Genomic DNA, 57,671 nt, shown 5'->3' on the forward strand with positions numbered 1-57,671 from the left:
ACACTTCAAGTCTTCCAATCCACATATTAGCGGTGAGGATCAGCTTGCCAAGGTCCGGGATGGAATCAAAGCTTGCCATCGGACCTACAAGGCCGAGACCGGGACCAACGTTGCCAAGGGTTGCAATGGAAGCACTCAGGGAAGTGACGAAATCCATTCCCATCAGTGAGAGCATAGTCGAGCTGACAACGAAGATCATGAAATATATTACCATAAAGGAAACGATGGAATGTATGACATCTTCAGGTACTGTTTTGCCGTTAAAGCGAACCGGTACGACAGCTTTTGGATGAAGTACTTTAAAAAGTACTTTCTGTGCGTATTTTAGTAGAAGAAGCAGACGTACTACTTTCACACCACCTGAAGTGGAACCTGCACATCCTCCTATGAACATCAGCAAGAAGAGGATGAACCTGGATGAGTCCGGCCAGAGATTGAAATCCGCTGTTGCATAACCGGTGGTCGTAAGAATGGAAATGACCTGGAAACTGCTGTACCTGAAAGCATCAGCAAGCGAATAAACCTCGGTCCTGAAGAGCATATATGCAAGAACAAGGGTCGCTATCGCAATTATCGAGAAATAGAACTTGAATTCCTGATCCTTTATCAGGCTCGTTCTATCAGAGAATATCGTTTTGTAATGAAGGGCAAAGTTTGCTCCTCCAAGGAACATGAAAACTATGAAAATACCTTCTACCAGAGGATCATTAAAGGCTGCTATGCTGTCTGAATAAGGGGAAAAACCGGAACATGAGATGGATGTGAATGTATGGGTGATGGAATCATAAAAGGATAATCCTGCAAGGTCCAAGACGATCACTTCTGCAACTGACAACGTGATGTAAACGAGCCACAAGATCTTGGCAGTCTCCCTGATCCTCGGTCGCAGTTGTTCTTCGTGAAGACCCGGAACCTCCGCACGGAACATCTGGCGGCCTGCAATGCCGAGTTTTGGCAGGATAGCAATGAACAACATGATAATTCCCATACCACCAAGCCACTGGGTCATACCTCTCCAGAAGAGCAGGCTTCTGCTATGACTCTCAATATCGCTAAGTGCTGTGGCCCCGGTAGCCGTTACCCCGGACATGGATTCAAATAAGGCATTTAGCGGAGGTACGCCTTCAAGCATATAGGGTAATGAATAGATAATTGCAGCAATAAGCCAGCCCGATGCCACAATAAAAAAACCTTCCTTCATATTCCATTCCTCTTCTACTTTTGTGAAGAACAATGAAAAAACGAAAGCAACAAGTACTGTGATGATCAGAGGGAAACCAAAAGTAAAAAGCGGTTCATCATAATAAAAAGCTACAAACAATGGAACAACCATAAATGCGGCAAGCAGCCAGAGGATAGAACCCAGTACGCCCAGAACTACATTATATCTCAAACCGATCACACCACATTATATTAGCATATTAACATCTTCGTTTTTGCCACATGAAGGGTATATGCATATTCAATCTCTTTACAAAAACCCGGGAAATTCAATCCCTATTTTGTAAAACATTCTTCATGTAGATATCCATCCAATTTATTTAGGTGTTCTGTGCAGGTTCTTTAGAGGAATAACATGTGACATTTTGAACTCAGTTGATCAGGGGGTGAAGGTGTATGGCTATAGCCCAATTATTATTGAATACATAATTGGACAAGGTACAAAAGTATCATTTATCCCCAACAATCTGGTGTTCAATATCTGAATAGATTTTGATAAATTCGGCCATTAGTGTTACGATAATAGAAGAATAATACAACCACAAAAAAATCGCAAGAAAAGCCCCAATTTGTGTATAGACCGTTGTTAAATTGCTATATGAAAGATATAAGCTAAAAAGATATTTGCCAATGGTAATGAAAAAAACAGTAAGAAATGAACCTATAGCAATATACTTAATGTCGATCTTCTTTTCAGGAAGCGTCTTGTAAAGATAGATAAAAAGGACTGTAAGTACGAAGACGTTTGCGATAGAAGAAGCATATTGGATAATATCCAGAGAAAATGGAATAATGGTCGTAAGTATTTTTGAGATTACTACTAAAAATATCTCGGCAAGAATGCTCATGATCAGTAACAAGCTAAATATAAAAACCGCAACAAATGAAGAAATACGTTTATTAAAAATTCTTCGAACAAATCCTTTTTTATACTCTAAAACTCCCCACATCTTATTGATCGTTTTCTGGAAATGCAAAAAGATGTTGCCGGCACTCCAAAGGAAAAGTAAGAAACTGATCATCAATCCAAAGGTAAGGGAACTTGTTTCAGGTAATTGCTGAAAAAGCAGGTTCAATGAGTTTATGATTTCTTTATCTGCAAAAGGTGAAATATACTCGATAATTGTTGCTTGAAGTCGTTCCACTTTCAGGAACATTCCACCAATGGATAATGAAAACAAAAGCAAGGAAGGAAGACTGAGTATTAAATAGAATGAGAGAGCTGCACTGAAAGATATTCCGTCGTCAGCGTTCCACTTTTTAATAGTTTGTACAACCACGCCCCTGAACTTTTCCATAAAAAGTAATTAACGTATAGCTACAATTAGTTTATGATACCAAAAATCCAGATACAGATGAATATAAAGGCCATGAAACTGACAAAAAGCAGTAGCACGTCCAAACACAATCAAAAGACCTATTCATGATTAAATTATAATTACTTCTAATGGACGAACGATCGGAATTCAAAATGCCTGAAAAATCCTATCCTGATCTTTCTGATTCGATTCCCGGCTGGGATGACATGCTTGAATATGCATTTTCTGCTTACAAAGGCCCGTACATAGCCGGAAGAGTTGCAGCTCAGCATAAGACTGTCTGCGATATTCTCATTTCAGGTGCTATGATCCAGGCAGCGATCTCAGGTGCTATGCGCCGGATCGGTAAACAGCCGGTTGTCGGGGATTTTGTTGTTCTGCTGGACCAGGCTGAACTGAACTCATATACGATCGTGGATATCCTTCCCCGAAAGACCTGTCTTGCAAGAGGTTCTCCGGGAGATAGCAGTGAAGAACAGGTTATCGCTGCAAATATTGATACTATTTTCATTGTTACAGCAGTCGGCAAGGATCTCAACCTGCGAAGACTTGAAAGGTATCTCACTATTGTTTATTCATCCGGCGCAAAGCCCGTTATTCTGGTAAATAAGATCGATCTTGTTGATGATCTGGCACAGCTGATAAAAGAAACACAGGACATTGCAGGCGATGTCCCTGTTATTGCTATCAGCGCCCTTTCAAAGAACGGACTGGATGCACTTCTTCCTTATATCAATCCTGATGAAACGGTAGCACTTATCGGTTCATCCGGAGTTGGTAAATCCACACTTATCAACGCTTTTTTTGGTGAAACTATCCAGAAGACCATGGGTGTCCGGGAAGATGATGATAAGGGGAGACACATAACCACAGTAAGGCAATTGTTCCTTCTTCCAAACGGCGGGATCTTCATTGACAATCCTGGAATCCGGGAGATCCAGCTTGGGGACAGTTCTGACGGAATTGAAAGAACATTTTCGGATATTACAGATCTGGCTCACAATTGCAGGTTCAAGGATTGCACACATCATGATGAACCTCATTGTGCTGTCCGGAATGCAGTATAGCAAGGACTCATCACACCGGAAAGGTTGGACAGTTATCACAAATTGACCGATGAACTTGCCTTCCAGTCCGAAAAAGCCGAGCTTGGCCTAAAAAGACTCGAGAAGAAAAAGTACAAAGGAATGACACAAAGTGCCAGAAAATACCGGGAATTTACCGGGAAATAAGAAGTTGATGATGAATTCATCAAATACCACAAATCCGGAAGACATCTCGCTGGAGCCGTGGGCAAATATCGGAATTGAGCAACCGGACTCAGAAATACTGGAAATCTACCGGCTGGAGTAGCACATCGGCACCCTTCCGCAGGTAGCAGAAGACATCCGCAACCTGATCACCCGACTGGAGATATGTCATTTCAAATTTGGGCGCCATATCCTGTGGATAATTGAATCCATTGGGAGGCTGAAAGTCAATCTTGATCCTGATTCAATCGGCAAGGCACATCCAAAATACGGAGAAAATGCCTGACAAGCTGACAAGACCGGCAGAAATCGGAAAGGGCAGGAGTATATCTGGGTACTGCAAACATGGTTTCGAGGAGAAGAGTCACAGGAGAAGGATCCGAGAGGCATTCCCGGAAAGTTGTTCGAGGAAGTGCACAACTCACTGGGTGAGGGAGACAAACACAAAGAGGCACTCGTTTCAGCACTTCTGGACAGACTCCTGTGGAATTTCGAAACTGAACGAAACACATTAGCCGAAGAGTTCGAAGATCTCATTTACCAGATAGATCGCACCGACATCTGCCATTATGCATTCCCTGAAAATATCAAAAAGACGATCGGAGCCATAGGAGAATTAAGCCCATCACCGGACTTCGAGGACTGTGATTCGTCTGATGAGGAACATCAAAAGATAGCCTTGCAGTATTTTACACATCTGACTGCGTGGCTACAGGGCGAGATTAACGAACCTGGAAGGACGCTGGGTAAAAAAACACTTCTGAAAAGATGGCTGGTCGCATGTCTGGCAAAGACGATAAAGGAACTTGCGGGGCTTGAGGAAAATATGTCAGAACTCAGTGGTTCCGGGGATCTTAGCAATTAAGCAGAATGCTAAATATTGGAACTTCAGACTTTCCTGCCAACACCAAGAACATAACCAACATACTTCGAAGTGGACCTATTCCTTATCAGGATCCTTTTACCCTTACTAAGCTGTCGAAACCTGCTCCTGATCTTCTTACTTGATAATGTATATCTGGTCATTCCTATCATCAAGCTCATGAACAGCCGGGCAAATTTTCCGAAACCGCCCATTGATCTGCTCATCAGTTTTAGATCCTTTTCACTCACAGAGACTTTATTTTTGTACACGTGAATATCGCTCAATCCCGCTTTTTGAAGCCACTGTTCCCAATTCTCAGGGGAAGGAAGTGAAAAAGGCAACTGCGTGATCTCACCAAAGATGCGTTCAGCCTCCATGATCTCTTCCTCTGCGGCTGGAGGGATATTCGCATCCCTGTACATCTCATTGATTCCCACCATGCCTCCGGGCTTCAACACGCGTACGAATTCCCTGAATGCCCTGTTCGTATCCAGGAACTGTGACACGAACTCAGTGATCACCACATCAAAAGTATCAGGCTCAAAGGGCAGATCGTAGGCATCACCTATGCGGAATTCCACTTTATCCATGAGGTCTGCCGCTTTTGCTCTCTCCTTTGCCTTCCTTATGGATACCTCTGCAATATCGACACCAACAACAGAACAACCAAAGCTTTGAGCCACAAAACACGCACTGAACCCTGTGCCACATCCGACCACTATTACCTTGCTGTCCTTGTTGACCTGGCACAGTTCAGCCAATCGTTTCGTTGATGTCAAGCCACCAACATGAAAATACGGCACCCCAAGTTGGCTCATGAAATCATAGTAACCCAGATCATCGATCTCTTTCATTGAAAGGTCGCTTTCTTGCATAATGAATCACTTGAACAGTCAAAATAAATATATGTGCTCCTTATGAATTCAATGGTCGATAAAGCCACATCATTGCTTTTGGATCATCTTATTGATTCAATCTAGCTGATACTCTTTTGCTTCTTTACCTAGGAAATATCCCAGAACAGTCCTGATACCTACAACTGCACCCAAAAGTATAAGTTCTTCAGTTGTGGGAGCTAGTACTGTCCCAAGAATATCGGCTGCTATGTAAAACTCGAGCCCGAATATTATTTTATCAGTTAGATCTCTTCGGATACCACTATATTCATAAGGTCTCTTAAAGATCTCAAGCATGAACACTTTATAGGTTGATCTCAAGCCACCATACGTTATTAAGATCGTTCCTACGATCGTGAAAAAGTTAGCAATTGTTCTTAAGATAACCTCTACGATTGTATATGTATCCACATAATCCCTCTAATTAGAATTACTTTGAAACTAAATAAAGAGTGGTACGTATCTCTTTAACGCAGTTATTAAAATTAAAAAAGAAAGGAAAAAAAGAGTAAGTCCCTGCAATCAGGAACTAACTTCAATTTGATACCTTTAACTTAATTCCGTCTTCGCAACAACAAACACGCTACTGCCATCATTCCTACAATGGAATAGATAATCTCGAATCCAGGTAATGCTTCTTCTGCAGCTTCAGAGTCTACTTCTTCAGTTGGAATTTCTGCTTCAACACATGCCTCATCAACCGGTTCCATTTCATCAGAAACCATTTTTTCCACTTCATCCGTGGTGGTTGCATCCGGGATCTCCACAAATAGCGAGGTGTAAGGTGTCACAAATCCGAATTCCAGCGATAGGTCGGTAACAGAGGAAACCAGTTCTTCGGTCTCACCTTCCACCTCGATTCTGTTCATCAGGTCATTGATGGTTGTGTATGCCCATAGCCTTGGAATGAAAGCATTTTCTTCTTTTGAGATTACTGTAACCTGACCGGTGAAGTCCTGTTTACCTGTACGAGTGGTTGCTTCGACCATTGAGGTTACTGTATGTGTTCCGGGTCTGTATTTGCCCAACACAATGGCATCCGATCCGGCAAAAAGATTATTCTTACCAGTATTCACGATCTCCGAGACCTGTCCATTATAGCTGGACTTCCCATTCTTCTCCAATACCTGTCCACTGTAGGTGAACTTCATATCCGTGATTAGCGGGGTGGAAATCGTTTGATAGAAATCACCGATACCTTCTTCTGAATCATCTGCAAGGTAGAAACGCTCTGCTTTTCCGTAATTCTCCAGACTCATTCCCTTAAGGAAATCATAGTAGCTTTCCTGATCAATACCGAAAGCGATAGTAAATATCGATACCTCTGCTGTGTTTGTCTCCTTGATATTTTCACGGATCATATAAGGCGAAGTAACACCTGCAGTAGGTTCCCCGTCGGTGAGGAACACAATGATAGGAACGTTTTCGCTTTCGTTTTCGAACATTCTAAGCGCAGTGACAAGGGCATCATTAATATTTGTGCTACCATCTGCATCTAATTCATTCACAAATTCGATGGATTTCTTTTTTGTTGATGAATTTACCTGCATGAGCTGATTTGAATATGTGTGCACATAACCATCAAAAAAGATCACATTGAAACGGTCGTTTGAAGGCAGTCCATATATGATATTTGTGAATACCCTCTTGACCTGATCTATTTTTACACCACGCATGGATCCGGACTTATCGATCACAAAAATGATGTCCTTACTCAGTGCCGTTGTACCAAGATCCTCTTCGGTAGGGGAGAATACATGCATCATGTAACCCTGGTCATCTATCTCGTAAAAGAGTATATCTCCAGTCAAAGGAGGATTATTGGTTGTAAAAACAACCGTGAGGTCTGAATCTGGAAGAGAATCTGCATTATATGTTACCTGTCCGTCAGTGATAGAGAGATATTCTACATTTGCTCCAGTAAACCCAGGTGTATCCAGACTGAGGATCTTGTTCACAGAACTGATGCTAATATTAACAGAAAGATTGTTTACATCATGATCACTACGCAGGAATTGCGTGTACTCATATTCCCCCAGAGCTTTTTTCAGGGCCTGTTCATAGGTCAACCTGACTACAATGCTCTGATGAGGTTCAAAGCTCAGTGCATAGGCGAAGCGGTTTCTGTCTTCGGTTTCAAGCAATCCTGCTGTCTTTCCTTCAGATGTGGCTTCCTCAAACTTCTCTGATGCTTCCTCTTTCGGAAGTACAGATGATTTATACTCCTCTCCATCGATAATAATCGAAAAACCAGATATGAATGCCTCTTCCGGCAAGAAGATACTGAAGTCATCAAATACAGCATCATCCATCTGGTTGGTTAGCTTCTCCTCCACGGTAGTGATGACATAGCCATTATTGATGTCCACATCAATATCCATATAATCCACAACAAGCGGTTGGGCCGATGTCGCAGGAGAGGCTGCTAAAAAGATCAGGAAAAGAATTATTATTGGAAGACAAATTTGTTTAATTGATCCTATTTTCAACTATATACCCCCTGATAACATTTTAAGCGATTATGCTTAAGAGTGCTATTTTTGAACTGCCATTTGGTACAATTTACCAAATTTAAACGGCGGCTGTGTAGTAAGGATGCATCGTAATACAATATATAATTTTTGAAGTTTGCATTTATTGAATTTCAAAAGTGATTCTGGTTAAAAAAATCGAAGAATTTGCAGAGCTGTTGGATACAGCACATTCGAGGTTATTGGACTAGGAAATATTCGAGAAATGTTATCTTCGATAAAGAATAAAATAAGTTGAAATTTAAAAAATTTAAAAATAAATTGATAAGTATGTAACATGGAAAATGCATACTTATCAAAAAAATTGAAGTGGGGGTGATCTCTAAGTTGATCAGAGAATTCCAAGCAACTTTGAGATCTTTAGAGCTAGGTCTGCCATGAAGAAGGTAATGTTATTAACAACCCCCACAGGCTCTATGACAATATCACCGGCATCATAGGCATCTAAGAATTTATCCGCAGGCTGTTGGGATTCCATTATGCTTCTGATGGTATCTTCATTTGATATTACCACGACTGTCGGATCCACTTCAGAGCTAAGGCCAACTACAGATTGTAATATAATCCTTGCATCCAGAGAAGTAACAGCTCCACTATTGTCAACATCGACATTTGCGTCTTCTGCCATCTTCCCGGTAGCCATATTCAGTGCACAAAGGGAATCAACAGCACTCAGGTAGCCATCCTGGTTACAGTCACCCTTTTCAGCTTCGATCTCGATTGCCAGTTTCTGGAATTCTACAACCGTAGCATCCTCTGTAACTACTTTTAGTTCCAGTGCACTCCCGTCATTTAGCTCTATGATACCATATATCTCTTCATTCCCAAGAAGACTGTTTACAAAACTCGGGACTTTATCTACATTCTGGTTGTAAGTCACGACCTTCTGGTTCATATCACTAAACAGGTCTGCAGAAACCGGATTCGCTAAAAAGATTAAAAGTAGAAATGAGATAATGATCATCTTCTTCATTTCTACTCCCCCTTACCGTCTTCTCTTGACAACGAACAGGGCCATGACGATTGCTGCCATTGTCATCACTACCATGCTTCCATAACCTGCACTTTCTGAGGCTTCCTCGGTAACACTGAGGGTTCCGTCAATGGTGGGAGATATGACTTCAACGAGATCGGTATTGTGTACTGATACGTCACTCAGGGTTAGGGAACTGGATGAGCCGACATCACCAAGCACTTTAAAGGACACAACTACAACTGCACCATCACCAGTTATCCCGGAAGAGTCTGCCAGTGCGATTATGACCTCTCCTTCATTAGCTGTATTGGATTCGAGATATGTATTTCCACCAAGTTCACCGGCTTCCACGCCCACAGCCTGCAGAACTGCCGGATCATATATCAGGGAAATGTCCATACTTCCCACATCTGTAGCTCCCTCAAGGTTGATAGGAACTTCCACTATACCCCCGGCTGCGCCTATTGTATCGCTCACACTTACGGTCACGTCCTGTGCCGATGCAAGAGATACAAGACACAACAGACTAACTAACAGCAATATCCTTTTCATGTTACCACTCCCATTTCACTCTAATTTAGCAGAATTTCTCAGTATCTGCCTTGCATCAATTGATGTTACACTTCCATCTCCATTCACATCCATAGCTAGATCTTCCGGTATCTTTCCCACAGCCATCTGGAGTGCATACAGTGCATCCAGAGCTGTAAGTTCACCGCCGTCACCAGCAGCATCCCCTTTGCTTTCCTCCAGACTGATCACCTTGAATACTCCGTCCTTAGTAGGAATATTAACGGGTGTCAGATCTGCCCTGTTTGCAGACAGGGATGCAATATCAAGAGCAGTGGATGAGCCTTCAGCTCCGACCACATTAAATCTTACGTGAGCAATAGAGCCATCACCGGAGAATCCGTCCTTATCAGCGAAACTTATCTTGATCGTGCCGTCGATGATATTGTAATCGAACAGTGAATCGCTTGTCAAACTACCTTTAACAACTTCAGTAGCTACAAGGACAGAGGAATCATATCTCAGGGTCATATCCATATTTCCGATATTATCCCGTACCCCATTCAATGTCAGAGGGATCTGTACAATGCTTCCGGTTGCCTTGCTACGGGATTCGAAGGTCAGGCCATTGAACCTATCAATTACAGGTTCCGGAGTGGGAGTAGGGATCGGTGTAGGGGCTGGAGCTGTTGCTCCCAGATAAATAGCGTTGATTTCGCTTTGTGAAAGAGCAACATTGTAGATCCTGAGGTCATCCATTGATCCTCTAAAGTATTCGGAGGTTCCTGGTGGATCAATACCTATGAGAAGGTTAGTATCTGATTCTGGAATGGAAACTGCTGATGTCTTAGTGTCCTTGAGTTCCCCATTAATATAGAACTTTAGCTCGCTTCCATCTTTTGTGACTGTAACGAAATACCACTCATTGAAATTCGTTTCCGCAGTTGATGTGATTGTCTGGCTAGCAACACGAACACTAGGGTATATTCCATTGGAATCATGATATAGTGCATATGGGCTATTTACAGCAAATAGAGAGGACGTATCACCTTTTGAGAATACAACAGCCCATCCTCCGACACCTGCATCTTTTTTGTTGAGCCATCCAGCGAACGTAAAATCCTCTGTGAGGTCAAGAGAATCACTATCTTTAACCTCTATATAGCTCTTCCCATCAAAAATAGCTGCAGCATTTCCTACTACACCAGCAGTAGTGAAAGCCATATTTCCTTTCGGAGTCCCATGATTGTTATTGCCGGAATAATCCCTTACATCGTTATCAAAAGGATAGTAGGCAACAAGCCCCCTCTCTGAAATGGGTGTTGGGCTTGGAGTAGGAGTAGGAGTAGGTGTCGGGCCTGGAAGTGTTGCTCCCTGACGCATGGAATTGATCTCACTTTGTGAAAGGGCGTAATTGTAGATCCTCACTTCATCGATATCACCAGGGAAATGCACACCATATCCCGGATTGGAACCAATATTGGTATAATCCTTGCCATCACCCAGTTTGCCTTTTTCCTGATACACCCTATCATTTACGTACAGTGTTACTGTTTCAGCATCCTGGTCATAAACTGCTGCCAGGAAAGTCCATTCATCGGTTGTGACAGGATGGAATCCCAAAACACGACCTGAACCACTAAAGGCTGACCAGCCATCTCCTCCACCACGATTGTCGATGTCTATCGTTCGGTCATAACTGCCATCATCCTGAGAGATGACCGTTCCCCTGATCTCATCGGCTTTAGCCCAAACAACCATGGTCATTTGTGGCATATTATCCTGATTGATGTTAACTGGTGAACGCACGTAATCGTCCTTACCGTCAAAGCTTAATGCCTGATTCCTTACTCCGGATACAAAGACGGCACCATTGTTGGTTCCATGGTTATTATTACCGGAATAATCCCTCACATCGCCATCAAAAGGATAGTAGGCAACAAGCCCTTTCTCAGAAATGGGTGTTGGGCTTGGAGTAGGTGTAGGTGTTGGACCTACTGCCAATGGCGCCATAAGACCAAAGAAATAGATAGTCACATGATTGCCACCACCAGGACCACTGATACCCATATTTTCCACCCTTATAGTGTGGGTACCTTTATCCAGACCGGATATCTCCAGGTACTTGACAAATGCGCCGCCTGGATAGGCGGGATCACTTCCATAGGTGTTTCCGGTCCATACCTCTGAACCATCAACAAGAACACGTGCCCAGCCATCGTTGGTGTCACCCCAGAACTGGACACTTACTGTGGTCGTTTCAACTGTTGTCTCTGCTTCGACCCAGTTACCCTGATTCATCAACGCGATCCACTGATGATATCGCCAGATCGAACCACTTGTTGCGATCTGGAACTCGGATGGAGGTGTAACATGCACAGTATTGGCATAGGCTACAACATCCGGTGGAGTTGCAAAATCAAGGGCATTTCCATCATACAATACAGTGCTCACTTCTGCAGAAGCAACTGTCACAGACAAAGACAAAGCTACTAAAGAAATGAAAAGAACATGCAGTAAGCTCTTCGATCTATTATTCATATATTGTCCCCCACGAACAGATTTTTTATTATAGGGATATCTGTATTTTCTCTTTCTTAAAAATAACCCCCCAACATCATAAGTAAAAAGATAGATGTCAAGACACTTGGTTGTGACACAAAGAAAAATAAAAAAGTAGTTGATAAGCCAGAAACCTTGATTCATTAAATTACTGAATGATCATTCCATGTGCTCTGCTGCGAATTTCATTAGGTCACTTGCTTCCATTACAGGGAAGTTTTCGTGCAAGCAGATATCCCTCCATGGTAGAATGGAAGCAGCAAAAGATTCAGTGTTCTCGGCATCATACACAACAAAATAGTGACACTACCATGGCCTTCAAGAAAGGAATTTGTCTGATCTGTAGTGGAAGAAGAATATCACGAAATTCCATATACTAAACGGGAGAAAATAAAGTTCTCGAAGGTACTTAGTTTTATATGAACCAGACCGCAGAACCAAACGAACGTTTTATATAAAATTCATTGCACTTAATCCATATAGCCCATAATTGGAACCATTTAAATGCATCATATCTTGAATAAAAATCGTATTGGGAACATGAATGACAGTCGATGAAAATGTAAAGATGATCCTTAAAGAACTTGGAAGGACAAAACTTGTCTCCGTCACCAAGACAATTGACCCTGAGAGGATCAACGAATCCATCAAAGCCGGAGCCACCATCATAGGGGAGAACAGAGTTCAGGAATTCGAGGATAAATGTGATGAGATCCTGCCCTGTGAAAGACACCTGATCGGGCATTTACAGACAAACAAGATTAAAAAAGCCGTTCAGCACTTTGATGTGATCCAGTCAGTTGACTCCTTGAAGTTAATACAGCATATTGATAAGAAAGCCGAAGCCATTGACAAGGTACAGAAGGTCTTCCTTCAGATCAACATTGGCAACGAACCACAGAAATTCGGTTTTGGATCAGATGAGATCGCTCAGGTGCTAACAGAGATCCATTCACTCAAAAATGTTCATGTGAAAGGGCTCATGTGTATACCTCCCTTTGTGTCCCCTGAGCAAACACGTTCATATTTCAAGAAAATGAAAGCGCTTTTTGATGAAATGAAGCAGGTAGATCAGGATAACATCGATATCCAGGAACTATCAATGGGAATGTCTAATGATTACAGGATCGCCATCGAGGAAGGGGCTACGATGGTGCGTGTTGGTTCTGCAATATTCGGGAACAGAACATACTAAAATTTGGCTTAGAACTACTGGAATAAGGAAGGTTACTGCTAAGTTTAATTCTGTGATGAATGGAGGAAAATGGGATTTTCTAAGGGCACTCTGCATTACATGAAGCAGGAATGTCAGAAATGATAAGCCGTTTATGCCCAATGGTAATCTGAAAGAAGCTAAAAAACTGGAATAATGAAGCTTTTAAATTAAAAAATGAGAAGGAAATTTTATCCCTTTCTAAAGAAAAATGCTATAGCTAAGATCGCTAGAATAGAACTTAATATTTCAAATCCCGGAATTGAAGGAAGCTCGCACCTGGCGTAGATATCTTCAGGCTGAGTGCTACCTACCATGTGCCATTCTGCCTTATTTCCATCAACTACGTTTGCATTAGATTCAACAATTTCACCTGGCATCTCCAAATAATAATGTACATCTATGGCGGCAGCCCCGTATTCTGAATAATCGGTCGTGAAGTTGTCGGTTATCGTGTGTCGGTATATAAGATGATCTCCATCTGTTTCTGTATAGATGTTTGGGGGAATAAGTCCACTAATGATCATCTGTACATTATCTCCATCCCAGACTTCACTATACTCTCCACCTTCAGAAACCACAATGTCTCTGATCTGTGTTTCCTCATTCATTAGTGCATATACATATGAGCTGGTTTCTATGACCATAGTATGCTCTACGATCCCTCCATTTCTATCAACTTTAGTATCATATGTAAGCGTCACACAACCGCTGATCAAAATACTAGAAATAAGTATCAAGCATGAAATATATTTATAATTCATAAATGGTCTCCTCTTTAAATATGTCAGGCATAACACAAGTAGTAGCACTGCCTGTAGTGCTTTACATTACATGAAGCAAAAATAAAGTCAAAGCTAATCGAAAATAAATAGTAAAAAAGTAATTTGATGACAGTGATCAGGGATCGATTTGTCGACTTTATTGGGCGACATCTCATTGGGCGACCCTTACCCCGATGTTCTCCCCCATCTCAGGTCGACCTAAAGGATTTACAAATGCCAATCAAACCTTGAAAGGTCATGGGTTTTTATGCCCAATGGCGTTCTACCTTCTGATTCACTGCCACACCGTACCATTTATGATACGGTAATAGAATATATGTTTTAAAACTACTAATTGATTTTGATATACAATCTGGTAACAAAAAAGAAATTGGAAGATCATAAAAGAAAAGTAAAAAGAACAAGATCGATGGTCTTAGTCTTTAAGAGCAGCAATAAGCAACTCATGGGCCTGACGTGCATCTGCACACCCTTTGTTTTCTTCATGACCTGACCCACAAGGGGCTTCTTATTATTAGATTATCAGATGGTTATTTACAGTTAAGCCATAGGATTTCTATAGAGCTATTTCAAAAGGCTGAAGATTAAATAATATGCACCACAAATACGATTATTGTGGGATTATCATGGGGACTCAGGAAACATCTGCACAATCGACACTCTCCTATAAATTGGCATTTATATCGATATTCATCGGACTCTTAGCATTGAATATCTGGATATTCTTTGTACATGGACAGGGAACATGGCAGATAAAGGCGGAACTGCTTTTAGAGTTTATAGCTTTTTACACATTTGTTTTCGGTTTCCTGACACAGACGGGAATTTTGAAGAATTCCAGGGATCTTGAGAATATTGTCCGGGATATGACCTCCCCGAATCTCTATGAATTCACCAGAGGGAACTTCGTATTCTTAGCGATCTTATTTTCGTCATTGGCTGAAATGCTAGAGCCACGAAAGACACAATTTAATCCATTCTATCTTCTGGAACTGCCATTACTCCTTGTTGTCGGATTGCTCATGTTCGTATATGCTGCTATTCATATCGTGGTCATCATTCCAATGCTGTATATCCCCTATGCAATAGTTTCCGTTCTCATCAGGAACATTCAAACTTCTGCTAACACTATCGGTATTTCATATGGCAATGAAATGATGGCTATCAAAAACATCGTCTCATCGAATGTGGTGTCAATAAGGAATCTGCTTATTGCCGTCCCGGCAGCAGTCTTCTCCCTGATGTCCGAAATTATTTTAACACTTGGATGGAACATTTAAAGAATTTGGTTATGCAATGAGTTGTAAACACCGTTGCCCAATTATGCAGTACAGGGAACATCCTAAGCATAAGTTTGGTGGAAAGGTTGGGATTCTTGAGAGAAAGCTTATAAACCTAACTCGTAAAATTAATTGCAATCACATCTCAAAACTTAAATTCTTACAGAATAAATCTTACTTCATTTCGTCAATCTATTATTGTTATTAGGAGCACTTATATTTATTTTGAGTAGCAAAAGTTAGGTTATAAATTACATTATAGCGTACTACAAAGTCCAAAAATGAAGGAGGGTATGGACGTATGCGGAAAAAGATATTGGTGTTGGTTGGGGTGTTTTTACTACTTGTAGCAACCTCTAATGTTAATGCTGAGATCATTCCTCCCAACATTGATGAACTCTTGGATGATTATTATGATGTTTCCGGGGAGCCACAGCTATTGGGTTATGTGATGGGAAATCTTGAATTTGAAAGTGGGGAGACATCCAGGATATTCGTCCGGTTGATAAATAACGGTCAGACAGGTACCTTTGAGACTGAAAATAAACCAGTAGGGCCAAATGAGTCTGTGGATGCCAGCACAGAACTGGATCTTGAATACGATATTACGACAGCAGTAAATATCCATGGTGCCCTCAAAAATGAAGATGAAGCACCGGTAAGAGTTTTCAGCGATCCTCAGCAGGTAGAATATCTTAGGAGCGGCGAGATAGCACAACCAATGGAATTCGACATCGAGATCTTCAAGAATGCCCCTTCTGGAACATATGAGCTCACATTAAATCTGACCTATCAATACCAGAGTGATGTTAAAGTTGATGGTTATCCAAACCAGAGAATCGATTATTGGTATGTCATGAAGAACCAGACACTACCTATCCATATTGAAGTGAAGCCCAAAGCTGATTTTATCGTTGAGAGTGTCAAATCCCAGCTGATACCAGATGAAGAATGCCTCTTTTACGTCACATACAGGAATGTGGGAGATGTGGTGGCTGAGGATGCCGTGGCCAGAATAATAGTGTCAGATCCATTCAGCACCACCGATGATCAGGCATTTCTGGGCACACTTGAACCCGGCGACTCGTATCAGGCGCAGTACAGTATAGAAGTGGACAGCGATGCACTGCCCAAAACTTATGGGATCGAGACTGAGGTAGAATACAAGGACAGACGCGGTGATACCCGGATATCTGATGTAATGAAAGTGTCGGCAACAGTGGAGGAAACGGATGAAAGTATGATATCAGTTGGATACCTGCTTGCTATAATAATAGCGGGTGTTGCTGGTGTTTATCTCCACGTTAAACGAGGTAAGGAAAGTAATAGTTGAAACTTTCGCTTAAGGTTATTTTATATATGACCAGATGAAAATTGTACATGGGGTACGGTTATGAAACGACTATTGGCACTTGTAATGCTTTTTTTGACGCTGTCTGCAGTTCAGGCATATGGCGAGTCTGTCCCTCCAAATATATGGACATTCAATGATGATTATTTTACCGTCCACGGCAGTCCTGAAATGGTGGTGAGCATCGCGGGCAGCCCTGAATACGATAGGGGTGAATCCTCCGCTGCACTCATACAGATCATGAACCAGGGCAAGATCCTTGGATTTGAATCTGAGAACGAGCCAGAAGATGCCAATGAGATCGCATTATCAGCGATAGAACAGGACATGGAATATGATGTCACTACGGCTGTTGGGGTGATGGCGTCCCTGTCGGCAAAGGATGCACCGCTGGATATAAAGACACCGCCACAGAGTGCAGGCACCCTGGTTTCGGGTCAGGTATCCCAGCCCATACAGTTCGAGATCAAAGTATGGGAGGGTGCGACCGCAGGCACGTATCCTCTGGAAGTAAACCTTACCTACCAGTTCCAGAAAGATGTACAGGTGGAGGGAGATGTGACCAGCAACCAGATAGACCGAAACATATTGTATCAGGAAGTGAATGAAAGCCATAATGTTTTCATTATCATCAGGGAACAGGCAGATTTTGAGGTCATTGAAGTGGACAGCGAACTGCTGCCTGGAAGTTCTGGCATCCTCAGCATGACATTCACGAATACAGGTGAGGAGACGGCTTCCAGGGCTACTGCCAGGTTGAGGCTCTCAGATCCCTTAAGCAGTACAGATTATACGGCTTTCCTGGGAGATATGGAACCCGGCGATGAGGTTCAGGCCATGTTCAATATCGACGTGGACCCGGATGCCACTGCCAAGACATATTCCATTAAAGCCGAGATCGAATATGAAGATCACGAGGGTAAAACAAAAGTCTCAGATACAATTTATGTGCCCGCACAGGTTGGGGAGTCTGAAGACAGGGGTGCAATATACCAGAACCCTTTCCTGCTGGCTGGAGGTTTGCTGATACTGGCAGCTTTGGCATATGGCTATATGAAACGGCGTGAAGGCGGGAGTAGCAATGACTGATGACGCCATCATCACCGTGGAAGATCTGAGCAAACAATATGATGGATTTACGGCTGTAGAAGGCGTTTCTTTTGATATCAAAAGAGGTGAGATCTTTGGGCTACTGGGTCCCAATGGTGCAGGAAAGTCCACCATCATATCTATCCTGTGCTGCCTGCTGGAGCCAACTGCAGGCAGGGTTACCATCGACGGGTTTGATGTGGAAAAAAATGCTACTGACATAAAAAAGATCATTGGTGTTGTGCCTCAGGAGATCAGCCTGTATTACACATTAACAGCTAGGGAAAACCTTGCATTCTATGCAAAAATATACGGCCTGTCCGGGAGGGCAATGAAAGACAGGATCGAAGAATTGCTGGATATGGTGGGCCTTACGGATAGGGCAGACGACAGGCTGGAAGGTTACTCGGGAGGTATGAAACGCAGGATAAACATTGCTGTTGCACTGCTGCACAACCCCAGAATACTGTTTCTGGATGAACCGTCTACCGGTGTTGATCCCCAGAGCCGTAAGCGGATCTATGATACTATCCGTGATCTTAACCGGCAGGGGACGACTGTACTGTTAACCACCCACCAGATGGAAGATGCGGAGAAACTGTGCCATCGTATTGCCATAGTTGACAAAGGAAAACTCATTGCTCTGGATACCCTGCAAGGTTTGCTGAAGCTGGTAGGTGAGAGCGATATCATTCAGGTGACGTCAAAAGAGCTTCCACCAGAAGCCGCGGATACCATACAGCAGATCGATAACGTTCAAAAGGTGGTTGTGGATGGCGGCAGCATTACCATTGGACTGGTCCAGGGCAGGGAATCACTGGCAGGCATAATCGATATACTGATAGCTTCAGGTACAAAGGTGGAGTCCATCCAGATAAAAGAGCCAGACCTTGAGACCCTGTTCCTCCACCTGACAGGTACCAGATTGAGGAGGTAAAGTCATGAAGTTCCATATCATTGCTGCCAAGGACCTGAAGATCCTTATGCGGGACCGCAATGCCCTTCTTCTGATGTTCATTATGCCCATATTCGTAATATCGGTGACAGGGCTGGCACTGAGTGGTTCGTTCAGTCAGGACATCGGGATTGATGTACTGGTGGTGGATCTGGACAATGGCGAGATCTCAAAAGGATTTGTGGAGTTTCTGGAAGAGATCGATATACTGGATGTGGATATGGAATCCAATGAGTTTGCAGCCAGGGAAAGGATCAGGGACCAGGAATACGGCAGATTGATTATCATTCCACAGGGGTTCACAGAGTCCGTGATGAGAGGGCAGAATAGCGAACTATTGATCATCACTGACCCTACCGAGAAGGATGCGAACACGGTTGTGGAGAAGATCGTGGAAGGTTATGCCAGCAGGTTGTCTACCAACGTGGTGGTGGTTAAGACGGTGGCTGCTTATGGAGTTCCGGTATATAATAAAGAGCAGATATACGAGGTCGTGGATGTGGCAGACCAGTTCACTCAACCTCCTCCTGTGCAGGTGGTCACAGAGAGCACCTCCACCCGTCTGGAGGATTTCTCACCATTTACACAGTATGTACCTGGATTTGCTATCATGTTCCTTCTGTTCACAACCATTGGAGTAGGGTCGGCCAGTCTGTTAAAGGAACGGGAATCCGGGACATTTCGACGACTGGTCACTGCTCCTATCAGCAAACCGGAGATCATCGGAGGCAAGATTGCCAGTACATTTTTCAGGGGATTCGTGCAGCTTACGGTCCTGCTGATCTTTGGACACGTGGTCTTTGACCTGAACCTGGGAAGCAGCGTGGTGGCTCTGATAGTACTGATCTCTGCTATCACGCTGACTAGCACAGGACTCGGTCTGCTGGTGGCAGTATTTGTGACAACCAAGGATCAGGCAGATTCGGTATCTACTATGATCGTGTTAATAATGTCTGCCATGGGCGGTTCCTGGTGGCCGCTGTTCATCATGCCCCAGTTCATGCAGGATCTGGCTCATCTTACCATCACTGCCTGGGCAATGGATGGTTTCTATGATCTGCTGTATTTTGACCTGGGACTTGCCGGGATATTGAAAGAAGTAGGGGTACTGCTTCTTATGACTATTCTTTTCTTTGGACTGGCTATTTCCAGGTTCAGGTTTGAATGAACCACTGGTTTAGCTTTGTATGCTTTTTCATCCCTGATCTCAAAAGTTACGACCAGTTTAGGACCCATGGGTTCATCCTTATATTAACGAAGATCGATACCAATTCAACTTAAATACCACTCGATCCATCTTTTCTATATGGGAGGGATTCCAGATGCTTCGAATAGCGGTGACAGGAAAGCCCGGCGTGGGGAAATCAACGGTAGTGACAAGGGTTGTGGAGAAACTTGATCTAAAAGCCTGTGGCATCCGGGCCGCAGAGATGCGTGTGGACGGCAAACGCCAGGGGTTTTCGATAGAGGATATAGATACAGGCAGGAAAGGTATCCTAAGCCATGTCAAATGCACCGGCCCGAAGCTGGGGAAATATCATGTGAACCTTGAAGACCTTGACGGCATAGGTGCAGAGGCGATCAGGCATGCCCTTGGTTGTGATCTTGTGGTTATAGATGAAGTCGGACCCATGGAACTCAAGTCGGAAAACTTCGTCCGGGCTGTGGAGGAGATTCTTGATTCGGACAGGCCGATACTTGCTGTACTTCATAGATCGAGCAAACATCTGCTGGCGCAGAGGATAAGGGAGGAGTTCGAGGTTCTGACAGTTGATGAGGTTAATCGGGACGATCTGCCTGATAGGATTGCCGCGAGATTCCGGCAAGGCAGAGAAGAAGAAAAGAAAGATGGGAATTCATACTTTGGATGAGCATACTCATCAAAAGGGGATAATTAAATGGGGAAGGAAAAGGCAGCATTCGACTATGAAGAGGAGAGAAGGAAGTTCAATTGGGATATTCCTGAAGATTACAATTTTGTTGATACCATTAAGAGATGGGCAAAGGATAGAACAAAGTTGCTGGCAATTACCGAGCATCCGGACGGGATGGTTGAGAAAGCAGCGTACTGGGAGGTATGGGACAATGTCATGAGGTTTGGAAATGTCCTTCAGGGTTCAGGCATCCATAAAGGTGATCGGGTTCTGGTAATACTTCCCAGGAGAACGGATGTTTATGCTGTAAGTATCGGTATCTGGGCAATAGGTGGCGTTGTCGTTCCCGGTACAATTATGCTCAGGGGTAAAGATATAGAATATAGGATACTGGATGCCGGAGTAAAGGCTTTGATAACAGATGATCCGGCAGTTGCTGATGAGGTAGATGCAATAAAAGACAAAATCCCGGTTATCAACCTTTTCTTTTCAGGTCAGAGGGAAGGATGGAGAGATTATCAACAGGAAATTTATTCTGCGTCGAGAGACCTGAGGATCGAACCACTTACCGCAAGTGACCCTTTAGCCATCAACTACACCTCCGGGACTACGGGCGTACCAAAGGGAGTATTGCATACCCATTCATTGATGTACTGCTTCGACAGGCTGAATAGATATTATTGGTGGAATACTCAATCAGACGAGCTATGCTGGGCTACAACAGAACCCGGATGGGCAAAATGGTATTGGGGACCATTCGGGGCTGTATTAAATGCAGGAGCCACCAACTTCCATTACTCGGGTAGATTTGAGCCTGAAAAATGGTTTGAGCTGCTTGATAGATGGAAGATAAACAGGGCATGTCTGACCCCAACGGAACTCAGGGCCATGGCAACGATCGAGGATGCGGACCTGAGATACGATCTGGAGGACTTGAAGGTTATTTTAACTGCCGGGGAGCCCTGCACACCTGGCATCGTTAAGTTCTTCGACGAAAAGTTCGGGGTATCTGTGCGAGAGGGATACGGACAAACGGAAACCTGTGTCATCGCCTGCAATTTGCCCGGGATGGAGATAAAACCCGGTTCCATGGGCAGGTTTACACCCGGGGTCGAGGGGGCGATCGTCGATCCTGAGACAGGTGAAAAGTTACGCTCAGGCGAAAAAGGAACAATTGCTGTCGCAAGGGATCATCCGATGCTTTTCAAAGGATATCACAACAAACCGGGAAAAACTGCTGAATGTTTCGTTGGAAACTGGTATTTGACCGGTGACCTTGCAATGATAGATGAAGCCGGATATATATGGTTTGAATCAAGGGCTGATGATATCTGTATAAGCTCGGGGTACAGGATCGGCCCATTTGAGGTTGAAAGTGCAGTCGATTCGCATGAGGCAGTTCTTGAATCTGCTATGATCCCGAGTCCGGACCCGATAAGAGGAGAGGTTGTTAAGGTTTTTGTAGTCCTGAGGAAGGGGTACGAGCCATCTGAAGAACTTATTAAGGGTATCCAGCAGCATGTCAAAGAGGTGACTGCACCATATAAGTATCCAAGGGAGGTCGAGTTTGTCAGGGAACTTCCAAAGACCATCAGTGGCAAGATCAAGCGCAGAGAACTCAGGACCACCGAGTTTGAGATAAAAAGGGATGTGATCGAAAAGCTAAAGGAAAAGGGACTGTGGGAGAGAGCGGATTAAAATAAAGATTGAAAAGGCGGTCGATTGACAAATATTATTATCCAGGAGAGAGAAAATACAGTATAATGTCCTGTAATCTTGTGGATCAGGAGATTTTAAAGGGAGGGGTTGATACGGAAGATATCTTTCGATTTGCGGATGAGCTTGGACCGAGCAAGATCATCCATATATACGAGCCGTCTGTTGGACTGAAGGCGGTGTTGGTGGTGGATAATGTGGCAGCCGGGCCTTCCATTGGAGGGGTACGCATGGCTCCAGATGTTAGCACAGAGGAGTGTTTTCGTCTTGCAAGGGCTATGACACTGAAGAATGCAGCCGCAGGTCTTCCCTATGGCGGGGGAAAGGCTGTTGTCTATGGTGACCCGAAGATGGCACCTGAAAAAAAGATCGAACTTATAAGAGCACTGGCTTCCTCACTGAGAGAAATTAAGGAGTACATCTTTGCCCCGGACATGGGTACGGATGAGGATTGCATGGCCTGTGTGAAGGATGAGATCGGCAGGGCGGCGGGGCTGCCCAGAGTGCTCGGTGGAATTCCCCTGGATGAGATAGGGGCTACCGGGTGGGGTCTCAGGCATGCCACGGAAGTTGCCCTGGAATTCTGTGACTTCAAACTGGAAGGGGCTCGAATTGTAGTTCAGGGATTTGGTGCAGTGGGTAAGAATGCAGCCCGCTTCCTTACGGAAAATGGGGCCGTACTGGTGGCAGTGGCGGATTCCCTGGGCACCATATACAACCCTGAAGGGCTTAATGTTGATGCATTGATCACTTTGAAGGAAGCCGGAGGAAGTGTGTTCGATCATCCTGAAGGGGAGAGGCTTGAGCGTGATGCGGTTATAGACATTGATTGTGACATCTGGATCCCGGCAGCCCGCCCTGATGTTCTGAATAAGGATAATGTTCATCGTCTGAGAACAAAGCTTGTGGTCGAAGGTGCCAACATACCCATCACCCCTGGAGCTGAGGAATACCTTCACGAAAAAGGGATCCTATGTGTTCCGGATTTCATTGCCAATGCAGGCGGGGTGATCTGCGCTGCCATGGAGTATGAGGGAGCCAGCGAATGTGCAACACTACAGGCCATAGAGGAGAAGCTGCGTACCAATACCAGATTGGTGTTGAAGGAATCGACAAGCAAAGGTATACTTCCCAGGGAAGCTGCTGTGGACCTTGCTCTGCAGAGAATCCGTAAAGCTATGGGTTATAGACGATGGTCCCTGTTCTCGTCAGCTCCGGGATTCGTATAATGACCAAATGGGATGACCTTTTCCTATCGTGGGAGAATGTCATGCCCAAACAATGGCTATGGATATGGGGTTAAGGAAGAAGCTTATATCGTCTCCAGTACCCATTCACCATCTCCTGCATACTTTTCAGGGTATCCTCCTGTCTTACCGGTTTGAAAAGATGGGCGAATTTTTCCTGCTCTTTCAGGTAATCTTCCACAGGCTTGAATTTCTTTGGGACAAATGTATGTTCCACCTTACCATGAACAGATTCTTTTAATGGCCAGAGCCCTGTCTCAACTGACAACTTTGCAAGTCTGACGGAGTTGGATGGATCAAATCCCCATCCAGGTGGGCAGGGGGTATGGGATATGAAAAGTTTTGGACCTTTAAATTGTTCGGCTTTTCTGAACTTGTTTATCAGGTCAACAGGATAAGCCGGTGAGATGGTTGCAAGGTAGGGCGGTCTGTGACTGTTCCAGATATCAAACAGGTTCTTCTTTTGGAGCTGTGAGCCAACTGGTCTCGTCCTTCCGGGCGGGGTAGTTCCCGTCCTTGACGCAAAGGGTGTCGCCCCTGAGTGCTGGAATCCGGTATTCCCATACGCCTCGTTATCATAACAAATATAATAGAAATCCAGGTTGCGATAAATGGCCCCGGATGTGGACGAGAGAGCCATATCGTATGCAGAACCGTCACCGGTCAGCACAACTACCTTCAGATCCTCTTCCGGTTCTATTTTTCCCTTTTTGATCAATATATCCAGAGCATCCCGAACCCCCTGGGCTCCGGCAGGTGCACAGGCCATTGCCGTATAAAGCCAGGAATTCTTGAATGGTGTGAAGGGATATATGGAAAGGAGGGTAAAACAGCCTGCAGCATTTACGATAACGATCTTTTCCCCCAGTGCCTTCAGGCAATGCCTCAGCGTGAGGAGACCACCACAACCTGCACATGCAGGAGTTCCTGGTAACATGTTCTCTTCGGGTGGTAGCTCCCTTATGGATCTGATGGTTGCTGTATCCATATCTTTATTCCTTCCCTGCGGTCTCTTTCAATTTTGTCATCTCTTTCCACTCATTTTCCGTATACAAGAGATAAGGAGGCTCTACAATTTCCGTATCCACTGCACTGATAATTTTGTCAAAGATAAACTCGAATTCTTCCTGACTGATGTTTTTCCCCCCAAGCCCTCCAATGAAAGAGAGCAAAAGGGGCCTGTTTTTCTCATTGAACAGGCAACCGCCTATCTCTGAATAGATGATCCCTCCCTTGCCTACGCTGATGTTCTGGTCTATGACAGCCACAGCCTTTTTCCCTTTCAATGCATTCTTTATATCAGGGTCCGGAAATGGTCTCAGGACCCTCAGCCTCAATAATCCGGCCTTGATCCCTTTCTCTCGTGCTCTTTTCACGGCAGCTTTCCCAAGGGTGGAAAAAGAGTTTGTCATGACAAGGACATATTCGGCATCTTCCAGCATATATTCTTCAATAGTGCCGTATTTCCTGTCAAATTTCTTTTCGAATTCACTGCACACTTCCTTGTAGACATCCAGTGCATTCTGACTTGCAAGATGCATTTGGTATTTGAAATAGGAATAGAACTCTCCGCCAAGGACCGCCACTCCCTGGGCCATGGGCTGACCTGCCTTGAAAAAGGCATGTTCCGGCTGGTATTCCGACAGGAAACTTCTGACCGTCCCTACATCCGGGATCTCCACGTTTTCTCTGGTAAATGAGAGGTAAAAACCGTCCATGTTCACCATGACCGGCAAGAGCACCCGTTCATCTTCTGCCAGTTTGTATGCCATCAGGATCGAATCAAGTACCTCCTGGCAGGTCTCGCAATGTATCTGCAAGAATCCCGAATCCCGGACTGCCAGAATATCGTTATGGTCCGGCCCAAGGGTGATCGGTGAGGATAAACCCCTCGATACGTTTACCATCACCAGAGGGACCCGCCATCCTGCCACTGTATAGAGCATCTCAAAACCATACAAAAGCCCCTGGCTGGATGTGGTTGTGAAGGCCCTGACCCCTGTGGCTGAAGCAGCACCGGCTGCCGTGACCATGGAATGTTCCGAGTCCATGGTAACAAAACTCGCACCCATAGACCCGTCGGATATCCACTTTGCAATTGTCTCGATGATCTCTGTCTGGGGAGTTATAGGATAGGCCGGAATATAATCCACTTCTGCCAGCCGAACTCCCCAGGCAGCGGCACCGTTACCGGTAAGCATTTCTTTTCCCATTATCGATCCCCCTCTCCGGAGCGGGAATGCATCTCCCGCACTTTATTGATGGCCTTTGCCGGGCATTCCTCTACGCATATCAGACATCCCTTACAATTGTCGTAATCTGCGTATGGATATCCGTCTTCATTTACATGGATACAACCATCAGGACACCTGGCAACACAGGTCATGCACCTGGTGCAGACTTCATAATCCCAGACAGGTCTGAATACCCGCCAGTTTCCCGTTCTTCGCAGAGGGGTATTGCCGGTAGCATTTATGGCAGGACTGGATACAAGAGCAGTTTCGAAAGGTATGGTGATAACATTCTCCCCTTCCCGGATGCTCTCAGCAGCTTTTATCTGGACCGGCATGATGGCATTGTAACAATAAAGGGCAGCCTCTGTATTTTTTACTAAAAGTTCCCTGTCCGATATGATCCCGGATAGCTCCTTTTCCACGGCACCCCTAAAAGCATCCTCTCCAATACCGACGATCCTGGAGGCAACAGCAGCTGCAAGGCCGCTGAGGACGGGGTTTCCGATCATATCAAGGCTGATCTTTGTTATATCCAGTGTTATCACATGATCTGCAATATTGTACCTTTCCTTGGTTTCCAGAGGACTATTGGGAGTGTTGACAAAAATGATTCCACCCATTTTAAGTCCTGATAACGGCATAGCCTGGAGATCTGACAGAAGGGTTTCGTCCATAACTATTACAATATCCGGCTCTGATATTACGCCCCGCTCCATGATGTTCTCTCTGGATATGCGGGTGAAGGCGGTAATCGGTGCCCCCCTTTTTTCAGCCCCATACAATGGGAAATCCTGAGCATTGTATCCGTCCAGAAATGCGGCTGTCCCGAGCACTCTGCTGGCAACCTTTGCTCCCTGGCCACCCCTGCCGTGGAATCTCAATCTAAGCATTTAAACCCCCAATATCTTTAGGATTTTCTGTCTATAAATATCCTCTCATCCTTTGTCTGAGTTATATGGGTCAATGTTATCAGGGTATTTTGTGAGGAATGAGAGCTTTTCCTTGATGTTAAGATCAACAGAAGCAAGGGAAGTTACTGCTGAGTTCAATGCTATGATGAACAGCAAGGTTGAGTATAGAGGGAAGAACACTTCCTAGGGTTCTGTTCTATTGATGAAGACAAGGGAGTTAAGCCATCATCTTGTTGGGAAAAGGAAAGTTGTTGAGTTCATGAAACTTGTTTATGTGGGTGAAAGGGATGATTTCGATCTGTTGAGGAAGAAGATCCTTGACATATCTTATACTAAATGGAAGAAGATGGGATTCTCTAAGGGCACTTTGAATTACATGAAGCAGAATGCTAAAAGTTATGAATCGTTTACCTTAACAATCATGTCCGGGAGCGGTTAGAGAAATTGGGAGAGTGTTGTTAAGACCAAGTATCATATTTTTCTACAGTCGAATTGATATAGACTGCTGTACTCTGATTAAATGGGTACTTAACTAATGGAGTAGGGGTAAAACATGGATATGGAAGAACTGGAAGGTATGGTCTTTTGCCAGAGTTGTGGAATGCCTTTGGAGAAATACGAAGATTTTGGAACCAATGCCGATGGCTCAACGAGTGAAGAATATTGCAATTATTGCTACCAGAATGGCAAGTTCACACAACCTGACATTACTTTGGAAGAAATGATCGACCTGTGTTCCAAAGCAATGGATGAATATGGAATTATGCCTCTGGAAGAGGCAAAAAAGCTTAGCCAACGGAATATTCCAAAATTAAAGAGATGGAAGTAATTTTTAATTTTGCTCTCAACACTCATGTAAAGGAGAGGTCGAAGAATTGGGATGATAGCTCTCGCTATGCCCGACACCCCTATCAGATAACCTTTAGTGGCACAGTATAATTAGAAACATTAACAGATGATCTATTTCAGCTTGTTAGAATTACTTATTAAGATGAAAATTGGAACGACTATCAGTCTAAGATCAAGGAGAAACGTTTATGAGTGGATTCTTCCCCCTGAAATATATTGAAAACAAAAGCAGAATACTTGTCAATACTCCATTGTACTTTTTCCTGTTCATGCTTTGTACAATACTTGGTATTCTTGTATATTATATTCAGACAAAGGATGAATTTGCTCCTGCAGTTATACTCTCTGTATTATGGATCGTTTTTTGGAAGAACAGCAAAATTGAAGGAAAAACGTTGCTTTTGATAGCATCCATTTTTGGTTTCATACATGAATTATTGGGAGTACAATACGGATATTTCACATACATCAGTGGTGTAGTAGGAAATGTTCCGCTCTGGATATTACCCGGGTATGGAGCAATATTCTGGTCAGCTCACAATCTCTGGAAGATATTCGAAAAACAATATTCAAGATCTAATTTGTTCCATTTTACAGATCATTTTGTCATCTTAAGTTTTATTCTGCTTATACTGGCAGATTTCATATTCTTTGATCTGACAAAGAACCCCCTGATCATATCTATTAAATTTATAGCTTCATTTATGCTGTTTAGAAATTTAAGCCTGTTAAGACTTGCATACTTTACAGGATTCTTCACTCTTCTTAATGAAATTGCAGGAGAAACACTTGGAACATGGTCACATCCGGATTTTTCACTACTTTCCCTGATAGCAGGATACGTTTTCCTTCTCTGGATATGCCTGTCGATCGCCGAAGTCAAAGAAGCAAGGAAAGCAAAATATCATGGGAAGGATCAACTCATAAGTTACATATCCGCATTGAAAGGACTTATGAACGGAGAGAAAGGATGGACTAAAAGAGAGGCAACTGCTGCATTTTTGATAATATTTCTCTATACTTTGGGTTTACTTGGGCTGATCAGGGTCTAAGCATTTTGTTTTCCCGAAAGAGATTATCATAAGAGCAAATGAGACGGTAATTTCCAAATTGTATACTTCGACCTGCCTTTGGATGGGAAATACAATAATAAGATTGCTTATATATAGGCACTTATAGAATTTATTCAGAGGAGATATGGGGATATGGCATCTGATGTTACAAAAGAATCGGGAAATCCAAAATATAAAAGCGAGTTCCAGATATCAAAGCAGTGTACAAATAGAAAGATCAGCGAGATCATGACCCGGGAAGTGATAACCATACCTGTGGAGACTTCTATTGATGATACGCTCGAACTGATCGGAAAACATCGTTTTCATAATTTTCCCGTGGTTGACAAAGATAACAGACTCAAGGGCGTTATTGATCAAAATATTGTCATGGAATTATTATTTCATGATAGACTACCCAGTTCCAGCCACACTCATCTGTTCAGCGATTTTCTGAGGAAATTCCAGTAACTTATAGATGATGTTCTCCCTTTCATCATCACTAAGCAAGACTGTACTTACTCTGGTTCATCTCATGAAGGAAACCAACATGTGCATCGAGACCAACTGAATTGATGGCTCTCAGACATTCAGATTCAGGTAGAGCATAACCATTTGAAGTTAAAAAGATAGCCTTTTTCTCCGCAGGAATAATCCGTCAATACCTATTTATGCTCTTATGATGACCTTATAAATGGAGTATGGGGGTATAGAGACGACTCGATCAGCTAATGCACCAGTTAAGGAACTTGAAAATGTCTGGATAACAATGCCAGATGGATGTGATCTTGCAGCAAAGATATGGTTGCCGGAAGATGCGGAAAAGAATCCCGTTCCGGCTATACTGGAATATATTCCATACAGGAAGCGGGATTTTAAAGCGGTACGTGATTCCCAGATACACAGATATTTTGCACAGAAAGGATATGCCTGCCTTCGGGTCGACCTGAGAGGAAGCGGAGATTCGGAAGGTATTCTCAAGGACGAATATCTCCATCAGGAACTGGACGATGGTGTGGAAATATTGCGGTGGGCAGCAAAACAGTCCTGGTGTACAGGAAAGATCGGAATAATTGGGATCTCATGGGGCGGATTCAACGGACTTCAGATAGCTGCAATGAACCCTCCAGAGTTAAAAGCTATTATCACCATCTGCTCGTCCGACGATCGCTACACAGACGATGTTCACTATATGGGCGGATGCATGCTGACGGACAACCTGTCATGGGCGTCCACAATGTTCTCCTATAACTCCATTCCACCTGATCCGGCCATCGTCGGCGAACGGTGGAAAGATATGTGGTTGGAGCGGCTCGAAGGGAGTGGACTGTGGCTCAAGAAATGGCTTGATCATCAGCACAGGGACGATTACTGGAAACACGCATCGGTAGCAGAGAATTACGAGGCTATCAAGTGCCCGGTCTTTGCGGTTAGCGGCTGGGCTGACGGCTATTCAAACACAGTTTTTCGGCTTCTGGAAAATCTGGATGTACCAAAGAAGGCGCTGATCGGTGGATGGGGACACAAATATCCTCATTTAGGTGGACCTGGTCCTGCAACTGATTTTTTAAATGAGGCAGTGCGATGGTGGGATAGGTGGCTCAAGGATATTGATACAGGGGAAAACGATGAACCAATGCTTCGTGCCTGGATGCAGGACAGCGTCTCGCCGATCATTGCCAAACGGCCAGGTCACTGGATAGCAGAAAATGCGTGGCCATCCCCTAACATAGAAATGCAGGAATTTATCTTATCTCCCGGCAAGGTCCATCTCGAACCAGTGGAAATTGCGGATATTAATGATTCAGAAATGCGGATCATGAGCCCTCTAAGTGTCGGTCTTTTTGCAGGGAAATGGTACTCCTATTCGGAATCAACCGACCTGCCGAACGATCAGAGTGAAGAAGATGGAGGAGCACTTGTGTTCAACAGTCCTGAACTCGAGGAAGATATTGAGATCCTTGGCGCTCCAGAGGTTGAACTTGAGCTCAGCTCAGATAAACCGATCGCCATGGTTGCAATTCGGCTCAATGATGTGTGTCGGGAAGGCACATCTACCCGGGTGACATATGGACTCCTGAATCTCACACACAGGGATGGGCATGAATGCCCGCAGGAGCTTGAGGTTAACCACACCTATAAGGTCCGGGTGCGGATGAACCACGTCGCACAGAAATTCCCTGCAGGGAATAAGATAAGTGTTGCCGTTTCGACATCCTACTGGCCCCTTGTATGGCCAAGCCCTGAGCCCCCGAATCTGACCGTCCGGTCAGGAGGAAGGTTGTTCCTTCCAGTCCGCCCAAAAAGCGATGTGGACAGTAAACTTCCAGACATGGGACAACCGGTGATGGCAGAGTCGGTACCAACGACACTTCTTGCACCGGCACATAGGGAATGGACCGTCACACACAATCTAGCGACCAATGATGTGACGCAGAAGATCATCAACAAGGATGCAAAGATACGCCTGGATGAGATCGATCTGGAGATGAAAAAAGATTCCACAGAGACCTATACGTATTGCAATAATAACTACGACACTGTACGGGGTGAGGTCCTGACAACACGCAGCCTGAAGCGGGGAGACTGGCATGCCATCAGCATTACCAGGACGATCCTGATATCGACCCGCACACACTTTTACATTCGTGCGACACTGGATGCATACGAGGGTGATGTCAGGATCTTCAGTAAAAGTTGGGATGAAGCGATTCCACGGGAAATGATGTGAGGGCGAGTGTATGAAAAAGAACGTATTTATCGTAGGCATGGACTCATTTAATCTTGAAAAATTGAAGAAGCTCCCAGAAGCAACTGAATGTAATTTTCATGCAGCTTTGGATATCAACGAGATCAGAAACGTTCCCGGCTACGATATGGCTGCACTGATAACTACTGCTGAGCGCAGGATCAAAGAGACTCCCGGCGGCATCCATGCCGTTGTCAGCTACTTTGATTTCCCCGCCACAGACCTTGTTCCCATCCTTGCCAAAACTTTTGGGGTGCCGGGACCAAGTCCGGAGAGTATCTTTAAATGCCAGCACAAATACTGGAGTCGGCTTGAACAACAGCAGGTCATCCCTGACAACATCCCGGAATTTTGTGCATTCGATCCCTTTGAGGAGGATCCCCTTGCCTCTATCGAGTTGGAACCGCCTTTCTGGATCAAGCCATTCAGATCGTTCAAGTCATTTCTGGCATTCAGGATCAAGAACAGGGATCAGTTCCATGAACACATCAAGGAGCTACGTGAAAATATCAATTTTATCCATGAACCATTCCTCTATCTGCTGAAAAGATACAATATGCCGCCAAAAATCGCAAACATGAGAGAAAGTTGTCTTGTCGAAAAAACGCTCTCAGGACATCAGTGTACACTTGAAGGCTACGTCTTCAATGGTGACGTGGTGATCTACGGAATTGTTGATTCGATCAAGGACCAGCACTTTTCCTCGTTCTCACGCTACGAATACCCCTCATCTCTCCCGAATAGAGTGCAGGATCAGATGTCCCGGGTATGCAAGCAGGTTATCAAACATATAGGTCTGGACCAGTCAGTGTTCAATGTAGAATTTTTCTATGAACCCTCCTGCAATGAGGTATATTTACTGGAGATAAACCCAAGGATCTCCCAATCGCACGCAGACCTTTTTGAAAAGGTACACGGCATCTCCCACCACCGTGTCATGCTGCAGATTGCTCTTGGCAGGAAACCGGATCAACTGGAATGGCAAGGACAGTTCAATTATGCCGCAAAATTTATGCACAGGACCTTTGAACCCGGAAAAGTAGTAAAGGCTCCTTCCAGAGAGGAGATAGAATCAATTGCCAGGGAAATACCGGGAACCATCATAAATCCACATGTAAGTGAGGGAAAACAACTCTCAGAACTCCAGATGCAGGACAGCTACAGCTACGAACTTGCAGACATCTTCATCGGGGCAAACGAACGAGATGAGCTGGTAGACAAATATCACCGTGTCCTCGACAAGATTTCATTTTCAATTGAAAAAGAGGACTAAGGGGGGCAATCCTCTTCAAAGGTACAGTATCATTAGGAACGCTAACATTTGATCCATATCAGGTTCTCAAATTCATTGTGAGAAAAAAGGCCGAAATCTCTAATGCCTTTTTCAAACGATCCTCAAAAGACTGTTTATGAGCCATTCATTGATTATGAAAATGGAAAAATCAAAGAAGGATCTCATTATTTCAAGCCGTTGAGTAGGACAATTATGCAGTATGTGGAGCATCTTGAGCACAAGTTTGATGGTGATTCTGGAGTTCTTGAAAGGAAGCATGTTCATGCTGATGGTGTTGTTTACATTGGCAAGGAAGCCAATAGTATTGATGAACAGGAAGTGGATGTAAAGAAGGCTCAGGAATTTGTTGATGTTGAAGAGATCAAACATCTAATTTTGAAACTGACTCCTAAAGAAGCAAAAGAGTATGGGATTAAGCATAGAAGCGATTTGATAAGGTTAAAAAAGAATGTGAAGGAAGAGAAGCTGAATTTTAAGACTAAGCTAGTTAAATATTTAGTAAAAATAAACTCATCTTATTGCACTCCACAATAATAACCAATATATAGAATGGCTTTCTAAATTTGTTAGATGAATCTCGAAATCAATGATATAAGTATTACAAAAGCAGATTTATTGGCTTTCGATGGATTGAGTGTTTCTTTAAAAGAACAAGCTGATAACTCGGAAATATTAATATTACCAAACTCTGCCGTTCAAAATCATAGCTTAGGTGTTTTTACTTCCGAGACACCGACTTTTTATAAACTTTTAAAAAAAGAATTTGCTGATAATTCAATTACATTGTTTGAAAATGAAGGCATGGAACACATGCTTGACCAGCGTTCCTATCTTGTAGATCTACCTGTTTTGTTTTTAGATTATGGAACACAATATCTCCCTAAAATAATTGAGTTTATTTCAGCCTATCTTCTTGTGCGATACAAGTATAAAATGAAAAAAGACACATTAGATGTTAGGCTAAACATAATTATGGAAGATAAAAAGAATGGGCATACTACTCAAATCAAATATACCGGTCCAGCTTCTAGTTTAGACACAATACTTTCTTCGATATCTGATAAAAATAAGTGAGTAGGTATCAGTTTATGATGAACAAATTATATGATTTATGTAGTGTGGATGTTGACAAATATCCCATCTGGGATGAAATATCTACAAATATAAAAGAAACTATAGATTATCTCTTTAAGAAACAATATGAAAAAGTATATGCATCAACAAAATATAACAAAGAAATTGCAAAATCTCTCAAAATGGATTGTATAAATGATAACAATGAAGATGTTGCAAATTGTACATTTTATTCCATAATGATATTTGATTTAATAGAAAATATAGCGAACTTTTGGGAATCTGCTGAAAATGTGGAATATGCTGAATCATGGGACAAATTACAAAATGCTCTTGATTGTTGCAAAAAACTAACTACTGACATTAAACAAAATTATTTGCTCAATTTTTCATTAATCTTAGAACATTTATTGTTCATCGAGAAATTATATCCATATAATTTATTTGCGAGCATATCTTTGGGCGTCAATAAACTGAAGTGTTCTATTTGTGGAGAATCACCATTTAATTCAAAATGTGATCATATATCTGGAGAGTTATATTGGGGAAACTTATGTTTCTATGAAGCCCAAGAAATTGGTGACTTTGATCATATTGCGATTACTCCTTTCCCTAGAGATAAGAGATGCATAATCCTGATTAAATACGATAAAATGAAAGTTGAAGAAAGTCCATTTCGGATGATTTATGATTTTATCAATAAATGTCAATATCCTCTGCGGAATTAGCAAGTAAAAGTCATCTATAATTTTATACCAATAAAGCAATTTAGCGATAAAAAAACTGTATATTATTGTCCTTGCGATAGTGGTAAAAAATTTGAAAGTTGCTGTATTAATAAAAGTTTTGTCACTACCCCACATTATGATATTTTCTTTTTATAACCACATTTAGTATTTTTAATATTTTGAAAATAATCATACAAAAACGTAGTGTTTTTCCAACTTACCTATATCCCAAAAGAAAAGTGCGGGGATATAGTTAACTTGTAAAAATGCCACTCTTCAATTAAATAAGAAAAGTATGTAAAAAAAAGAGTAAATCGATTTACCTTTTCATTTTTTCTCAAGCTTTTCATCGTATTTAATGTCTAAAGTTCCCTTTTCCCCAACTTTCCATACTAAAAATGGGCCATTATATGAGGAGGATCCTTTACCAACAGCAACTTCGTATCCCATTCCAGAAACGATGTGCAAATATTTTGAGATGATGTTATGAAAAACCTTTTTTGGACTATAGTCTACCCAATGAGCAGAAATCCAAAGTTTATTTTTGCCTACAATCACATGACATTGACCACACAAAGTAATCAAATTATTAATTTCGTGTGATTTTGATTTTTTAAAGGGCGTTATATGATGGACATGCAATTTTTCAGTAGATTCACAAATCTTGCATTTATTGAGATCCCTTTCTAATGCCAACTTTCTTTGTTTGTACCATGATTTATTATTTGAATTAGTTCTCTCTTTTTTTCTCATTTTGTTTTGTTGTTTTTTGAAATTACTATGTTCTTGTTTTGCTTTTTCTTTTGAAATTAATCCTAATTCAGAATATCTATATGGAATTCCACCAGGAGACTGGACAATAAAGCACTTCCCTGCTCCTTTTTGCTGCCGATAGTCGTTGATTTTTTTTGCAACTGTTTCATAATTGTCATTATTTTTGAAACCATCTCTAAAGATTTTATTCTCACTTTCATCCATTCAATTACCCCCGATTATTGCTAGAAACCGTTTCCAAAACTTGATTTTAAAATCGTGTTTAGTTTCCAAGGAAACTTGAATGCTTGTTAATCAAAGTCCATCCTTGCAAGTTACCAAGACCTCTTAAGAATTTCTTTAACAGAAGACTGCATACCGTAGAGGAACTGTGTATTTATAGGATCCACTGAAGAAGGATTTATGTCGCTAACAATTTCTCTTAAATGAGTGAGAAGATTATCTTGTTCATATGGATCTGTGGGATCAAAATTTGCAACATATTCAAGTTTGTCGAAATTTACTTTTTTAATATTAGCAAGGAGAAAATCAAAGCCCTGCTTAAATTCAATATCCTTCTTGAATTGCACCTCTGCTAGTGCTTTTTCAAATTTATCTGAAGATCTCTGACTTATATATCGTTCAATGCAAAGTCGAGTGATTGCCGACCAATTGACTTCTTTAAATTCTTCCATTTTATTCGAGAGTTCATCCGAAATACCAACTGTTATATTCTTTACCATGTTATCACATATTACTTTATAATCTGCATGTATAATAAAGTTTTCTGTGAATTCTGTGGACAATATGTACTTATGAATACAAGAATACAAATAATATTACTAAATTATCAAATAACTTTGAAGATACTTGTTGCCCAAAAAGGTAACCGTATGTTTAATTAAGTAAAAAATGAAGCTAGCTTTTTAACAGCAACAGTATTCAATTTAATGTCACCATTTTCAATAATCCTCTTTTTGATTCTTTGGAAAGTCTTTCTATCCACACCTCTTTCTTCAGCATGTTTTTGTGATAAAGCTATTATATTCCACATAATTTCTTTTTTATTCAGAAACGTTTGAGCTTTCTTCACATCTAATTCCTGCTCATCAATATTGTTTGCTTCCTTCCCAATATAAACCACAGAATCAGCATGAACCTGCTTTCTCTCAAGAACTCCGATTTCTCCATCAAACTTGTGCTCAAGGTGTTCTACATACTGCATGATTGTCCTGCTTAAAGGCTTAAAATAATGAGATCCTTGTTTAATCTCTCCTGTTGCATAATCAATAAACGGTTCATAAACAATACTTTGAGGATCATTTGAAAATGGAACTAATGGTTTTACCGCCTTACCATCCTCTTCAGCAACCTGAAACCCAACATGATAAAAATTAAAAGGTTTAATCTGGTCTTTCCAATCCTTACCAATATTAATTCCTTTAAACCTTCTCAAAACATTAGCTGTTGAAACTGTAAGTCTTGAGATAGCATACATGTTTGAATACTTCTCTTCAATATCCAATTTAGAAATTAACCCATAATGTAACTTGAGAATATCCTCCCATATTTCAGCCTGCCAATCTTCAACAGCCTTTGGAAATGGATTTGTTAAATGTCCAAGTCCATGCAATTTAAAAGATCTCTCCCCTTCCATGAACTTAATGTTTTCATTCTCATAAGTGTAAAGAGCATATCTTTTTGATGAAATTCCATAAAACCACATGTCCTCCTTCTCAGGCTTCAACAGATCAATATCAAGGCTGTAAGGATTAAGCGGTTGAAAATAATCTATGATCTCCTGAGCATGTTCAGGAGGAACAAAGATAGAATCAGTGTCCATGTAGGCATGAACTGAACCAAGCTCTTTAACTTTAGCTTCAGCCATTGCTAAGAATAATTTAGAGCCTGCGGTAATCATAACAGCTAACAAAGGATGAAAATAATTACCTGCTTTTTCAAACCTATTCTCAGAGGTATTGAAATCATCCAAACCATAAACTTGAATCTCAGTTTTCTTATCTTCAGGATTTAACTCAATGAATATTCCATAACTCATAGCATTAACAAGAATCTTGATAGCTTGTGCCCTGCTTTTCAATTGTTGATATTCAGGCTTTTCCTTATCAATGTTCTTGAGTTGAATTTTAAGATTCTGCCTTTCCTCAACAAGTATCTGAACGAGGTTATCTTTTGAAGGATCAATATCAATTCCAAGTATCTTACTTTTCCTCAATTCCTTCTGAACACCTTTTGGAACATACCTGATAGCTTCAATAATCTCAGGAACTTTGCCAGTTAAAAGAACTGAAGCGATAATATCAGGTAAAGCATACCATAATTCATTATCAGAAGTAAGATAATTAACACCTACATTATACCCTGTATTATTATCCTTATAATCCATCCTTACAGGTAAAATATCATTATCAGGCTGTAACTTAACCATTACTACAAACTCTTTCCAGTTATCCTTATCTTGAAGATAATTAAGGTTAAGATTGTTTAACATCCCCTTAATTTCATCTGTAACAACATTCATTTCAAGTGATTCAGCTATCATGTATTTCCATAGATCCATTTCCATAGTGATAGTTGGATACATGGTTGTAAAATCAAGGACTGTGACCTTTGTAGGTTGCTTTCTAATCTTACATTCACATCTTCCTCCATAGTAGGAAGTCATGTTTGTTCCAATTATTTCAGAAGAAAACTCTGGGTTAAGATCTAAAAATGATTGAATACTTAATTGCTCAAGAGCATACTTTCCAATTGAAGCCGAACTGAATATCTTAGTTGGTGGAATATTGATTTGATAAAGTTCAAGTTCAGCAATAAGTTTCTCATAGACTTGATAAGTTGTGTCAACATCAGCAATCAAGTAATCAATATACTTTTTAGTTACTTTCCCATGTTCGATTCCTTTCATTTTCTTAATATTAGTATTGAGCTTTTTACCTGCTTTATCTAAAGAGATCCTTTTTGATTGGAGTAACACTTCAGCTAACTTTTGAGCATCAAGGAAATAACCTGAGAAATGGTCTTTTCCTTTGTTTATCTTGGTTGAAGTAAGCTTGAATGCATGAGCATCACCTAATTTCTTAACAATAATAGGAGGATTGAATCTGTTGTCTGAAAGAGTAAATGTAAATCCTCCTTTATTTCTACCTCTTGAATCTCCAACTCTTTTTGAGATCCTGCTTATATCAAAAGGAAGATTAAAACCAACACAAAGAGTTTTCAAACCAAAGACTTCAGGATAAAATACCTCATCAATAAACTCATTTCGGGTATAAAGTGGCATATCATACTTTGAGGTATATACCTCACACACCTTATTTTCATCATCAGTAAGCATTGAAGTATCGTAAAACATACCTTCATGTTGAATATACCCATTCTGGTATATTTTAAAATATCCAATTTTGAAATTCTGATATTGATCGATTGTAGTTTCGGTATCAAAGACCAATACTCTATCATGCCTTAATGGAACATCTTTTGGTTTGTAAAAAGGATTACCTGAAGATTTCTTCATCTTCTGGGTATATCCTCTTACAGCTATCTTAGACATTTACATTCATCTCCATTCCGACATTGATTAATCTCTGTCCAAGTTCTCTTAACAAAGCACCAATTGTGATAATATTGAAAGCTGTTAGATTTTCTGAGGATGTTGTTTTAGATCTCTTCTTTGGACTGATCTTATTCTGTTCTGCTGTAATCTTAGCATGACAATTCTTGCATAGTGGTTTTACCCAATCTGAAGTATTTCTTCCATCAACATGGTGCATTTCAATAACTTCTGAATTATCTTCTCCACATACTGAACATGCAATAGGTGGTTTCTTGCCTTTCTTATACTTGCTAATATTCTTCCTGTAAGCTTCTTTATCCATAGTATCCACTCTCCAATTAAACATATAATTCAAAGAATTCAGGCTCTTCCTGTGCATCCTGAATCTCATAAAGTCTTTCCAAGTCTATTACAAAGTAATGCTTATTACCTTCAGCATCAATGACTTTAGCATTTTCAAATTTATTCAAGAACTTAGTATCACCAGATATCAAAACTTGATTAACACCATTGAAATATTCAGCAATTAAGCTCCTATTTTTTGATTTTGTTGTAACAATAGAGATCAAGCCCTTATCTCTATCATAGAACATCATTTCAGATTCAATTCTATCTGAAGCTGTTACTCTCCATTTTCCTTTAGATTTGTACAGGTATTTTCCAAGATTGTTAATTACATTCTTCTTGTTAGCTCCTGTTTTCTCAATGGCTTTTGAAAATGGAACTCCTTTTCTCACATTTCTAAGAATTTCAAGGGATAGTGTTCTATCTCTCTTTTGTTGTGAATTCAAGACTTTCCATGAAGCTGTACTCAAGTTATGATCTTTGAGTCTTGTATTTCTCAATTCATTTAGGCTGAGAGTTGGAAACCTTTCATGAAACCTGATGACTCTCTTAGCATATTCTGAAGTTCTTGGTTGAGCTTTAAGCCAATCTCCATAGTTCTTGTAATCCTTTGAGAATGGCTTGAGAGTCATTTCTCAGCCTCCCAGAGCTTCAACAATGCTATCCTGACAACTTCTGCCTGAGAGCATCCAAACTTATCTGACATCTGTACTAGCTTCTCCTTGAGGTAAGGAGATACAGTGGTTAGTATTCTTTCATGATACATGTTGCTTCACAATAAATCGACATGAGGAGAAGATATATATACATAATTGAGTATAACTTTGAGTATGAATTTGAATGCGAATTCGCTATATTATGACATAAATAATATCAAAAGTGAGGTCGATTTTGACACAAATGTAATCGAATATTTGAATGCGATAGGGTACGTAAGAAGGGGGCGACTCGTAAATTACCTCATGGAAACTCATCCAAATGAACGTGGATATAGTAAGAAAAGTATAGATCGAAAATTAGCCAACATGACAAAAACAGGCATTCTTACTTCATTGAAATATGATGAGTTACAGAAATACGGAATTAAAGAAACAGATAAAAGGGCTTCATACCCAATACCCAAAAAGACTTTGAAAATGAAAGAAGACTTCGATAAGACATTTAGCTACCTTAATTCAGCCGACGTTACAACTAAAAAACTGATATTGGAAGAAATATCCAGATATGAAAGAAAATATGTTTTAGATCCGTATCAGTTGGATATCCTTGCTAAACATTTGGATACAGAATCTGATGAATTGGTAGATAGTTTACTGGAAATTCTTTTTAGATATATCACTGAAAAGGATATCGAGCCTTCAAACACAGATACATTCTTAGAAAGACTAAGATCAACTTTAAAGCATTATAAGGTAAGTCCAGATGAATATCCAATGCTCAGAAGGCACATTACATGGTTGCTTGGATATTACAAGGATAGTTTTGTTATCGAGCAGCTTAAAATGGATGCAGAAACCCTTGAATATCCTTCTTCTGTCAAGTGTGATTATTGCGATCAATTGATTGCACCTTTTATTGCTGAGCATTCACTTGAACTTTTTAATTTCCAAATGGAATTGAAACGAAAAGGAAAGGAAGAAGCTTCTGAAATTATATCTCAAATAAAAGATGAAGCTTCGAACCCAAAACCAAGATTGATGGAGTTCTGAACATGGAACTTCTACTTCTAAACGGTCATGGAATCAATATGCACGTTGATGGTGCTAAACTCCATATCAAAGATGGAAGGTTCTCAGCAACTGAAGATCCTCATGAGTATGTCTTCTCTCCCAAGAGAATGGATATTGATAGTATTGTTGTGTATGGGAGAAGTGGATCTTTAAGCTTAGAGGCTATCAGATGGTTGATTAAACACAATGTACAAATCACTATGTTGGACTGGAATGGTAAATTGCTAACAACAATGCTTCCTTCTGAGAGTACCAATATAAAAACAAAGTTTGCTCAGTACCATGCTTATGAAGATCAGGATGTAAGAGTAAAGCTTGCTAAGAGGTTTATTGACGCTAAGTTCTCTAAATCTGAGGCTGTTCTTGATTATCTTAAACAAAGGTATCCTGAGATTGAGTATGATTTCACTGATGATAAAGATAAACTTGAGAAAGCCAAATCTGTTAGAGAAATCTTAGGTGTTGAAGGTGGAGTTGCTTGGAAGTACTGGAATGAGTATGCTAAAGCCATGCCTGATGAATATGATTTTAGGGCACGGACTGATAATTACAGAAGAGCAAACGGAGCTGGCGATAAAGTTAATGTTATGCTTAATTATGGTTATGCCTTGCTTGAATCTGAATGCTTGAGAGCTATCAATTCAGTTGGTCTTGATGCTCATGTTGGTTTTCTTCATGAAATGAATCCAAGTAAGTATAGTTTGGCTTATGATCTTCAAGAGCCGTTCAGGTTTATTGTTGATCTTGCTGTAATGAACCTGATTGAAAAGGGAGTTATGGATAATAAGGACTTTATCAGGACTGAGAGTTTTTCACTTAGACTTAGACCAAGTGGAGCAAGGAAGGTAACTGAAGAGTTTAATTCTGTGATGAATAGCAAGGTTGAGTATAGGAAGAAGAATAGTTCTTGGGGATCTGTTCTTTTGGTTAAGGCAAGAGAACTGAGTCATCAGCTTGTAGGGAAGAGGAAAACGATTGAGTTCATCAATCCTGTTTATGTAGCTGAAAGAGATGATTCTAATCTGTTGAGGAAGAAGATAATTGACATGTCCTACACTGATTGGAAAAAGATGGGTTTCTCTAAGGGTACTCTCCATTACATGAAACAGAATGCTAAAGCTGATGATCCTTTTAGTTTAAATGCTCATGTAAAGGAGAGGGTGGAGATGTGGGAAAAAATTTGATTAAAGAAAAACGAGAGTTGAACTTGAATACTTCGGCAACTAAGAAAACGATAGGTGAACAACTAACTAATCACTTAACAAAATATATTAAACATGGGGTATATTTTAGGTATATGCCATTACAAGAAGAAATTGATAACACGTCTAGAGAAATAGATCAAGAGTCGTATTCAATGTCAATTGGCGAACTGATCAGTTTATACGAAGAAGGAGACCTAGATATCCATCCTGAATTTCAAAGAGTGTTTAGATGGAATGATCTCCAAAAATCACGGTTAATAGAGTCGCTAATGATAGGAATCCCAGTACCATCTATTTTTGTGTCCCAAAGAGATAATGGTGTGTGGGATGTTATCGATGGGGTTCAAAGACTCTCCACTATTTTTGAGTTTGTTGGTGTATTTGAGAACGATGATGGGACAATACAAGCTCCTAGCACGTTACTGAAAACAAAATACTTACCATCATTGGAAGGAAAGCAATGGAAAGGTGATGAAGAAGTAGATAATTGCTTAACTGCAACACAAAAAAGAGATTTCAAAAGGGCAAGAATTAATATTGAAATTGTGAAAAAGCAGAGTGACCCAAATATAAAGTATGACTTATTTCAGAGGCTAAATTCACTTGGAACCAAGCTTTCTGATCAAGAACTGAGAAACTGTTATTTGATTATGCTGAATAAGGATCTATTTAATTGGCTAAAAGACCTTGGTAACTATCCACCTTTTCTTAAATGCATTTGTTTAACAGAAAATGCGATTTCCCAACAATATCACTTGGAATTAGCGTTAAGATTTTTCATCTTTAAAAATGAAAGTTTAGAAGAATTAAAAAAGCTCAATTTTGCGTATCTTGATGAATACCTCTCTAAAAAGATGGAAGAAATTGCTAATTCACCTACTTTCGACAAAGAGTTAGAGGGAACAATTTTTAAAAATACATTTGACCTTCTAAATGATACACTTGGTGAATATTCTTTTAAGAAATATGATGCAACTAAGTCTAAATTTGGGGGACAATTTTTAGTTTCTGCTTTTGAGGCTGTAGCAATTGGTGTTGGTAAGAATATAGACGATTGGAACAGCGGAAATACCGAAGAAAACAAAACGGAACTCGAAAAAAGAATAATTGGTCTTTGGAAGAACTCAGATTATATTGGCAACATAGGAAGTGGAGTCGATTTCTATAAAAGAATACCTAACATTGTTCCCTTAGGCAAAGAAGTTTTTAAAAAATCTGAAGAGTAAAGATGAACATAAAATCTCGCGAAGAGTTATTTAAGTACTTGGATGTAGATATTTCTTGGAGAAAAAAAGAAATAACTCATCTAAAAAACAACGTTGTTTTATCTTCAGATATTGAAAAACCATTCCATATTAAGATTGGTGTTGCATTTCTTTATGCACATTGGCAAGGATACATAAGTAATGCAGGAAATTGGTACATCAATTACATCAAAAATAGATGCCTCAAATATGAGGAATTAAACGATAATCTAATAACTCTTGCTTTAAGGAGTCAGATCAAAACTTGTTGGAATACAACTAAAATAAAGACTCATCACCAATTGGTTAACACTATACTTAACGACCTCTCTTTAGAAGCTCCTCTGCCTCATGAAAAAGCAATTGACTCAACTTCAAATTTAAAGTACGATATTTTGGAGGATATTTTATTTACCTTGGGGTTGGATGCCACCCCTTATCAATTAAATAAAAATTTGATTAATAAAACTCTTTTAGACACTAGGAATAAAATAGTTCATGGGGATCAATTCGATCTAAAAGACCTTGATGAAAAGAGCTATTTAAAGCTACATAATGAGGTTTTGGGAATGATTGAATTATTTAAATCTCAAATTACATCTGCTGTTGAAACTGAAGCCTATAAAAAGAACAATTTAGCATAATATTGCTTTAAACTGGATTCAAACTTTTAAGATGAATCATTCATTTACTATTTTTACTTAAAGCTCGGTTTTTTACCTTACCTAATCCCTGATTTGCTATACGATTAATTGGATTTGAACCCAAAAACAGTTAATTTTTAAGAGAGTGGCATTTTTTGATGTTACCTATATCCCAAAAGAAAAGTGCGGGGGGAGGGATTCGAACCCTCGAAATCCTTCGATACCAGATCTTAAGTCTGGCGCCTTTGACCTAGCTGGGCGACCCCCGCATAGAAATAGAATGGTCGCCTTGTACCGTTGAACATCCCATAATTAAAGTTAAGTTACTTAAGCCTTATTCTAATAAAGCATGAAGATAACATTTCTTGGAACCGGTGTGGCGATACCACAGAAAGGCAGGGTGCAATCAGGACTCCTTATGGAGATCGGTGAGAAGAAGGTCCTGTTCGACTGCGGGGGTGGTATCCTGAACCGTATATTCGAAAGCGGGAACACGCATACGGACCTCGATACCATTGTGCTTTCACATCTGCACCTGGACCATGTGGCTGATGTTATGTGTCTGCTCAAGGCGAACTGGCTGTGTGATAAGTTCGATTCCACCATCTATGGTCCGGCAGGGACCCGGGAGTGGCTTGACAGGCTCATGGACATCTATCCTTACATGAAGGAGAAGGTCAGCATCGATGTCGTTGAAGTATCGCCGGGGGAAGAATTCAGGCTCTTCGATGGGTGTGATGTGAAATGCGCCGCCGGGATCCACAGTGTGCCCTCATTGGCGTATCAGGTCTGGTATGACGGCAGGACCGTGGTCTACTCCGGGGACACCGAGCCATGTGATGACGTCATGGAACTGGCACAGGGTTGTGACATGCTTATCCACGAATGCTCGTTCCCGCTGGACTTTGAGATGACGAATCACACCACACCGGACATGTTAAGGCCTTATCTTAAAGATACAGGCATCAGGGCAGTATATCTTACACACCTTTATCCTCACATGCAAGGTCATGAGGAAGAAGCTCTTGAATACCTGAAAGAAGAGTTCGAGGGGGAGGTTTACATACCCTCCGACCTCATGGTTGTTGAGATCTGATCGAGTCCTATCGGATCCGATCGATCTATTGAAGCTGGTCGAACTTGTTAAGTTTCAGTCCTCGAGGAAGACCACGCTTACATTATCGTGATCCAGCTCTATCAAAGCAGCATATCCCTGTGCTGCCATGCCGGGATTTACAAGGAAAGTATCGCCTGATCTGGCGAATCCCCTTTCCTCATGGATATGCGCACAGATCACGAGCTTTGCACGGTCAAAGAACTTTGCCACGGCTGTGCTTCCCACATTTTCACCGGAGACCTCATCCAGCAAACCTCTGGGAGGTGTGTGAGAGACCAGTACAACAGTGCCGTCAGCATCTGCGAAAAGTGGCTCAAGGGTTTTTTCGATCTCTTCTTCCTCAAGCTCGAAGGGGGTGTTGAACGGGGTTGGGCAGGAACCGCCCATTCCTATGAACGTAAAGCCGTCTATCTTCTTCACAGCATTATGCAGGTTCACCGCATCCGATGAATCGATAGCTTCCATGATCTCTTCCGGGTCACAGTTCCCGGGGACTGCAAGGACAGGGACATCGAACATCGAAAGCAATTTCTCAGCTTCACTGGCAGGACCGAACTGGGTCAGATCTCCGCTGATCACCGCAAGATCGATCTCACCGGCCTTCTCCAGCAGGCCATCGATATGGGAAGGATCTCCATGTACATCCGCAAGGGCAAGTATTCTCATTTTTCACACCTCGAAAAAGACCGTTAGAACTTCCTGTCGCCTCCAAGGATGCCACCGAGTGCACCTTCACCGATTCCGGATATGCCGCCTCGTTCGCCTCTGTTGGATTCCCCGGAACCGATGGCTGCAGCGATCCTGTCAGCAAGACGTGAGAACGGCAGGCTCTGGAGATACACTTTACCCGGTCCCTTGACCGTTGCCAGTACCATACCCTCGCCTCCGAAAAGCGCGTTCTTGAAACCGCCCACGAACTGGATGTCGTAGTCAATGCTTTCAGAGAATGCCACCAGGCATCCTGTATCGACCCTCAGGGTCTCTCCCGATGCAAGCTCCTTTTTCAGTATAGTACCGCCAGCATGGACGAATGCAAGGCCATCACCGTGAAGCCTCTGGAGAATGAAACCTTCCCCACCGAAAAGACCGGCTCCGATCCTCTTGGAGAAAACTATCGAAATATCGATACCATCAGCAGCACAAAGGAAAGAGTCCTTCTGGCAGAGGAAGCTGCCACCTTCTTCTGTGAGATCTATAGGCACGATCTTTCCCGGATACGGAGCACCGAAAGCAACACTGCCCTTTCCGTTTCCGGTCTGGGTGAATGAAGTTATGAAGAAGCTCTCACCGGAGAATGCTCTTTTAAGGCCTTTCAGGATCCCACCGCCTGTAGAGGTCTCCATCTTAATACCATCTCCCATGAACATCATCGCTCCGGCCTCGGCTCTTACTGTTTCTCCTTTATCAAGGCCGATCTCCACCAACTGCATCTCATTTCCATGAATCTTATAATCGATCTCATCTGCCATTATTAGTACTCCTCTACGGGACAGTATCCTCAATCCGGAAAGTCCCCTCTGCAGAAATATTGCATTTAAAAGCAAATAAACGTATTGTAAGCATCATATAAGTGTTACAGCTCAAGCATACTGAAATATTGCAAAATATTAGAGTTTCAAATATTGTCGAACGACCTATTTTAGATCATTTAGAACTCTCCAACATAATATTTTAAACTTTTAGACTTGATTTCCAGGACATTATTGTATTCTTACAATTAGCTAAAAAGAACACAAGATAAAGAAATTAACGATTTGGAAGATGCTCCAATGGATGGAAAAAAGAATACTAATTATAAACGAGTATAATAAATACAATATAATAAATACTAAAACCAATAGCAGACGTCACCAATAAGTTGAAATATAAAGAGGGGAAATAAAAATACGGGGAATGTAGAAAGGGTATATCTTCTACTATCATCTGTGACATTGCAGGGCGGATGTCGGGCTGCTGCCTTTGCATTCACAGGAGATTTGTTCGCACATGATCCAGATTGCTGGAAGTGATCCTGCCTTCCACCTGATAGGATCAACTGATAGAAGCCAATGTTGAAAAACTGAAATAGCACAGATGGGGAAATGGGATTGGGAGCCAAAAAAATACACATATTTCTTGCATTTATAGTGATTGCAGCTTTTTCAGCCAGTGCAAGTGCAGCCTCCTTCGAAGAACAGATCGCCATCAATCCTGAAACTCCCCATGTGATCGAATTCGAAGTCGATGAAACGGGGATGATATATTCTGAAACTTTTCTGGACGGGAACATCCAGGAACTTGTGATAAGACTGGAGTTCATCCCAACAGGTGAGTTAAAGAAGGAAATATGGGGCAGATCCAATGAAGTGCTGACTTTGAGTCATACCGTTTCTGAGGAAGAGATCACCAGAGGCACAATGTGGAAGATCTCGGTCATCAGTGGCAATGGAGATGGAAAAGGATACATCTATCTTGAATATCCCGAAATGAGTGTGCTACAACCCATCGATGAGAACATTCCACCTGCTGCATATATAGAAAGTTATACAACTACGGTCATTAAAGGAAATCCTGTTGTCCTTGAAGGATATGGTACCGATGAGGATGGTGAAATTGTTCAATGCCGCTGGACACTTCCTGTAGGCGAAAGCCTGTTCTCGTCTGGCAGTAGCTGTTACTTTGTACTTGATCCTGGTGAGGTCACAGAAGGAACATACCACTTTTCAGTACAGGACAATACCGGAACCTGGTCCGAAGAGCTCACCATGGAAGTTTACTTTGAACACGAGAACGAACGCTACGATAGCATTTCATGGGAATTGATATTGATCACAGCAGTTCTGTTCATTGCCACTGCTTTGGGAATATTGAAGCTAAGAAAAAAGAACAAGGACAAAATGAAAAATGAGGAGACTGGATCGATCAACGCAACCTCTGATCCGGAATCAGCCCTGACCCACCTTGATGGGATCTATACAGGACTATCGCCTGCAACAATGTTTGAGATCCCGGTGGGAAAACACTATCTTGATTTTACTAAATTCGGCTATTTCGAATGTAGAAAAGAAGCTGATGTTTTCACGAATAGAACAACACCTGTTCACTGCAACCTCAAAAAGATACCAAAGATCGATCTGGAATTGACAGCTGATCCATCAGGAATTCCTGCTGACGGCAGATCAACATCAGTGATCACGATCAGCATTAAAGATCAGAACGGTATTTATTTACCAGTACCAGAAGATGTAACGATCGAACTGGAAACCAGCAGTGGGGATCTGGAATCACCTGTCCGTATCAAAAAAGGTCATTCTACTACCACAGCGCTGTTAACAGCTTCTGAATCAGCTGGTATCGTCGAAATAAAAGGAAGATGTGAACAGCTTCTGAAAAACAGCATTACAATTGAGTACACTGTGAATTAAATTCAAATGTTGATCCGGCCCATACATTCGAATAGCTGGAGTTATATCAAATTTTCAATATGTAGAATATTTTCTAAATTCATAAGATATCTGTAGATGGAAATTTTGCGATTACTTTGGAGGAGCACTTTTCACCGATGTCCATGAAAGATCCCACAGATATCAAAATCAGCACCTGAAGACTTCAAATTAAACTGTAGCTTAAACAACCGATAAATAGGAACTCGGCATATTTACATTTAGAGAACCAGGAGGTTATCAAATTATGAATGCACAAAAATTATTATCCATTTTCATTATCTTTGCCGTACTTACCTGTACCCTGATCGCAGTGGGTTGTACTGAAACTGATAATGAAAACGACATTGTTGAGACCGAACAGGACGAAGAAAATATCATATCCCTTGATGAGATCATTGACATCGAATGGCAATGGTCAGGACTAATTGAGACACTTCCAGCCAGCCAATCCGTAGTCCCTGATCCGGAAAACTACACACTTACCTTCAATTCGGATGGAACATACTCCATTAAAGCAGACTGCAACCGTGGCAGTGGAGACTACACCCTGGAAGGAAATGATCTTACATTAGCACCGGGACCAATAACGCTTGCATACTGTGGTCCGGACTCGCTGGATAGCCAGTACCTTTCCTTATTGAGCAATGTAACAACCGTCTCAATGGAAAATGATCAGCTTGTCCTGGGTGTCGGAGAGAACGGCGTCAGAATGCTTTTTGTTAAAGGAGAAGTAGTCGGGCAGTGAAACACCTGTTCTCGATTATAATTATGTACATGATGCGGGTGAAGAGCTTAATACCCTCTTTATCCCATATTTCAGAGTTATGAATTACTATAACTATAAAGAACTGTTTTTAAAGAAACTTATCTGATATTCATTCCGATCTAATCGAGCATAAATTTGAAGACAGAAATTGTTTTATTTTGTGCCCCCGTATTATGTTTAATAATGTTTCTTACCTGGAGTGAAACAGTAAATCATGAATGATATCATCATCTGGTTACTTATTGTTCTTTGTCTTACCCAATCAGCGATCTTTTCCGGACTGACCATTGGTCTTTTTGGCCTGAGCCGCCTCAGGCTTGAGATAGAAGCCGAAGCTAACAACATACATGCAAAGAAGGTCTTAAAACTAAGAAGTGATCCGCATTTGCTCCTTTCCACATTATTATGGGGTAATGTAAGTGTCAACGTACTTCTGACCCTGTTAACAGATTCAGTTATGATCGGAAGCTCTGCGTTCATATTCTCGACAGTATTCATCACCTGTTTCGGAGAAATAATGCCACAGGCATATTTCACAAGAAATGCCTTAAAGATGGGTGCTTCCTTAACGCCTCTTGTTAAATTGTACATAATACTGTTGTATCCTTTCACAAAGCCTTCTGCAATGATCCTTGACAGATGGCTCGGTACAGAGAAACTTGAGTATTTCAAAGAGACATCCCTGAGGATAATGCTACAGAAGCATATCAGAGCAGATGCCAGTGACATCGATAAGATGGAAGGACTTGGTGCTCTTAATTTCCTGTCACTGGACGACCTTAGCATAAAGCAGGAAGGTTCGCTTATAGACCAGAATTCCATAATAGAAATTGATACATATAACAACCGACCGATCTTTCCGGAGATCGGGACGCCGGAGTTTGAAGAATTGCTTCAGAAGATAGCACGGCCTGCCAAGAAATGGATAATCGCGGTAGATGAGAACGATCATCCGGTCGTAGCAATAGATTCTACGTCGTTCATAAGGGATGCCATCTACAAAAAACCATTCTATCCATTACGATATTGCCATGCTCCGATAATCGTAAAAAGCCCTAAGGAAAAAATAGGAGATGTGCTTCATAAGCTGAAGGTCTATCCTGTGGACTCTGAAGATGATGTCATAGATAATGACCTTATACTTTACTGGAATGATGACGATCCTGAAAAGATAGTCATAACAGGTTCTGATATACTTGGTCGCCTGTTCAGGGGTATCGTTAACAGGGTGAGATGATCGCCTTCTTTTTTTATTTGTTGTTCATCACAATGAAGGCTTTCAATAGATGTTAATTGTCAGCAATTGTCAGCAATTTCCAGCCAGTAATGTTGATCAGAGTAGATATGTTTTTATCCTATATTCCTTATTAAGAACCATTCCGGAATACACATTAACTAAATAAAAAAAGTATTTGTGTTATCTAAGGGTGTATTTAATCTAATAAAACATGGTTATCACCAAAAAACAAGACAGGATTCTAAAATATGCGAGATTTTGTGATAATTGCCCATAAAGCTTTGACAACAGGCGACTTTTCCCTCAATGACATGCCCGGGGCAGCCGGCCGCATGGATATCCTTTGCAGATGCATAAACTCATCATTGTTCTTATCCCATGACCTGAGAAGGGATGTTCAGGTTCATCTGGTACTGCTTGGAGAACCGGATCCCGGAAAGATAGTCCGTTTTGACGGAGAGCATATCAGATACCTGAACCCGGATGAGAGAAGTGCAGGTTCACTTATCAAGAAAGCACTCCAGAAAACAGCAGGAGAATGGGAAACACGCTCTACACCCGGAGTGTTCATGAGGAGGGGTGGCCTTGACACCCTCCTGTCCGAGTTCAGGGAAGCAGGACGCAGGTTTATCTACTTACATGAAGATGGTGAAGATATACGCAAGGTTTCCGACCTTACTGACAATGCTGTATTCATTCTCGGTGACCATATGGGCGTCACTGAAGAGGAAGAACAAATGATAAATGAACAGGGAGCACAGACCATCTCCCTTGGCCCAATACCACTACATGCAGACCACTGTATAATACTGATCAACAATGAGATAGACAGGACAATTGCAGGAAAGGTCCAATAATATAAGGAACAGGAAGAAGGAAGTGACCAGGTGAACATACTCGATACTGCAAAGAAGATCATCCAGGAAGGACCCATATGTGACCACTGTATGGGAAGACAGTTCGCAAAGCTCTCCACCGGATTGACCAATGATGAAAGAGGACGTGCCGTAAAGCTCTCACTAGCTATGGAAGGCGACCGCCTGAACAAGGATGAAGGCGACAAGGAGATACTGGAAGAGTTAAGTAGCTCAAGTGTTAACGCCCGCAAGTCATTGAGAAAGGAAGGCGAAGATGAAAAATGCTGGGTATGCCTGGGACTTTTTGAGAAGCTGGACGATTGGGCTGAGAGAGCTGAGATCGCACTTAAGGATTATGAATATTCCACTTTCCTTGTGGGAACAAAGATGAGCGGACTCCTGAGCGAGAACGAGGAGATACTCTGGACAGAGTCCGAAACCACCCATGCAGAACAGTTCAAGTCCGAGCTTAACCGTGAAGTAGGGAAGCTCATTGCAAAACGGACAAATAAAGATGTAGAGCTTGAGACCCCGGACATACTAGTGACACTTGATATTGCTAACGAAGAGGTCATTCTTCAGGTCCGCTCGGTCTATATCCTTGGAAGGTACAGGAAACTTGTGCGAACCATCCCGCAGACCCGCTGGCCATGCCGCTCATGCAAGGGCAGGGGATGTGAGGCATGCAACTTCACCGGGAAGCAATACCCAGAATCAGTTGATGAGCTTACCAAGGACCCTGTTATCGAAGCACTGCGCTGCACTGACACGAAGTTCCATGGTGCAGGCCGTGAGGACATCGATGCCCTGATGCTCGGTACCGGAAGACCTTTCGTTGTAGAGGCTGTTGAACCATTGCTTAGAACATGCGATCTTAAGCAAGTTGAAAAAGAGATCAATGATCGTGCTGCCGGCAAGATCGAAGTAATTGGCCTTACTTTTACACCAAAGGCCACTGTCGAGGCTCTCAAGAGCTCAAAGGCGGATAAAGTTTATAACCTTAAAGTTACATTCAAAGAGCAAATTCCAGAGGAGAAACTCAGATCGGCCATCAATGAACTCATTGGTGCACAGATCGGCCAGAGAACACCACAGCGTGTATCCCACAGAAGGGCTGATCTGGTACGTAAGCGAACCGTCCATGACATAAAGCTTAACGAACTGACCGAGGACTATGCAATGATCGAAGTTCATTGCGAGGGTGGCCTCTATGTCAAAGAACTGATATCCAGCGACGAAGGAAGAACAGTACCAAGCCTTACAGGGCTCATTGGTACACAGGCTACCGTTGCCGAACTGGACGTCATCGGCGTCGACATTTAAGTCGGCAAACCATTAAATTTATCAAACATAGGTCTTATCCACGACCTGAACAACGGAGGAAAATAATGCCAACATCACACGGTGAAAGAAGCTGTACTAGGTACAAATTGAAGAAGACTGTTAGGGAAAGGGGACTCTCCCCTGTAAGCAAGGCAATCCAGGAATTCGAAGACGGACAGATGGTCCACATCGATATCGATCCAAGCATACAGAAGGGAATGCCAAACGCAAAGTTCCAAGGAAAGACCGGTAAGGTACTTGGACAGCGCGGAAGAGCTTACCTTTTACAGGTCAGGGATGGAAATGCCATGAAAGAGGTCATTTCTCTGCCACAGCACCTGAAACCACAGAAATACAACTAAGTTCATGATCCAGACTAGCAATAGTCTGGACACTGACATATTCAGGTGTCGATAGATATATCTATATCAACACCTATCTGAAAGATTACGTCTGCTACAACTGTGTGGCCCTCAAAACGGTAAACTATACTTAATTTCAAAGAGTGTATTTTAATGATAGTCAAACAAGTTCAGAGTGAAGAGTTATTGACTGTTCCCGAAGTCAAGGAAATACTTAGCGAGATAATGGAAGAGCGCACGGAACGTGGCGAAGAACTGGGATATGAGCTGCGCAAGGCCATAAACCATGCAGACATGTTCGCAAAGATCAGTGCCGAAAAGTCCAGAGAACTTGTGGGCAAACTTCTTGAACTGGAGAAGATGAAACCTGAGATCGCAATCCATATTGCCGATATATTACCTCAGAGCAGGGATGAGCTCAGGGCACTTTATGCAAAAGAGAGATTCACGTTGACCGAAGAAGAGCTGGATACGATCCTGGATCTAGTACTCGAGTCAATGGAATAATTTATATCTCATACTTTACTTTTTTTGATGGAGACAGTAAGTTTCATCACCGATGCACAACATACTGGAGGATACTATGAGAAAGAGGGGAACACCACCTGAGAAAGAGGATTACGCATGGGTCCTTGACTACCTACCTTATGGCAGTACAACAGACAAGCGTCCGACATACCAGAAGAAACCTCTGGTCCAGGCAGTTGGTGATAAGCACTTTGTACTTATGGAGCTTGTTCCAAAAGAAGGAGCAAATCCACAGATACAGTCCCGCGTCTACATTGGTGACGGGGACAGAGATGAGATCGATCATGTAAAGCACAGGATACACTATCCGGAACTGAGCCATGGTGCACAGCTTGAGCTGCCTCATGTACTTGAGGGATGTGTCAGCCATCAGGAAGAAAAATTCGTCAAATTCTTCAACGACGCACATCCGATAACAACAAGGCTGCATATGCTGGAGCTCCTGCCTGGCATCGGTAAGAAGCTCATGTGGGCTATCATCGATGAGCGCAAGAAAGGCGAGTTCAAGAGCCTGAAGGACTTGCATGACCGTGTCGGTGGAGTGCATACTCCTGAAAAGGTCATTGTAAACCGCATCCTTGAAGAGCTTAAAGATGACAATATCAAATACAGGCTCTTTACAGTACCAATGCATCGTCCAAAAAATGATTAAAGACAGGTGTCATCGCCTTGGTAAGAAAACTTCTTCAGAAATATGGCATCCAGGGCGGATGCCATGACCAACATTTTTTGATCGACGAACGAATTCTTGATTCTATTGCCGAAGAGGCCAACATCTGCGAGGACGACGTTGTGCTCGAGATCGGAGGCGGTATCGGCAATCTTACAGAAAGGCTTTTGGAAAAAGCAGGAAAGGTCATAGTCATAGAACTTGACCCCCAGCTTGTTGATGTCCTTCATGACCGATTCTCCGACAACGAGAAGATCGAGATCATACATGGGGATGTTCTAAAGGTCGATATGCCAGAGTTCAACAAAGTTGTGGCAAACCTCCCATATTCGATATCCTCGCCAATTACATTCAAGCTCTTCGAACATGACTTTGAACTGGGCGTACTGATGTACCAGTATGAGTTTGCACAGCGCATGGTTGCAGAAGCCAATACCGAGGACTACAGCAGGCTCTCAGTGAACACCTACTATTTTGCTGATGCCTCCATTATCATGAAGATCCCCCCTTCAGCATTCTCACCACCTCCGGAAGTGTGGTCTGCCGTTGTCAAAGTTGTCCCTCGCCCATCACCATTCCAGGTTGATGAACCCGATTTTTTCCTGAACCTTGTCACGGCAGGTTTCCTTCAAAGGCGTAAAAAGCTCAGGAACGCAATTATCAAAGGCAATCATTTACTAAAGGTTCCCAACATCAAGCAGATAGTTGATGAACTGCCAGGGGAGCAGATGAACAAACGTGCCGAGAACCTTGAACCCCCTGAGCTGGCAGACATTGCAAATCATATCTGCAAAATGAAGAACGCGATGTAAAGACCATGGTAACGATCACCTACAGGAATGCAAGAATAAATCTTGATGAGCAGGTCTACGACCCCGCCGAGGATTCCTATTTGCTTGCTGACGTTGCCATTGATAATGCAAAGGAAGGCATGAAAGTGCTGGAAGTAGGAGCTGGCACCGGTTTTGTTTCAGCAGTCCTTCAGGAGAACGTCGATGTTGACCTTATTGCCACTGAGATAAGCCCTATTGCTGCCACTTGTGCAAGGGCGAGCGGTGTCGAGGTCATCAGGGCAGATATGTTCACTTGCTTTAAGCACGGAACCATGTTCGACCTTATCCTGTTCAATCCACCCTACCTCCCTACATCAGAAGATGAGAAGGTTCCAGGATGGCTAAATTATGCATTTGATGGCGGACCTGATGGCAGGGACGCAGTAAATCGTTTCATTGATGAAGTTCTGGAATATCTTAACAATAACGGAATGGTGCTTATCCTCATATCTTCACTTACAGGTATCGAGCAGGTAAAGGAACGCATGGAAGCCTGCGGATTTGAAGTTGAGACCTGCGATAGTGATAACTGCTTCTTTGAAGAACTTATGGTGGTAAAAGGCACGTTTCGTGAATCTGACCTTTGATCCTGCCAAAACTATAAGTTGAAGAATAGGTTTTGCGTATATTTCACACAACTCTTATATACGATTCCAAACCATCTATATTAGGGAGAAGATCCCTGATTCGTTTTATGCTATATCCTTCATGCAAAGCAGAGTCTGATATTTGGAGTTAAAGGAGTGATAAAAGATGCAATACAGCATGGGTATTGACGCAGGTGGTACTTACACTGATGCAGTAATAATAAGGGATTCGGATGGCGAGATCATTGACTCGAACAAAGCGCTTACCACCTACCCGAACCTTCTGGAAGGAATAAAAAACGCACTTGACGGAGTGGATCAGAATTTCCTTAAAGACATAAAACTGGTCTCCGTTTCTACCACACTTTCCACGAACACTATCCTTGAAGGTACCGGCTATTCTGTTGCACTTATCATGGCAGGGGATTATGTAATACCGGAAACCCATTCCATAAAGAACTATATTGTTGTCGAAGGCGGTCATGGTCCCAGCGGAGAGGAAATAGGTAAACTGGACATTGAAGCTGTCAGGGAATTCATTCTCCAGAACAAAGATGAGGTCTCGGCCTTTGCAGTTTCATCCTACTTCAGCATACGCAATCCTGAACATGAGCTCCAGATCAAGGAACTGATCAAAGACATGACAGGACTTCCAACTGTTTGCGGACATGAGCTTTCTCAGGATCTTGGTGCTTACAACCGTGGTATCACAGCATACCTTAACGCACAACTGATCCCAATAACAGATCATTTCATAGAGACGATCATCGGCGAAATGGACAGAAGGAACATAAACGCAAGACTTCTTATGCTCAAATGTGACGGTTCCGTGGTCGGTATCGATGAAGCAAAAGAAAAACCTATTGAATCCATCTTCTCAGGTCCCGCAGCAAGTCTTGTCGGTGCAGCCTACCTTAGCAGATCAAAGACCTGTACGGTCATTGATGTCGGAGGTACAAGTACAGATGTATCCATGATAGAAAATGAACTGCCGGAACTCTGTGATGAGGGGGCCGTGGTCGGCGGCTGGCAGACAAAGGTCAAGGCCATTCGCATGGAAACTTCTGCAATGGGCGGGGATAGCCACATCTGGATCAAGAACCAGAAACCAAATATAGGCCCAAGAAGGGTGGTCCCACTATGTGTTGCTGCAACAAAGTTCCCTTCGATACTTGAAAAGCTTAAGATGGCAAGAGTGCCTTCAAAAATGCTCCTGAGCGATAATATACAGCCCACTAAATTCTTTATTCGTTCAGGAAAGGAACCCACATCCGAATTGAGCGCATCTGAACAGGAGATCTATGACAGGATTGGAGATGAACCCGTTTCCATAAATGGCATTTTCCTGGACAAACTTCCCTCACCGGTCTTCCTGGACCTGCTCATTCAGAAAAGGCTTGTGCAGGCTATCGGATTTACTCCAACTGATGCACTGCATGTGCTCGGGGACTACAATGAATGGAATGCTGAAGCTTCAAACACTGCTGCTGCCATACTTGGACGCATGACACATCAGAACAAGATGGAATTCTGCCAGCAGGTCAAAAATGAAATTGCCAAGAATATGGTCATCTATCTTATGTCCTATCTTCTGGAAGATGTACGTCCTGATGAGATCAGGAAGGTCATTGAAGGTGATTATCATACCAGGTTCAAGCTTGACGTTCCTGTAGTACTCCTCGGCGGGCCTGTAAGTGCTTATGTGGAAGATGTAAGAAAACTGATCGATGCAGATGTTATACTTCCGGAACATTCCGAAGTGGGCAATGCAGTGGGAGCACTTGTAGGAAAGGGTATCAAGAGGATCGAGATACTTATCAAGAATGTAAGAAAGAAATCGAAGATAAGTAATATCGTGTTCGTGCAAGGTGAACGAAAGGTCTTCATGACCCATCCCGAAGCTCTTGAATATGCCGATCAGCATGGAAGAGAACTTG

At 42.1% G+C, this 57,671-nt stretch carries 61 protein-coding genes and 1 tRNA gene (2 of these 62 cut by a window edge); 38 read left to right on the forward strand and 24 right to left on the reverse strand.

All coding sequences use genetic code 11. The features are described from left to right. Together E7X56_RS03135 and E7X56_RS03140 are read right to left on the reverse strand one after the other, a co-directional pair. A protein-coding gene (locus tag E7X56_RS03135) for a TrkH family potassium uptake protein (protein ID WP_135604758.1) crosses the window boundary here: on the reverse strand, positions 1 to 1,393 show its 5' portion. The gene continues 44 nt to the left of window position 1, outside the view; the window shows 1,393 of its 1,437 coding nt (coding positions 1-1,393); it begins with the start codon at positions 1,391 to 1,393; its stop codon lies beyond the left edge, outside the window. 277 nt (positions 1,394 to 1,670) lie between these two features. Then, on the reverse strand, positions 1,671 to 2,519 hold the full coding sequence (locus E7X56_RS03140) for a YihY/virulence factor BrkB family protein (protein WP_135604760.1): 849 nt from the start codon (positions 2,517 to 2,519) through the stop codon (positions 1,671 to 1,673). A 149-nt stretch (positions 2,520 to 2,668) separates the two neighbouring features. Here E7X56_RS03140 and rsgA point away from each other — a divergent pair, with 149 nt between their 5' ends. The 3 genes from rsgA (at position 2,669) to E7X56_RS03150 (ending at position 4,655) form a co-directional block, all read left to right on the forward strand. Further along, the gene (rsgA, locus tag E7X56_RS03145; protein WP_244603380.1) at positions 2,669 to 3,607 is read left to right on the forward strand and encodes a ribosome small subunit-dependent GTPase A; all 939 of its coding nucleotides are present in this window, start codon (positions 2,669 to 2,671) and stop codon (positions 3,605 to 3,607) included. A 24-nt stretch (positions 3,608 to 3,631) separates the two neighbouring features. Further along, positions 3,632 to 3,772 carry a hypothetical protein gene (locus E7X56_RS12030; RefSeq protein WP_244603381.1) on the forward strand — a complete coding sequence of 47 codons (141 nt, stop codon included), beginning with the start codon at positions 3,632 to 3,634 and terminating at the stop codon, positions 3,770 to 3,772. A gap of 418 nt (positions 3,773 to 4,190) precedes the next feature. Then, positions 4,191 to 4,655, forward strand: a complete 465-nt coding sequence (locus tag E7X56_RS03150; protein WP_135604762.1) for a hypothetical protein — start codon at positions 4,191 to 4,193, stop codon at positions 4,653 to 4,655. 23 nt (positions 4,656 to 4,678) lie between these two features. On the opposite strand, the gene E7X56_RS03155 is transcribed toward E7X56_RS03150, so the two are convergent. The 7 genes from E7X56_RS03155 to E7X56_RS12280 all read right to left on the reverse strand — a co-directional run bounded on the left by E7X56_RS03155 (position 4,679) and on the right by E7X56_RS12280 (position 12,421). Beyond that, entirely contained in the window at positions 4,679 to 5,530 is an 852-nt protein-coding gene (locus E7X56_RS03155; protein ID WP_135604764.1) for a class I SAM-dependent methyltransferase, read from the reverse strand. A gap of 96 nt (positions 5,531 to 5,626) precedes the next feature. Beyond that, the gene (locus E7X56_RS03160; RefSeq protein WP_135604766.1) at positions 5,627 to 5,962 is read right to left on the reverse strand and encodes a DUF1622 domain-containing protein; all 336 of its coding nucleotides are present in this window, start codon (positions 5,960 to 5,962) and stop codon (positions 5,627 to 5,629) included. A gap of 143 nt (positions 5,963 to 6,105) precedes the next feature. Further along, positions 6,106 to 8,040: a VIT domain-containing protein gene (locus E7X56_RS03165; RefSeq protein ID WP_135604769.1), complete on the reverse strand. Its 1,935-nt coding sequence runs from the start codon at positions 8,038 to 8,040 to the stop codon at positions 6,106 to 6,108. 373 nt (positions 8,041 to 8,413) lie between these two features. Beyond that, positions 8,414 to 9,055, reverse strand: coding sequence for a hypothetical protein (locus E7X56_RS03170; protein ID WP_135604771.1), 642 nt, complete (start codon positions 9,053 to 9,055; stop codon positions 8,414 to 8,416). A gap of 12 nt (positions 9,056 to 9,067) precedes the next feature. Next, on the reverse strand, positions 9,068 to 9,610 hold the full coding sequence (locus tag E7X56_RS03175; RefSeq protein ID WP_135604773.1) for a cohesin domain-containing protein: 543 nt from the start codon (positions 9,608 to 9,610) through the stop codon (positions 9,068 to 9,070). 15 nt (positions 9,611 to 9,625) lie between these two features. Continuing rightward, positions 9,626 to 12,109, reverse strand: a complete 2,484-nt coding sequence (locus tag E7X56_RS03180; protein WP_167879431.1) for a LamG-like jellyroll fold domain-containing protein — start codon at positions 12,107 to 12,109, stop codon at positions 9,626 to 9,628. A gap of 180 nt (positions 12,110 to 12,289) precedes the next feature. Beyond that, complete coding sequence (locus tag E7X56_RS12280; protein WP_371413340.1) at positions 12,290 to 12,421, reverse strand: DUF3303 family protein; 132 nt, start codon at positions 12,419 to 12,421, stop codon at positions 12,290 to 12,292. Positions 12,422 to 12,674: 253 nt separating this feature from the next. On the opposite strand from E7X56_RS12280, the gene E7X56_RS03185 reads away from it, so the two are divergent. Next, the gene (locus tag E7X56_RS03185) at positions 12,675 to 13,325 is read left to right on the forward strand and encodes a YggS family pyridoxal phosphate-dependent enzyme (protein ID WP_135604777.1); all 651 of its coding nucleotides are present in this window, start codon (positions 12,675 to 12,677) and stop codon (positions 13,323 to 13,325) included. Between the two features lie 209 nt (positions 13,326 to 13,534). Here E7X56_RS03185 and E7X56_RS03190 read toward each other — a convergent pair whose 3' ends face one another. Further along, positions 13,535 to 13,954, reverse strand: coding sequence for a PGF-CTERM sorting domain-containing protein (locus E7X56_RS03190; RefSeq protein WP_135604779.1), 420 nt, complete (start codon positions 13,952 to 13,954; stop codon positions 13,535 to 13,537). An 800-nt stretch (positions 13,955 to 14,754) separates the two neighbouring features. Here E7X56_RS03190 and E7X56_RS03195 point away from each other — a divergent pair. The 8 genes from E7X56_RS03195 to E7X56_RS03230 all read left to right on the forward strand — a co-directional run bounded on the left by E7X56_RS03195 (position 14,755) and on the right by E7X56_RS03230 (position 23,622). Continuing rightward, a complete protein-coding gene (locus tag E7X56_RS03195; protein WP_135604781.1) occupies positions 14,755 to 15,408 on the forward strand; it encodes a hypothetical protein in 654 nt (217 codons plus the stop codon). A 301-nt stretch (positions 15,409 to 15,709) separates the two neighbouring features. Continuing rightward, entirely contained in the window at positions 15,710 to 16,741 is a 1,032-nt protein-coding gene (locus E7X56_RS03200) for a COG1361 S-layer family protein (protein ID WP_135604783.1), read from the forward strand. A gap of 60 nt (positions 16,742 to 16,801) precedes the next feature. Next, the gene (locus E7X56_RS03205) at positions 16,802 to 17,848 is read left to right on the forward strand and encodes a COG1361 S-layer family protein (RefSeq protein ID WP_135604785.1); all 1,047 of its coding nucleotides are present in this window, start codon (positions 16,802 to 16,804) and stop codon (positions 17,846 to 17,848) included. Then, complete coding sequence (locus E7X56_RS03210) at positions 17,841 to 18,785, forward strand: ABC transporter ATP-binding protein (RefSeq protein WP_135604787.1); 945 nt, start codon at positions 17,841 to 17,843, stop codon at positions 18,783 to 18,785. Before E7X56_RS03205 ends, E7X56_RS03210 begins: the two co-directional genes overlap by 8 nt. 4 nt (positions 18,786 to 18,789) lie before the next feature. Then, complete coding sequence (locus E7X56_RS03215; RefSeq protein ID WP_135604788.1) at positions 18,790 to 19,971, forward strand: ABC transporter permease; 1,182 nt, start codon at positions 18,790 to 18,792, stop codon at positions 19,969 to 19,971. Between the two features lie 154 nt (positions 19,972 to 20,125). Beyond that, positions 20,126 to 20,674, forward strand: coding sequence for an NTPase (locus E7X56_RS03220; RefSeq protein ID WP_135604790.1), 549 nt, complete (start codon positions 20,126 to 20,128; stop codon positions 20,672 to 20,674). A gap of 27 nt (positions 20,675 to 20,701) precedes the next feature. Next, positions 20,702 to 22,375: an acyl-CoA synthetase gene (locus E7X56_RS03225; RefSeq protein ID WP_135604792.1), complete on the forward strand. Its 1,674-nt coding sequence runs from the start codon at positions 20,702 to 20,704 to the stop codon at positions 22,373 to 22,375. A 65-nt stretch (positions 22,376 to 22,440) separates the two neighbouring features. Next, positions 22,441 to 23,622 carry a Glu/Leu/Phe/Val dehydrogenase gene (locus E7X56_RS03230; protein ID WP_244603382.1) on the forward strand — a complete coding sequence of 394 codons (1,182 nt, stop codon included), beginning with the start codon at positions 22,441 to 22,443 and terminating at the stop codon, positions 23,620 to 23,622. Positions 23,623 to 23,692: 70 nt separating this feature from the next. On the opposite strand, the gene E7X56_RS03235 is transcribed toward E7X56_RS03230, so the two are convergent. The 4 genes from E7X56_RS03235 to E7X56_RS12160 are packed head-to-tail and all read right to left on the reverse strand — an operon-like array spanning position 23,693 to position 26,941. Next, the gene (locus tag E7X56_RS03235; RefSeq protein ID WP_135604794.1) at positions 23,693 to 24,628 is read right to left on the reverse strand and encodes a thiamine pyrophosphate-dependent enzyme; all 936 of its coding nucleotides are present in this window, start codon (positions 24,626 to 24,628) and stop codon (positions 23,693 to 23,695) included. 4 nt (positions 24,629 to 24,632) lie between these two features. Beyond that, entirely contained in the window at positions 24,633 to 25,853 is a 1,221-nt protein-coding gene (locus E7X56_RS03240) for a pyruvate synthase (RefSeq protein WP_135604797.1), read from the reverse strand. Beyond that, positions 25,853 to 26,764 (reverse strand): 2-oxoacid:acceptor oxidoreductase family protein, encoded by a 912-nt coding sequence (locus E7X56_RS03245; RefSeq protein ID WP_135604799.1) that lies wholly within the window; start codon positions 26,762 to 26,764, stop codon positions 25,853 to 25,855. The genes E7X56_RS03240 and E7X56_RS03245 overlap by 1 nt, the downstream gene beginning before the upstream one ends. 45 nt (positions 26,765 to 26,809) lie before the next feature. Next, a complete protein-coding gene (locus tag E7X56_RS12160; RefSeq protein WP_256360040.1) occupies positions 26,810 to 26,941 on the reverse strand; it encodes a hypothetical protein in 132 nt (43 codons plus the stop codon). 46 nt (positions 26,942 to 26,987) lie between these two features. On the opposite strand from E7X56_RS12160, the gene E7X56_RS11940 reads away from it, so the two are divergent. From E7X56_RS11940 to E7X56_RS03265, 4 genes are all read left to right on the forward strand, one after another. After that, on the forward strand, positions 26,988 to 27,224 hold the full coding sequence (locus E7X56_RS11940) for a hypothetical protein (protein ID WP_210409232.1): 237 nt from the start codon (positions 26,988 to 26,990) through the stop codon (positions 27,222 to 27,224). A 114-nt stretch (positions 27,225 to 27,338) separates the two neighbouring features. Beyond that, positions 27,339 to 27,614, forward strand: coding sequence for a zinc ribbon domain-containing protein (locus E7X56_RS03255; protein WP_210409233.1), 276 nt, complete (start codon positions 27,339 to 27,341; stop codon positions 27,612 to 27,614). Positions 27,615 to 27,822: 208 nt separating this feature from the next. Then, entirely contained in the window at positions 27,823 to 28,686 is an 864-nt protein-coding gene (locus E7X56_RS03260) for a hypothetical protein (RefSeq protein ID WP_135604801.1), read from the forward strand. 153 nt (positions 28,687 to 28,839) lie between these two features. After that, entirely contained in the window at positions 28,840 to 29,157 is a 318-nt protein-coding gene (locus E7X56_RS03265; protein ID WP_135604803.1) for a CBS domain-containing protein, read from the forward strand. A gap of 31 nt (positions 29,158 to 29,188) precedes the next feature. Here the strand turns inward: E7X56_RS03265 and E7X56_RS12165 are convergent, their stop codons facing one another. Further along, complete coding sequence (locus tag E7X56_RS12165) at positions 29,189 to 29,341, reverse strand: CRISPR-associated endonuclease Cas1 (RefSeq protein WP_371413342.1); 153 nt, start codon at positions 29,339 to 29,341, stop codon at positions 29,189 to 29,191. A 39-nt stretch (positions 29,342 to 29,380) separates the two neighbouring features. Here E7X56_RS12165 and E7X56_RS03275 point away from each other — a divergent pair, with 39 nt between their 5' ends. From E7X56_RS03275 to E7X56_RS12285, 6 genes are all read left to right on the forward strand, one after another. Beyond that, a complete protein-coding gene (locus E7X56_RS03275; protein ID WP_135604805.1) occupies positions 29,381 to 31,417 on the forward strand; it encodes a CocE/NonD family hydrolase in 2,037 nt (678 codons plus the stop codon). Positions 31,418 to 31,427: 10 nt separating this feature from the next. After that, entirely contained in the window at positions 31,428 to 32,708 is a 1,281-nt protein-coding gene (locus tag E7X56_RS03280; RefSeq protein WP_135604807.1) for an acetyl-CoA carboxylase biotin carboxylase subunit family protein, read from the forward strand. 102 nt (positions 32,709 to 32,810) lie between these two features. Next, entirely contained in the window at positions 32,811 to 33,263 is a 453-nt protein-coding gene (locus tag E7X56_RS03285) for a hypothetical protein (protein WP_244603383.1), read from the forward strand. Between the two features lie 36 nt (positions 33,264 to 33,299). After that, positions 33,300 to 33,803 carry a hypothetical protein gene (locus E7X56_RS03290; protein ID WP_135604809.1) on the forward strand — a complete coding sequence of 168 codons (504 nt, stop codon included), beginning with the start codon at positions 33,300 to 33,302 and terminating at the stop codon, positions 33,801 to 33,803. Positions 33,804 to 33,817: 14 nt separating this feature from the next. Then, complete coding sequence (locus tag E7X56_RS03295) at positions 33,818 to 34,531, forward strand: hypothetical protein (protein ID WP_135604811.1); 714 nt, start codon at positions 33,818 to 33,820, stop codon at positions 34,529 to 34,531. A gap of 30 nt (positions 34,532 to 34,561) precedes the next feature. Then, entirely contained in the window at positions 34,562 to 34,687 is a 126-nt protein-coding gene (locus E7X56_RS12285) for an SEC-C metal-binding domain-containing protein (RefSeq protein ID WP_371413343.1), read from the forward strand. Positions 34,688 to 34,858: 171 nt separating this feature from the next. Here the strand turns inward: E7X56_RS12285 and E7X56_RS03305 are convergent, their stop codons facing one another. From E7X56_RS03305 to E7X56_RS11710, 6 genes are all read right to left on the reverse strand, one after another. Then, complete coding sequence (locus tag E7X56_RS03305) at positions 34,859 to 35,509, reverse strand: HNH endonuclease (RefSeq protein ID WP_135604813.1); 651 nt, start codon at positions 35,507 to 35,509, stop codon at positions 34,859 to 34,861. Between the two features lie 110 nt (positions 35,510 to 35,619). Then, positions 35,620 to 36,027, reverse strand: a complete 408-nt coding sequence (locus E7X56_RS03310; RefSeq protein WP_135604816.1) for a hypothetical protein — start codon at positions 36,025 to 36,027, stop codon at positions 35,620 to 35,622. A gap of 158 nt (positions 36,028 to 36,185) precedes the next feature. Next, complete coding sequence (locus E7X56_RS03315; protein WP_135604818.1) at positions 36,186 to 38,858, reverse strand: hypothetical protein; 2,673 nt, start codon at positions 38,856 to 38,858, stop codon at positions 36,186 to 36,188. Further along, positions 38,851 to 39,183 carry an HNH endonuclease signature motif containing protein gene (locus E7X56_RS03320; protein WP_135604820.1) on the reverse strand — a complete coding sequence of 111 codons (333 nt, stop codon included), beginning with the start codon at positions 39,181 to 39,183 and terminating at the stop codon, positions 38,851 to 38,853. The genes E7X56_RS03315 and E7X56_RS03320 overlap by 8 nt, the downstream gene beginning before the upstream one ends. A gap of 16 nt (positions 39,184 to 39,199) precedes the next feature. Next, positions 39,200 to 39,838 (reverse strand): hypothetical protein, encoded by a 639-nt coding sequence (locus E7X56_RS03325; protein ID WP_135604822.1) that lies wholly within the window; start codon positions 39,836 to 39,838, stop codon positions 39,200 to 39,202. Further along, positions 39,835 to 39,972 (reverse strand): hypothetical protein, encoded by a 138-nt coding sequence (locus E7X56_RS11710; protein WP_167879432.1) that lies wholly within the window; start codon positions 39,970 to 39,972, stop codon positions 39,835 to 39,837. The genes E7X56_RS03325 and E7X56_RS11710 overlap by 4 nt, the downstream gene beginning before the upstream one ends. A gap of 64 nt (positions 39,973 to 40,036) precedes the next feature. Between E7X56_RS11710 and E7X56_RS03330 the strand changes: the two genes are divergently transcribed. The 4 genes from E7X56_RS03330 to E7X56_RS03345 are packed head-to-tail and all read left to right on the forward strand — an operon-like array spanning position 40,037 to position 44,029. Next, complete coding sequence (locus E7X56_RS03330) at positions 40,037 to 40,915, forward strand: hypothetical protein (RefSeq protein WP_135604824.1); 879 nt, start codon at positions 40,037 to 40,039, stop codon at positions 40,913 to 40,915. Between the two features lie 2 nt (positions 40,916 to 40,917). Beyond that, positions 40,918 to 42,120 carry a CRISPR-associated endonuclease Cas1 gene (cas1, locus tag E7X56_RS03335; RefSeq protein ID WP_135604826.1) on the forward strand — a complete coding sequence of 401 codons (1,203 nt, stop codon included), beginning with the start codon at positions 40,918 to 40,920 and terminating at the stop codon, positions 42,118 to 42,120. Then, the gene (locus E7X56_RS03340) at positions 42,105 to 43,367 is read left to right on the forward strand and encodes a DUF262 domain-containing protein (RefSeq protein WP_135604828.1); all 1,263 of its coding nucleotides are present in this window, start codon (positions 42,105 to 42,107) and stop codon (positions 43,365 to 43,367) included. Before cas1 ends, E7X56_RS03340 begins: the two co-directional genes overlap by 16 nt. 2 nt (positions 43,368 to 43,369) lie before the next feature. Beyond that, complete coding sequence (locus E7X56_RS03345) at positions 43,370 to 44,029, forward strand: MAE_28990/MAE_18760 family HEPN-like nuclease (protein WP_135604830.1); 660 nt, start codon at positions 43,370 to 43,372, stop codon at positions 44,027 to 44,029. Positions 44,030 to 44,213: 184 nt separating this feature from the next. Here the strand turns inward: E7X56_RS03345 and E7X56_RS03350 are convergent. Then, positions 44,214 to 44,298, reverse strand: a tRNA-Leu gene (locus E7X56_RS03350). Between the two features lie 80 nt (positions 44,299 to 44,378). Here E7X56_RS03350 and E7X56_RS03355 point away from each other — a divergent pair. Beyond that, complete coding sequence (locus E7X56_RS03355; protein ID WP_135604832.1) at positions 44,379 to 45,125, forward strand: MBL fold metallo-hydrolase; 747 nt, start codon at positions 44,379 to 44,381, stop codon at positions 45,123 to 45,125. 54 nt (positions 45,126 to 45,179) lie between these two features. On the opposite strand, the gene E7X56_RS03360 is transcribed toward E7X56_RS03355, so the two are convergent. Beyond that, positions 45,180 to 45,812, reverse strand: a complete 633-nt coding sequence (locus tag E7X56_RS03360; RefSeq protein ID WP_135604834.1) for a metallophosphoesterase — start codon at positions 45,810 to 45,812, stop codon at positions 45,180 to 45,182. A gap of 23 nt (positions 45,813 to 45,835) precedes the next feature. Continuing rightward, positions 45,836 to 46,615, reverse strand: coding sequence for a TIGR00266 family protein (locus tag E7X56_RS03365; protein WP_135604836.1), 780 nt, complete (start codon positions 46,613 to 46,615; stop codon positions 45,836 to 45,838). Positions 46,616 to 47,233: 618 nt separating this feature from the next. Between E7X56_RS03365 and E7X56_RS03370 the strand changes: the two genes are divergently transcribed. The 11 genes from E7X56_RS03370 to E7X56_RS03420 all read left to right on the forward strand — a co-directional run. Further along, positions 47,234 to 48,550, forward strand: coding sequence for an invasin domain 3-containing protein (locus E7X56_RS03370; RefSeq protein WP_167879433.1), 1,317 nt, complete (start codon positions 47,234 to 47,236; stop codon positions 48,548 to 48,550). A 265-nt stretch (positions 48,551 to 48,815) separates the two neighbouring features. Then, on the forward strand, positions 48,816 to 49,316 hold the full coding sequence (locus E7X56_RS03375) for an META domain-containing protein (RefSeq protein ID WP_135604840.1): 501 nt from the start codon (positions 48,816 to 48,818) through the stop codon (positions 49,314 to 49,316). Positions 49,317 to 49,551: 235 nt separating this feature from the next. Then, positions 49,552 to 50,574: a DUF21 domain-containing protein gene (locus E7X56_RS03380; RefSeq protein ID WP_135604842.1), complete on the forward strand. Its 1,023-nt coding sequence runs from the start codon at positions 49,552 to 49,554 to the stop codon at positions 50,572 to 50,574. A gap of 248 nt (positions 50,575 to 50,822) precedes the next feature. Further along, complete coding sequence (gene trmY / locus E7X56_RS03385; protein WP_135604844.1) at positions 50,823 to 51,431, forward strand: tRNA (pseudouridine(54)-N(1))-methyltransferase TrmY; 609 nt, start codon at positions 50,823 to 50,825, stop codon at positions 51,429 to 51,431. A 30-nt stretch (positions 51,432 to 51,461) separates the two neighbouring features. Further along, positions 51,462 to 52,754, forward strand: a complete 1,293-nt coding sequence (locus tag E7X56_RS03390) for a tRNA pseudouridine(54/55) synthase Pus10 (RefSeq protein WP_135604846.1) — start codon at positions 51,462 to 51,464, stop codon at positions 52,752 to 52,754. 65 nt (positions 52,755 to 52,819) lie between these two features. Next, positions 52,820 to 53,116, forward strand: a complete 297-nt coding sequence (locus E7X56_RS03395; protein ID WP_091690666.1) for a 50S ribosomal protein L21e — start codon at positions 52,820 to 52,822, stop codon at positions 53,114 to 53,116. Between the two features lie 153 nt (positions 53,117 to 53,269). Then, on the forward strand, positions 53,270 to 53,623 hold the full coding sequence (locus E7X56_RS03400) for an RNA polymerase Rpb4 family protein (RefSeq protein ID WP_135604849.1): 354 nt from the start codon (positions 53,270 to 53,272) through the stop codon (positions 53,621 to 53,623). 76 nt (positions 53,624 to 53,699) lie between these two features. Next, on the forward strand, positions 53,700 to 54,296 hold the full coding sequence (locus E7X56_RS03405) for a DUF655 domain-containing protein (RefSeq protein ID WP_135604851.1): 597 nt from the start codon (positions 53,700 to 53,702) through the stop codon (positions 54,294 to 54,296). A 17-nt stretch (positions 54,297 to 54,313) separates the two neighbouring features. Continuing rightward, on the forward strand, positions 54,314 to 55,126 hold the full coding sequence (rsmA, locus tag E7X56_RS03410; protein WP_210409234.1) for a 16S rRNA (adenine(1518)-N(6)/adenine(1519)-N(6))-dimethyltransferase RsmA: 813 nt from the start codon (positions 54,314 to 54,316) through the stop codon (positions 55,124 to 55,126). A gap of 5 nt (positions 55,127 to 55,131) precedes the next feature. Beyond that, on the forward strand, positions 55,132 to 55,734 hold the full coding sequence (locus E7X56_RS03415; RefSeq protein WP_135604853.1) for a HemK2/MTQ2 family protein methyltransferase: 603 nt from the start codon (positions 55,132 to 55,134) through the stop codon (positions 55,732 to 55,734). A gap of 166 nt (positions 55,735 to 55,900) precedes the next feature. Continuing rightward, positions 55,901 to 57,671 carry the 5' portion of a hydantoinase/oxoprolinase N-terminal domain-containing protein gene (locus E7X56_RS03420; protein WP_135604855.1) on the forward strand. Its footprint extends 149 nt past the window's final position, so 1,771 of the gene's 1,920 nt are visible here — the first part of the coding sequence; its start codon is at positions 55,901 to 55,903; its stop codon lies off the right edge, out of view.

Origin of the sequence: Methanococcoides sp. NM1, from assembly GCF_900774285.1 — an archaeon.
Taxonomy (GTDB): domain Archaea; phylum Halobacteriota; class Methanosarcinia; order Methanosarcinales; family Methanosarcinaceae; genus Methanococcoides; species Methanococcoides vulcani.

What these genes read in the sequence shown, in the direction of transcription:
- E7X56_RS03140 (WP_135604760.1), bottom strand. Translation starts at nt 2,519, where the DNA reads ATGGAAAAGTTCAGGGGCGTGGTTGTACAAACTATTAAAAAGTGGAAC.
- rsgA (WP_244603380.1), top strand. Translation starts at nt 2,669, where the DNA reads ATGGACGAACGATCGGAATTCAAAATGCCTGAAAAATCCTATCCTGAT.
- E7X56_RS03155 (WP_135604764.1), bottom strand. Translation starts at nt 5,530, where the DNA reads ATGCAAGAAAGCGACCTTTCAATGAAAGAGATCGATGATCTGGGTTAC.
- E7X56_RS03170 (WP_135604771.1), bottom strand. Translation starts at nt 9,055, where the DNA reads ATGAAGAAGATGATCATTATCTCATTTCTACTTTTAATCTTTTTAGCG.
- E7X56_RS03175 (WP_135604773.1), bottom strand. Translation starts at nt 9,610, where the DNA reads ATGAAAAGGATATTGCTGTTAGTTAGTCTGTTGTGTCTTGTATCTCTT.
- E7X56_RS03180 (WP_167879431.1), bottom strand. Translation starts at nt 12,109, where the DNA reads ATGAATAATAGATCGAAGAGCTTACTGCATGTTCTTTTCATTTCTTTA.
- E7X56_RS03185 (WP_135604777.1), top strand. Translation starts at nt 12,675, where the DNA reads ATGACAGTCGATGAAAATGTAAAGATGATCCTTAAAGAACTTGGAAGG.
- E7X56_RS03190 (WP_135604779.1), bottom strand. Translation starts at nt 13,954, where the DNA reads ATGAATGAGGAAACACAGATCAGAGACATTGTGGTTTCTGAAGGTGGA.
- E7X56_RS03195 (WP_135604781.1), top strand. Translation starts at nt 14,755, where the DNA reads ATGGGGACTCAGGAAACATCTGCACAATCGACACTCTCCTATAAATTG.
- E7X56_RS03200 (WP_135604783.1), top strand. Translation starts at nt 15,710, where the DNA reads ATGCGGAAAAAGATATTGGTGTTGGTTGGGGTGTTTTTACTACTTGTA.
- E7X56_RS03205 (WP_135604785.1), top strand. Translation starts at nt 16,802, where the DNA reads ATGAAACGACTATTGGCACTTGTAATGCTTTTTTTGACGCTGTCTGCA.
- E7X56_RS03210 (WP_135604787.1), top strand. Translation starts at nt 17,841, where the DNA reads ATGACTGATGACGCCATCATCACCGTGGAAGATCTGAGCAAACAATAT.
- E7X56_RS03215 (WP_135604788.1), top strand. Translation starts at nt 18,790, where the DNA reads ATGAAGTTCCATATCATTGCTGCCAAGGACCTGAAGATCCTTATGCGG.
- E7X56_RS03220 (WP_135604790.1), top strand. Translation starts at nt 20,126, where the DNA reads ATGCTTCGAATAGCGGTGACAGGAAAGCCCGGCGTGGGGAAATCAACG.
- E7X56_RS03225 (WP_135604792.1), top strand. Translation starts at nt 20,702, where the DNA reads ATGGGGAAGGAAAAGGCAGCATTCGACTATGAAGAGGAGAGAAGGAAG.
- E7X56_RS03230 (WP_244603382.1), top strand. Translation starts at nt 22,441, where the DNA reads ATGTCCTGTAATCTTGTGGATCAGGAGATTTTAAAGGGAGGGGTTGAT.
- E7X56_RS03235 (WP_135604794.1), bottom strand. Translation starts at nt 24,628, where the DNA reads ATGGATACAGCAACCATCAGATCCATAAGGGAGCTACCACCCGAAGAG.
- E7X56_RS03240 (WP_135604797.1), bottom strand. Translation starts at nt 25,853, where the DNA reads ATGGGAAAAGAAATGCTTACCGGTAACGGTGCCGCTGCCTGGGGAGTT.
- E7X56_RS03245 (WP_135604799.1), bottom strand. Translation starts at nt 26,764, where the DNA reads ATGCTTAGATTGAGATTCCACGGCAGGGGTGGCCAGGGAGCAAAGGTT.
- E7X56_RS11940 (WP_210409232.1), top strand. Translation starts at nt 26,988, where the DNA reads ATGAAGACAAGGGAGTTAAGCCATCATCTTGTTGGGAAAAGGAAAGTT.
- E7X56_RS03255 (WP_210409233.1), top strand. Translation starts at nt 27,339, where the DNA reads ATGGATATGGAAGAACTGGAAGGTATGGTCTTTTGCCAGAGTTGTGGA.
- E7X56_RS03260 (WP_135604801.1), top strand. Translation starts at nt 27,823, where the DNA reads ATGAGTGGATTCTTCCCCCTGAAATATATTGAAAACAAAAGCAGAATA.
- E7X56_RS03265 (WP_135604803.1), top strand. Translation starts at nt 28,840, where the DNA reads ATGGCATCTGATGTTACAAAAGAATCGGGAAATCCAAAATATAAAAGC.
- E7X56_RS03275 (WP_135604805.1), top strand. Translation starts at nt 29,381, where the DNA reads ATGGAGTATGGGGGTATAGAGACGACTCGATCAGCTAATGCACCAGTT.
- E7X56_RS03280 (WP_135604807.1), top strand. Translation starts at nt 31,428, where the DNA reads ATGAAAAAGAACGTATTTATCGTAGGCATGGACTCATTTAATCTTGAA.
- E7X56_RS03285 (WP_244603383.1), top strand. Translation starts at nt 32,811, where the DNA reads ATGCCTTTTTCAAACGATCCTCAAAAGACTGTTTATGAGCCATTCATT.
- E7X56_RS03290 (WP_135604809.1), top strand. Translation starts at nt 33,300, where the DNA reads ATGAATCTCGAAATCAATGATATAAGTATTACAAAAGCAGATTTATTG.
- E7X56_RS03295 (WP_135604811.1), top strand. Translation starts at nt 33,818, where the DNA reads ATGATGAACAAATTATATGATTTATGTAGTGTGGATGTTGACAAATAT.
- E7X56_RS03305 (WP_135604813.1), bottom strand. Translation starts at nt 35,509, where the DNA reads ATGGATGAAAGTGAGAATAAAATCTTTAGAGATGGTTTCAAAAATAAT.
- E7X56_RS03310 (WP_135604816.1), bottom strand. Translation starts at nt 36,027, where the DNA reads ATGGTAAAGAATATAACAGTTGGTATTTCGGATGAACTCTCGAATAAA.
- E7X56_RS03315 (WP_135604818.1), bottom strand. Translation starts at nt 38,858, where the DNA reads ATGTCTAAGATAGCTGTAAGAGGATATACCCAGAAGATGAAGAAATCT.
- E7X56_RS03320 (WP_135604820.1), bottom strand. Translation starts at nt 39,183, where the DNA reads ATGGATAAAGAAGCTTACAGGAAGAATATTAGCAAGTATAAGAAAGGC.
- E7X56_RS03325 (WP_135604822.1), bottom strand. Translation starts at nt 39,838, where the DNA reads ATGACTCTCAAGCCATTCTCAAAGGATTACAAGAACTATGGAGATTGG.
- E7X56_RS11710 (WP_167879432.1), bottom strand. Translation starts at nt 39,972, where the DNA reads ATGTATCATGAAAGAATACTAACCACTGTATCTCCTTACCTCAAGGAG.
- E7X56_RS03330 (WP_135604824.1), top strand. Translation starts at nt 40,037, where the DNA reads ATGAATTTGAATGCGAATTCGCTATATTATGACATAAATAATATCAAA.
- cas1 (WP_135604826.1), top strand. Translation starts at nt 40,918, where the DNA reads ATGGAACTTCTACTTCTAAACGGTCATGGAATCAATATGCACGTTGAT.
- E7X56_RS03345 (WP_135604830.1), top strand. Translation starts at nt 43,370, where the DNA reads ATGAACATAAAATCTCGCGAAGAGTTATTTAAGTACTTGGATGTAGAT.
- E7X56_RS03355 (WP_135604832.1), top strand. Translation starts at nt 44,379, where the DNA reads ATGAAGATAACATTTCTTGGAACCGGTGTGGCGATACCACAGAAAGGC.
- E7X56_RS03360 (WP_135604834.1), bottom strand. Translation starts at nt 45,812, where the DNA reads ATGAGAATACTTGCCCTTGCGGATGTACATGGAGATCCTTCCCATATC.
- E7X56_RS03365 (WP_135604836.1), bottom strand. Translation starts at nt 46,615, where the DNA reads ATGGCAGATGAGATCGATTATAAGATTCATGGAAATGAGATGCAGTTG.
- E7X56_RS03375 (WP_135604840.1), top strand. Translation starts at nt 48,816, where the DNA reads ATGAATGCACAAAAATTATTATCCATTTTCATTATCTTTGCCGTACTT.
- E7X56_RS03380 (WP_135604842.1), top strand. Translation starts at nt 49,552, where the DNA reads ATGAATGATATCATCATCTGGTTACTTATTGTTCTTTGTCTTACCCAA.
- trmY (WP_135604844.1), top strand. Translation starts at nt 50,823, where the DNA reads ATGCGAGATTTTGTGATAATTGCCCATAAAGCTTTGACAACAGGCGAC.
- E7X56_RS03395 (WP_091690666.1), top strand. Translation starts at nt 52,820, where the DNA reads ATGCCAACATCACACGGTGAAAGAAGCTGTACTAGGTACAAATTGAAG.
- E7X56_RS03400 (WP_135604849.1), top strand. Translation starts at nt 53,270, where the DNA reads ATGATAGTCAAACAAGTTCAGAGTGAAGAGTTATTGACTGTTCCCGAA.
- E7X56_RS03405 (WP_135604851.1), top strand. Translation starts at nt 53,700, where the DNA reads ATGAGAAAGAGGGGAACACCACCTGAGAAAGAGGATTACGCATGGGTC.
- E7X56_RS03415 (WP_135604853.1), top strand. Translation starts at nt 55,132, where the DNA reads ATGGTAACGATCACCTACAGGAATGCAAGAATAAATCTTGATGAGCAG.